The sequence below is a fragment of the Streptomyces sp. NBC_00223 genome (genome assembly GCF_036199905.1).
Classification (GTDB): Bacteria; Actinomycetota; Actinomycetes; order Streptomycetales; family Streptomycetaceae; genus Actinacidiphila.
The window spans coordinates 1,776,291-1,833,961 of record NZ_CP108109.1 but is presented as its reverse complement, the minus strand read 5'-3'; the positions used below and the strand labels follow the sequence as shown (position 1 = coordinate 1,833,961).

Sequence of the window (57,671 nt, the reverse complement as noted above, 5' to 3'; positions counted from 1 at the left end):
TGTCGACGCCGCCGATCCGTATCCGGCCCACCGCCGGGTCACGTTCACGGGCCAGCAGGGCGGGAATCCGGGCGGCGAGCGTGGGCGCGGCCGCGACCACGCCGGTGAGCGCGCCCGCTTCGGCGGTGAAGGTCACGCCGTCGGCGCCCGCGAAGACCACGTCGCTCGCGTCCTCGGCAGCCGTGCCCCCGGAAGTCGCGCCCTCGAAGGCCGCGCCCTTGGAAGCCGTGCCCGCCACCGGGACCCCGTCCGCGACCTCGACCGCCGCCTCCGCCGTCAGCACCTCGCCGACCCGCGCCGCCGACGCCAGCGCCCGCGCGTACGACGCGCTCGCCGCCGACACCACCCGCATCGGCCCGATCACGAACCGCGCCAGCCCGAGCGCGGCCACGAACTCCCCGAGCCCCAGCCGCCCGGACAGCGCCAGCCACCCGCCGACCCCCGCGATCACCGTCAGATACGCCCCGGTGAACGCCGTCCCCACCGCCGTCAGCACCGACTCCGAGGACACCGCCCGCAGCGACGCGTCCAGCGCCCCCCGGCTCGCCCGCCGGTACTCGGCGGCAGCCGTCGGCTCGGCCCCGATGCCCTTGAGCACCCGCAGCCCGCGGATCAGGTCCTCGGCCAGGACGGCGGCCCGCCCGGCCTCCTCCTGCTCGACACCGCTGTGCCGCCGCAGCCGCCGCGAGACCCGGTCCTGCACGGCGGGCAGCAGCACCGTACCGGCCAGGATCACCGCGCCGAGCGGCAGCGAGAAACGCAGCAGCAGCACGGTCGAGACGGCCAGTACGGCGACGGCGGCGACGGTCGAGGCGAAGACCCCGGCGAAGGCGCCCACCCGCCCGGCGTCGCTCGCCGCCCGGGTCAGCAGGTCGCCGGGCGCCAGCCGTACGCCGCCGGCCGGACGTACCACCCGCTCGGTCACCCACATCCGCACCTCGTGGGCGGTGTGCTGCTTGGCCCGCATACTGGCCCGCGCGCCGAAGCGGTACGACATCGACAGCAGCAGGAAGTCCGCGCCCAGCACGGCCAGCCACAGCGCGATCGACCACCGGTCGCCGCCGGACACCGCGTTGCCGACCGTCGCGCCGATGACCACGGGGACCATCGACTCGCCGAGCTGGTGCGAGCTGTAGAGCAGGGAGGCGGCGACCAGGTCCCGCCGCCGTGTGCCCAGCGCCCGCCACAGCAGCGCCCGCGGCGAGGCCGCGGGCGAGGACCCCGGGGAGGCCGGCTCCGGTACGTCCCGTGAGGTCAGCGGAGGGGGCGCGGCGGGGGCGGCGGTCGTCGAGGCGGTCACATGATCGACGCTATGTGCGGCTCAGCCTGGCGTAAACACACCAATTCGCCAATCCGTGTCGCCCAACGGACAAACCCGCCCCGAGGTGCCCGCAGCTCGCCTCGCGGCACGTCTGTCTCCCGGGGCACGCCCGTCTCCCGAGGCCCGTTCCCCGAGGCCCGTCGCCTGGGGCCCGTTCCCCGAGGCCCCGCCCCGCTCAGCCCGCCCACGCCTCCCCGCCCACGGCCACCGCCGCGCCACCCGTACGCGCCGACTCCTCGATCGCCAGCGCGATCGCGTGGTCCTGGCAGCCCTCCGCGAGCGGATACGGCGCCGGCCCCTCGCCGCGTACCCACGCGCCCGTACGGAACAGCAGGTCGACGACGGCCAGATCGTCCTCGGAGAAGCGCGCGCCGACGTAGTCGTTCCGGTAGACCACCCGCCCGTCGAAGCTGATGTGGTGCAGCTCGGAGCCCTCCAGATTGAGGTCCGTGCCGGTACGCCGCCGGACCAGCGGCGATTCCACCGGGGTGCGCGGGTCGGCCATCCGCACCACCTGGTCGTCCACGATCTCGCCCAGCGAGCCGCGGACCACCACGCGGCGGGCCCGCAGCGGGTTCCACCACTGGTTGTCCGTGAAGTCGTACAGGCCCGTCCGGCCGCCGCCGAAGTCCAGGAACGCCAGCGTGGTCGTGGCGTCCTTCGGTGTCAGGTCGTCCGTCCAGCCGGCCGGGGTCATCGGATCGGCGAGCGGCGCGGTGAACGACTTCGCCGTCACGGTCGCCGCCCCGAGCCCGACGTCCAGCGTGTGCCGGATCAGCGACACCGCGTGGTAGAGGTGCGTGGACGACAGCTGTACGGACGTGACCTCGCCGATCACCCCCTCGCGCAGCAGCGCCAGGCGCGCCGCGTGGCCCGGCATCAGCGGGTACTGCTCGGCCACCTGCACCAGGCCGCTGCTCCCGGTGTCCCGCCACAGCGCCCGCAGCCCGTCGAGGTCGGGCGCGGGCGGGGTCTCGGCGAGCACCGGCACCTCCCGCCGTACGAGGTCCCGCGTCACCTCGGGCGTCGCCGCCCACGGCACCGACGGGATCACGAACTCCGGTTTGCCGCCCAGCAGTTCATCGGTCGTACGGTACGAGGGCACGCCCCAGGCCGCCTCGACCTCGGCGCCGCGCCCGGCGGAACGGGTCACCACGCCGGTCACCGCGAGCCGTTCGGGCAGCGCCTTCGCGAGCCGGACGAAGAACTCCGACCGCCAGCCGCTGCCGACCAGGCCGAAACGTATGGGTGTTGCGCTCACGTAGGTGCTCCTCGGGAGCCGGGCCGCGGGGGCCGGGGGCGGGCGGGATCAGCCCCCAGTCCAGGTCACCGGCCCTGCGTCAGTCAAGGCCGCCGAAGAATCAGCCGAGGAATCAGCCGAGGTCGCCGAAGACATGGACCTCGGGCGCGCACGCCTGGACGGCCGTCCTGAGCCGGTCGACGTCCAGCCGCCACAGCGTGAGCGCGCGGTGTGCGCTCTCCGTCCCCCGGAACCGCTCCACGAACTCGGCGGGCACCTGCGTGGCCAGATAGGCGTCGAGCTGCTGGAGAGCGGCGGACTCCGCGGGCGCGGGCGGCCGCGCGGGACCCACCCGGTGGCGCACCTCAAGGTACGGCACCTTGGTCCGCGGCAGGTTCCCGTCCATCCACAGGGAGATCGAGACGACCTCCGACCACGGCAGATACGTGGCCCTGATCGTGCGGGGTCCGAAGGGCAGACCGCCCAGCGTCACGCCCTTGGGATCGATCCGCAGCGCCAGGGGACGGGCGGTCGCCAGCACGACGATCATCAGCAGGACCAGCCCCACCAGGACGCCGAGCACGACGGCGGCCACGACGGGCACCCCCGGCACGAACGCCATCGCGACCAGCACTGCGCACAGCGCGGCGATCCGCACCGCCGCCGCGTTCCACCCGTACCGCGCCTCGTACACCCGCGCCTCCCCACCCATCCCCCCATCCAACCAGCCCCACCCGCAAGGGGACCCCGGGGGTCAGACGGCGTACGGATCGGTCAGCGCCATCGGTGTGCGGGCGATGTCAAGCGCGGACGCCGGGAAACGGGGTCCGGCCGTGTAGTAGCGCGCCCGGGTACGGCCGACCGATTCGAGCACCTGGGCGGTGACGAGGTCGCGGAGGTCGCGCTGTGCCTGCTGCACGCTGAGGCTTTCGGCGTGTTCGTAGCGGGAGCGCCGGACCCGTCCGGCCATGGCGACGTCGTGCAGGGCGGTCACCACCCGCTCGTCGAGTCCCGAATCCTCGGCGAACTCCGTGAGCGACGTCCACACCCGGCTGGAACGGTCGAGGCGGCCCCGCACGGTCTGTGCCTGCTGGTGATACGCCGTGAGGTTGAAGCGGACCCATCCGGACACATCCTGGTCCGGAAGGAACTCGGCGCCCCGGCGCTGCAGTTCGCGGTAGTACTCCCAGGTGTTGCCGGGGCGTCCGAGCCAGGCCTCGATGGAGGAGAACTCCGGGGCGAGCACCCCTTCCCGGGCGATCAGCAGGGTCTGCAGCGAGCGGGACATCCGGCCGTTGCCGTCGGCCCAGGGGTGGATGGACACCAGGTGGAGATGGGCCATGGCCGCCCTGACCAGCGGGTGGCTGCCGTCGTCGGTGTTCAGCCAGTCGACGAGTTCACCCATGAGGGCGGGCACGTCCTCGGCGTCCGGCGCGGTGTACGCGGCGATGCTGGGATCGCGGGCGTCGGTGACGTACACGGCGCCCCGGCGCCACTGCCCGGCCGGCTTGGGGACGGTGTGCCGGTGGCCCTGGAGCATCCAGTGCAGGGAGTTGAGCAGGCCCTTGCTGTAGCGGAAGTCGTCGACATCGTGGAGCGTCTGGACGTAGGTCATCATCTGCTGGTAGGCGAGGGTCTCCTCGCGGTTCTCCTCGGAGACGTCGACCTCGCGCTCGCCCGCCATCAGGTCCTCGACATCGACCGTGGCCACCTTGAAGCCCTCGATCGAGTTCGAGGCCGCGACGGCGTCGGCGGTCAGGAACTTCCGCAGCCCGGCCGACCACTTCGAAGGCGTGGCACGCACCTGGTGCCGCAGGGCCCGGCGCGCGCGTTCGATGTCGTCCAGTACGCGGGCGTCGTCGGGGCTGAGGGTCGGGGTGGGGTAGAGCATGTGTCAATGATGCAATGACGTAATCATCACGTCAACATCCTCGCTATTTGAGGAGGCGGGAGAGGCGGCGGTCGGCGAGGGGTTTGCCGGCGGTCTGGCAGGTGGGGCAGTACTGGAGGGCGGAGTCCGCGAAGGAGACCTCGCGGATCGTGTCGCCGCAGACCGGGCACGGCTCGCCCTTGCGCCCGTGCACCCGCAGCCCGCTCTTCTTCTCCGACTTCAGGTCGCGCAGCGGGAGCCCACGGGAGCGTTCGACCGCGTCGGCCAGCGTCGTGCCGATCGCCGCGTACAGCCGCGCCACCTCGTCCTCGGAGAGCTTCGCCGCCAGCCGGAACGGCGACATCCGGGCCGCGTGCAGGATCTCGTCCGAGTACGCGTTCCCGATCCCGGCCAGCACGCTCTGGTCGCGCAGCACGCCCTTGATCTGGCGCCGCTCCCCGTCGAGCATGGCGGCGAAGGCGGCCGGGGTGAACGTTTCGGCGAGCGGATCGGGCCCGAGCCGCGCGATACCCGGCACGTCGAGGGGGTCCCGTACGACATGGATCGCGAGGTGCTTCTGCGTACCGGCCTCCGTCACGTCGAAGCCCGCGCCGTCCTCGGGGTCGGTGAGCCGTACCCGCAGCGCGAGCGGGCCCTTGCCCCGGCGCGGCGGCCCCTCCGGCAGCTGGTCGCTCCACCGCACCCAGCCCGCCCGCGCGAGGTGGACGACCAGGTGCACGGCGTCCGCCCGGGTGTCCCCCTCGCCGGCGTCCGCTCCCCGCGTCCGGAGGTCGAGGAACTTGCCGTGCCGGGTCACCGCGTCGAACACCCGCCCCTCAAGCGCCGTGATCGGCGGGTCGTACGTCTTGAGCGCGTGGAAGGCCAGCGGATACGTCCGCGCGACACCGCGGCCGACCAGCCGCTCGGCCAGAAAACGGCTCAGGGACTCCACCTCGGGCAATTCAGGCATACCACCAGTCTGCCCCGGCCCCGCCCCGACCGGCGGCTATCGGAATGTGCCGTCGCACACGACGTTCCGCAGCGTCTCCGCCAGCCCGCGCCCGAACGCGGCCTGGGCGCGCCCGGCCCGCGGGGTGTCGACGCAGATGCGGTTCATGTGCAGACCGGCGTCATTGCGGTGGAACCAGTAGCCGACGCCATTGCTCTGCGGCACCCACGCGTGCCCCATCGGCTTCCACTCGGCGTGCCGCTCCGCCCCGGGGACCTTGCGGAAATCAAGGTAAGAGAAGAAGTTCACCGGGAAAGGCCATGCTCCCAGCTCCGCGTATTCGGGGGCCAGCAGGTGCCATGCCTTCACAAAGGGCACCCCGGCGTTCCGCAGCATTTCCACGGACGCGGTCCCCGCGTTTCCCACGACCGCCGCGAAATCCTCCTCCCTCGCCACGGAGAATTCGATCGGCATCGGATTGGCGAACCAGCCCAGGGAATGCGCGTAGGAACCCCGGCCGCGTTCGCTCACGGGAATCACCGCCCGGAACACCTCGGGCCCGCCCTCCTCGCGCAGCGCCACCCCGACGGCCGCCAGGACACCCAGCGACAGATTCCCGCCGACGGCCCGGCACCTGGCCTCCATCGCGTCGGCGGCGTCGCCGTCCAGCAGCGTCTCCGTGTCGTTGCGCACCGGGTACATCCGGCCGGGCTCGACCCCGAGATCCAGCGGGGAACGCGGAAAGAAACCACCGTTCCGCGCCGTGAACGCCTTCCAGTAGTCGAGCCGCGGATCGTCGGCGTCGATCTCCTGATTACGGGCGAGCTGCGCCCGGCTGAAAGCGAGATAACTCCCCGCCTCGGGCAATTCCGGCTGATCACCCCGCGCATACGACGTATAGGCGACACCGACGTCACGCACCACGAGCGGCGCCGACATTCCGTCGGAGAGCAGATGGTCGAAAGCGAGATACACCGTGGTGGACGTGTCCCCGATCACCGCGCCCATGACGAACAGCGGCCCGTTCAGCGTGTCGATCCGCCGAAAGGACTCGGCGAGAAAGGCGTGGATCCCGGCCGATCCGCCGAACGGCCCCACGTCGACCAGCTTGAGCGCGACCTCGTCCGGCCCGAGGACATCGCAGGCCGGGTCGCCGGAGAGTTGCTGGAACGTACAGCGCAGCACCTCGTGCCGCCGGACCAGGAGGAGCAGCGCGGCTTCGAGCGCCTCGCGGTCGAGGGGGCCCGGGAGCTCGAAGGTGACGGCGACGTACGACGTGATGCTCTCGTCCGTAGTACGGGCCTCCTGCGCCGCGGCGAGGTACTTCTCCTGGGTGTACGAGGTGACGCCGCGTGCCTGCGCGGGTCCGGCGGCGCCGCGCATGGCGGTGGGGAGCAGCTCCCACTCCACGATGTGGCCGGGCGTGAACTCCCGCTCTTCGAGGGGTGCTTGACGCATGACGGCCCTTCCTGTCGATCCCTTGCCGGCCCGCGCGGACCGCGGGGGCGGACCGCGTCCGGTGGTGTGCCGGCCGGTGGCGTGCCGGACGTGCCCGTCCGGCCCGAAGCCCCAACGACCGGACCGGCGGTACGGCAACGGGGGCCGTACGAGGAGGGGCCGGTACGGCGGGAGGTCCCGTACGAACGGGGCCGCCCGGCCCAGCGGCCCGTTTCCGCACCGCCACCCCGCTCGTTGGGCTGGCGAGCGGGCGCGGTGACGGAAACGGTGGGCGGCGTGCTTCGGCGGTCGCAGCCCCTGCCCGTCCGGACCACATCCGTCCTGGCTGCGTGAGCGACACAGCGACGGACGACGGAAAGGGCCACCGTGCTTCAGGCACCCATCGAAGATCTGGAGATCGCACCGGGACATCTCGTGGAATGGGAGATGGTCGCCACCACCATGCGTGGCACCCCCGCACCCGCGGAGCCGCGCGAGAACACGTCGTACAACCAGGCGAAACATTTCTCCGTCGCCCAGGAGGCCCGGAGCACCAACGACCCCCTCGGCTCCTACCTCGCCGGGACGTTCGAGATCGCCGGGCCGCTCGACCGCGAGGCGCTCGAAGCCGCGCTGCTCTTCTTCGTACGGCGGCACGAGGTGCTGCGCTCCACCTTCCACCAGCTCTCCGGCGAACTGAGCTGCGACACCCTCGGGCCGGACGAGATCGCGCTCAAGTCCGTCGAGGTGGGGAGCGTCGACTCCGCGCCCGAACTGCGGGACCGACTGCACCGGTTCTTCCAGCGGGTCGACCCGGTGTCCGGGCCCCTGCTGGTGATGGGCGCGGTGATCAGGGAGGAGTCCACCACGGTGTGCTTCGCCTGCGACCACCTCGTCACCGACGGCATCTCCACTCCGCTCGCCGTGCGGGACATCGCCACCGCGTACGCCGCGTACGCGCGCGGTGAGCAGCCGGAACTCCCCGAGGCCGGCAGTTGCCTCGCCTTCAGCCGGGAGCAGCACCGCCGGCACCAGGAGATCGGCGCCGACGATCCCCGGCTCGACTACTGGCGGACGTTCATGGCCGGGAACGGCGGCTTCTTCCCGCCCTTCCCGCTGGACATCGGGGTCGAGCCCGGCCGGGTCCACCCGACGGTCAACGAGACGGATCAGCTGCTGACGGCCGAGGAGGTCGACGCGATGGAGTCGCGCTGCCGGGCGGCCGGGGGCCGGCTCTTCATGGGAATCCTGGCGGCCGTCGGGGTGTCCCTGCGCAAGGAGGGCGGCCCGGCGGTCTACCGCGGGCTCATGCCGGTCAGCGAACGCGGCCGGGACTCCTACGCCCACGCCATGGGCTGGTTCGTCAACACCCTGCCGATCGCCTTCTCCGTGGCGGAGGACCGGGACTTCACCGAGATCATGACCGGTGTACGGGACGCGGCCGCCGAGATGCGCGAGCACGCCGACGTGCCCTTCGTCCGGGCGTGGCATCTGCTGGCGCCGCAGTACGCCGCGATGCGCTACTGGCCGTACCCGGTGAACTTCTTCTCCTACCTGGACTTCCGCCGGGTCCCGGGGGCACGGCACCACACGGACCGGAAGGCGGGGAAGCACATCTGGGCGTCGCACAGCAACGGCATCTGCTTCTGGTTCCACCGCAACGACACGGGCCTGTACGTCAACTCCCTCTACGCGGACACCCCGCAGGCCCGCCGCACCAAACCCGCCCTCATCCGCACTCTCACCCGGACCCTCCACAACGTGACCCGCACCGGCACCCTCTGACGCCGGCCCGGCGTCACGTTCCGGACCCGGGGGTGCGGGCGCGCGGTCCGGACCCGCCGGCCCGGACCGCGCGCCCGCCGCGACTAGCTTCCGTAGACCTCCAGTTCATAGATACGGGCGGCTGGGTCGGTGGTCCGGGTCGGGGTGAGGACGCTCAGGCGGACATAACGGCCGGTGGCACTGACCGCGTTGGTGGTCGTGTCCGCGGTGTTGCCGCGGATCTGCGCCGCCGTGGTCCAGTTGGCGCCGTCCGCGGACACGGCCAGGTCGAAGTCCTTGGTGTTCCAGTCCGGGTTCTCCCCGCCGGCCCCGGCGTGCCGCACCACGAGCGAGGTCAGCGCGTGCGAGGCGCCGAGGTCGACCGTCAGCGTCTTGGTGCCCGACACCTTCGAGCACCACTTGTCCGAATTACCGCCGTTGTAACTGCCGTTGACCGCCTTGTCGGGCGTCTCCGTCGTGCCGCAGGAGTCGGAGCCGGTGGCCGTACGGCCGAGTGCGAGGTCCGGGCTGCCGCCGCCGTACACCTGGAGTTCGTAGATCCGGGCGGCGCTGTCGTTCGCCACGTTGGTGGGGGAGGAGACGGCGAGCCGCACATAGCGGGCCTGGCGCGCCGAGACGGGGTGGTACGTACGCCTCAGCCCGCCGCTCACCGTGGTCAGCCAGGACCCGGTGGCCCTGGGCGGCACGGCGGCCACCATGCTCTTCTCCCGTATCGCGGGCGACCGTTCGGCCCCGCGCTCGGTGGTCCTGCTGACCCGCTTCCTTGTCCGCGGGTCCGGCGAGTTCCGCGCCCACCCGGCCGCCCGCCCGGCCGCCCGCCCAGCCCCCGATCTGGCCGGCGACGCGCCCGGCCCGTGTACCTGACACCTCCGCCGGCCGGTCCCGTACGGACGCCCACCGCTCCCGTACGGCTGTCGCCGACCGGTCCCGCACTACACATGGAACGGCACGGTGGTCACGACGATCTTCGGCAGCGGCCGCAGCGCCCGGCGCAGGCGCGCGGCGATCCGGCTGTGCAGGACGCGGTGGCGCAGATGCCGCGTGACGACCTCGGGGAGGATCACGGTCACCGTGAGGTCGGGGCGCTGGCGGTGCAGCGCCTCGATGTAGTGGACCATGGGCGCGACGGTGGCCCGGTAGGGGGAGACGACGACCTCCAGGGGAAGGTGGTTCCCCCACACCTCCCAGTACGCGCGCAGCCGTTGGGCCTCCTCCTCGCTCGGGCTGACATGGAGGGCGAGCGTCGGCTGCTGGAGCGAGGCCGCGTAGGCGAGCGCGCGCAGGCTGGCGAGGTTGAGCGACGAGATGGCCACGACCGAGAGGTGGTGGATCGCCTGGGGTGTCTCCTCTTCCTCCTCCCCTTCGGGCACCGGCGGGGGCACAGGCTCGGGGGTGACGGGCTCGGGCGCCACGGGCTCGGGCGTCGGCGCCGTTCCGTCGGGCGCTTTCCCGCCGGGCGGCGGCTTCAGCGTGTGCGTGGGCAGTTCGATGGAGTGGGGGCGCAGCCGCAGCAAGTCGCCGACGACGTCGTAGTGATGCCTGATCCGGACCGCGAGGAGGAGGAACAGGCCGATGACCACCAGCGCGACCCAGGCGCCCGAGGTGAACTTGGCGATCGCCGCCGTGATCAGAACGAGGGCCGAGAGCAGACCACCGGTCGCGTTGAAGGCCAGACTCTTGCGCCAATGCGCGTCACGCAGCCGCCACCAGTGGACCACCATCCCGGACTGCGACAGCGTGAAGGCGAGGAAGACTCCGACCGCGTAGAGCGGGATCAGTGACGCGGTGCTGCCGCCGAAGGCCACGTAGACCAGGGCGGCGGCCGCGGACAGCAGCGCGATGCCGTTGCTGAAGGCCAGCCGGTCGCCCAGCCGCAGGAAGATGTGCGGGGCGTGGTGGTCCCGGGCCAGCAGGAACAGCACGCGCGGGAAGTCGTTGTACGCGGTGTTCGCCGCGAGCAGCAGCACCGCCGCGGTGGCGGCCTGTACGAAGACGTACATCACGCCCGAGCCGAAGCTGAGATGGGCGAGCTGCGAGAGCACCGTCTCCCGGCTGTTGGGCACGACCCCGGTGAGGTGGACGATGGCGACCGTGCCCGCGAAGAGCGTGATGAGCAGGGTGATCATCCAGGTCAGCGTGGTGCGCGCGTTGCGCCACCGCACGGGCTGGAAGGCCGGTACGGCGTTGGAGATGGCCTCGATGCCGGTCATGGCCGTGGAGCCCGAGGCGAAGGCGCGCATGATCAGCAGCAGTCCGACGCCCTCGGTGGCGTGCAGGCGCGGGGCGGGCACGGGGTGGAAGCCGTGGCCGGCGGAGTGCACCAGGGTCGTGATGATCAGGGCGGCCATGGCGATGATGAAGGCGTAGGTCGGCGCGGCGAACAGCACACCGGCCTGCCGGATACCGCGCAGATTCCCGGCGAACAGCACCGCGATCACGGCCACGCCGATCGGCACGGTCTCCGGGCGCAGCCCGGGAAGCGCCGAGGTGATGGCGGCGACCCCGGAGGCGATCGACACGGCGACCGTCAGCACGTAGTCGATCATCAGACCGCCGGCGGCCAGCAGCCCCGGCATCCGCCCGAGGTTGTCGCTGGCGACGATGTAGGAGCCGCCGCCGCGCGGATAGGCGCGGATCGTCTGCCGGTACGAGATGCCGACCGCCAGCATCAGGAACGCGATCACGGCGGCGATCGGCAGCGAGTACGTCAGCCCCGCGGAGCCCGCGAGCACGAGCACGGCGAGCATGGCCTCGGGGCCGTACGCGACCGAGGACAGGGCGTCCGCGGAGAGCACCGGCAGCGCCACGATCTTGTGCATGCTCTCGCGGGCGATCGCGGTGCTCTTCAGCGGCGGCCCGAGCAGGGTCCGGCGGACGTGGCGGACAAAGCGGTCCAGCGGGGTGGTCGGCAGGTCGGAGGTGTCGTCGGGCGCGCTCCCGGACGCGCTCTCGGCCGGCCGGCCGCCCAGCGGGGTGACACGCACGAGCCGGCCGAACCGGGGCGGCAGGATGTCCGCCGCCGGGGGGAAGCGGCCCAGGTCGGGGTCGACGGGCAGGGCCCGGCGCGACACCTCGGGGCCGGCCGACACCTGCGCCCACTCCTGCCCGGCCAGGCGCAGCACCCGGAGCTGCTCGCTGTCGAGGCCCGGCAGCACAGCGGAGGGGCTGGGCACGCCGGAGCCGCCCGCTTCCTCTTCTTGACTACGGTACGTTGAGGACACATCGCTCAGTGTCCCCGCGATCCCGCCCCGTACGGTGGCGCCGCGCGATCCGGGCGCCACCGCCCGTGTGGTCGCGGTGGCGGGTGAGAGGCGTGGGTGATTGACGTCCGGGGCCTCGGCAAGCTCAACTCGCAGCTGGCCGACCACCCGTACGGCGGGACGCTCACGTCCTGGGCGAACACGGCCTACGCGCACGACCGCAACGCCCTCGACCAGTACGGCCCGCACTGGGCCGGCGGCAACGGCTCACCGGACCACGGCTGCCGGCCGGTGGGTGCCGAGATCTCCCCGTAGACGGTGCTGACGATCGTGATGCGCCCCGGAGCGGGGATCGGCGCGCAGAACTTCCAGGCAGCGACGCGTGTCGGCCGGCGCGAGGCGGCACAGCTCTTCCCATCCTCTGACCGCCTCGCTGCTGCCGAATCGCACGTCCCACTCGCTGTCGGGTGGTGGCACGGTGACCCGGTCGCCTCGCTTGGGGCTCACGCGGTGACCTCCACCGGCCCGAAGTCGCCTTGCGTGGGCCGGAGCGCGTTCCCGTACTGCGCCGGATCGGCCTTGATGCGGGCGGTCGCGCCCCACGCCGTAATGACCTCCTGGACGCCGGAGTCGGTGTTCAGCTCGGCGGCATCGGACAGTACGGCGACAAGTTCGACAGCGAAGTCGCGGACTTCCTCGTCCCGCAGGTGGCGTACCCGGGGGAAGACATCGGGCAGCGCCATCAGCAGCGCGCGTGCTCCGGGGTCCTGCTTCATCAGCGCGAGGAACAGCCGGGAGGCGGTGGTGAGGGTCTGGTCGCGCAGATCCTCGCGGTCAGCGGCGGTCGGTAGAAATCGGGGGCGTCGCGGTGGGTCACGCGCAGCCTCCCGAGAGTGGCGGCACGCTCAGCCACCGCGCGCGGATTCCGCGAGAGGTCGGAAAAGGTCACGGCGTCCGGATGGCTGATACTCATGCCGCCAGATCACATTCTGATGTCCATCGATGAGCGCCGGGAAGCCCCCGCAGCGCTGCTATCGACCGGAGCCCGCACTCGACCCTGCTTCGGGTTCTCCGGACGCGTGGCTTCCCCCGCTGCTGGAGCCGGCCGGGAGCGTGGCCGGGTCGGTGGCGCTCGCCGAGCGGTTCAGCGGGCCGGAACCGATACCGCTGCGCAGTTCCTGCCGTACCTGCCGCCACGCTCGGATGATCTGCGGCAACCTCGACAACACCTCGCTGATCTGCGTCAGCAGCAGCGTGATGCATCCGAACGCGGCGAGGATGACCAGGGTTATGTCGTCCCACTTCACAGTGCGACCTCCGCCTTCCGAGCACGGGCCAGGGCTTTGTCTGTACTTCTGCGCATGTCGACACCTCGTGCCACCGGTCGGCATCTCAGGTCGCATACCTGCTGAAGCCACTGATGTGTATACGGAGCTGGGCGAACACGCCCATGCGCAGCGTCCTCGGGTGCCGGGCCCCAGGGAAGACGCCGCCCGCCGACTCTCCGCGAGCCGGACACAGTTGGTACGCACCGGTTCTCCGACCCGGGGCCCCACGCGTGAGGAAGGTCGGGCGAATCGCTAGCCGAAGGGGATTTGGCCGGAGAGCCAGTCGAGGGCATGTGCCCCCAGCCGGTCGGGTGCTTCGAGCAACGCGGCCTCCACTTCGGCGAGATCTCCCAGCGCCTCGGGTGCGCTCGACCGATCCAATGCGGTGAGGCGTTCCATCGCCGCCGCGACGACGGTGGGCCAGCCGGGCATGCCGAAGTGGGTAGACGCCTTGAACACCGCCGAGGTGGCTCTGTACAACAGGGCGTGCTGCCAGCCGTGCTCACGCATGAGCTCGGACGTGTACCAGACCCGGTCGTCGACGTGCTGGACGAACTCCTCCGTGGGTTCGCCACTTGACCCCAAGGTGAAGCGCGAACCGCCGGCCCAGCGGAGGTGAATGTCCGAGGCGACGGCTTGAAAGGCGAGCAGAGCCTCCGGGCCGTCCTCCCTGGCAGCGATGAGCGACGTTCGCGCCCTGCGGTACAGATCGACGCTCTGCGCGAAGATCTCGCCGTCGCTCGGTCCGCCGGCAGCCGCGTGGATGGCGTCCAACGGGCTGTCTCGCCACGCGTCGGAGACGAGACCGACCGCGGCCGCGCTGACAAGGACCTCCGTGTCCTCCGTATCGATGCCGACGTGCTTCAGCACGGTGACGAACTGCTCGCGCGTGACGCTCTGAGCCGGCTCTTCGCCCGTGTCCGAGCTCTCCGCTTCGGCCTCGACCCCGCCCTCGGTCACCGTCGTGATCGGCGAATGGCGTCGACCGGGCGTCGGAGTGAGGTCCGGTCGCTCCACGACGACTCCGTGGGTCGTCAGGTCGTCGAAAATTCCGTCCGGCCCGCAGTCGATGTGTGAGGAGTCATGGCGTCCCGAGCAGCCTTCCGGGCACTCGAACTCCCCGCACATCTCCGGCTCCTCGGGCTGCGCTTCGTTGATCAGGTGGTAGGCGAGCCGTTCTGCCACCGCCTCCCGCGCCGCAATCATGGCCAGGCTGAGCCGGAAGGTCTCGTCCCGCAGGTCCGAGTCGTCACTGTCCACGGAGTGGGGAGGCTCCGGCGCGTCCGGCACCCAGGTGTACGCCGATTCCAAGGAGACCAGCAGCCAGGCGACCCGCAGCACCTCGGTGTCACCGTCCTCGGCCAGTCCGGCTACGGCTTCCGCGGCCTGCCGCACACCGTCGAGCCGGGCGAGGTGGCGCTCACGTACCGGCAGCCATGCCTCGGACTCCGCTCGGGCCCGCTCGGCGTCCTGAGTCAGTGCGGCGTCGCGGGCCCGTCGCGCCCGGGCGACCAACCGGGTCAGACAGGGTCGGCACCCGAAGAGACCGGAGGTCGGGGTCGGCCCGAGCGGTATGGCAGCGAGGTCTTCACCGAACAACTCGTCGCACAGGCAGCAGTTCAGACCTCCCACATGGCGAGACGTGGGGATGCTGGGCAGGGCAGCACGGATCGTGTCACGGGCGTAGGCAGGGATGTGCACGTGTAACAACTCCTCGGACGGCGGCGCTCCGTCGGCACCTCCTCCATGCTCACCTCCCTGTTCGGCCGCGAGTCACGCTTTGGCGGGCTGGACGGCGAACTTGTCGAAAGCTGACTCGGCTGTGGCCTGTGACTTCTACGGTGTTGGCGAAACTTGACAACCCGAGCAGAGCTGGAATGGACGTGAATGCTGTGGGCACCTCACCGCAACCGGAAGGTCGACACCGGGAGTTGGTTGACGCACTGCAGGAGCTGCACCGCGCGGCAGGCCGACCGAGCTTTCGGCAGCTGAGCACGCTGATCCGTCTCCGCGAAGACCAACTGTCGGCAGCCAGCCATGAGAGCATCCGGTCGGCCGTCAAGGGGATACGGGTGCCGCGCTGGCAGACCGTCCGCGACATCGTCGTGGTCCTGGCAGGGGAGTGCAGCCCGCCCCGGGACGAGGAGGCCGAGACGGCCAGGTTCCTGCCGCTGTGGCGCGCGATCGGTGAAGGAGAGTCGGGCGCACTGAAGTCGTTCCAGGAACTCGCCAACGCCGGCTGGGGAGGCGAGGACGGCAACTGGACGCCGGAGCTGGTCATGGGCACGCTGCTCAACCCCTTCAGCGCCATCGAAATTCACCCGTCGCTCGCCGTTCCGCACGAGACGCTGCTGTCGGAGGACGACTGGGTCCGGATGATGGTGAAGCAGATAGAGGAGCAGGGTGCCGAACACGTGCTTCGCGTCCTGCTGCACACGCTGAAGGGCGACTACGTAGGGGCCGGGGAGGGAGCGCCGTACGGCTACCGAAACCCTGACTGGGAGAGCATGGAGGCGTACCGGGCCTTCCACTACGGCTGCCAGGAGGTTCGTCGCCGGCTGAGCAACGAGCCGAATCTCCTCGCGGAGTCGATTCGTGCCATGCGCGCCGACGAGACGATGGACCGGGACGACCGGGCGGAGATGCTGGAGAACGAGTCGGACCCGAGCCTGATGCGTGAGGTGATGATCGCGACTCCGGCCACCTGGGACGAGCTGTCGGAGCAGGCACATCACATGCTCTTCGGCTATCTGATCAAGCAGATCGGACCGGTGGGCCCCATCGGGCTTCCCGACGCCGAGCGGTTCCAGATCACCTGGCGGATCCCCGAGCCCAAGGCATAGCCACCTCCGGGCACCATCTGACCGCCGCCGCCACCCTCACCGGCGGCAAGCGCACAGTGCTTCGGGGCCGGGCCCCGGCATGCTGGTGGGCTTCTTCTCCAGTCGCCGAGGCGCCTGTCCGGACGGGCGGCAGTACGACAGCTGAGTCCTCCCGGCCGGGCGTCAGTCCTCCCGCCGCATGAAGAAGGCCGTCGACCCCGCCCTTGGGGGCGGGGCCGACGGCCTGATTGACGAAACAGTGGACGCCTACAGTGCTCCTCTGATCCACCACCACCCGTCACACTGGGGGGCGGGTTCGGCTGAGGACTCTGTCTCGCACGTGCGGTCCCAATGCCTTCGCCTTCGGGCCGCACGGCGGGGTATCGGTGGCTACTGCACGTACCCTTGCGGAGAGTGGCTGTCCGGCCAAGAGTCCATGTTCGATTCGAGATCAACGGCGTACACGGGCCGCTCTTCTATCCCGAGGATGCGCATCAACTCAGTGGTCGGAATCCGGTATCGGCCGCCGACGCGTAGCACCGGGCAGGGGAAGGTACCCCGACGGATCAAGCGGTACGCGGTCGAGCAGCAGATACCGAGTGCTCGGGCGGCCGTTCGCAGGTCGACCGCGACCGGCAGGTCGAATGCCTCCGCGAAGCTGAGCGGGCCCTGCGCGGTGCGTTTCACCGTCGCCTCGCACGGCGGCGCAGCGACAGAGTGCCGATGCGTCGCCTGTTCCTGGAATGCCCTGCTCGGCGCATGACCTCGTGCAGGCCGAGGTCATCGGCAAGGCTGTTGAGCACTTCCCTCTCCAAGCGTTCCGCCGGGATCGGGAATCGCAGTGGGGCGCGCAGTCCGTCCGGCCCGTCCGGTCGAACGACCTCCACTTCGAAGTCCTGCTGCTCGAGGTTTTCGCCGCCCGTCACCGTGCGACAGCTGTCGTCCGCGAGGTTCTCCAGGTGCGCCGACGGCCTTTCTCGCAGGCCGGCACGGGCGAAGCGCCACCCGTGGCTGCGCGCCGCCTTGATCAGCGCCTGGGCCGACGGGAGAGTCGCGGGGTCCGCGATCCGCAACTCCTCCAGAAGGGCGAGGATCATCTCCGACTCCACGTCGGCCCGGTCGGCGCGCAGCCGTCCGCAGATGCGGTAGGCAGTGCCTGTCAGTTGAGGCAAGGCCAGCCAGATCAGTAGAAGTTGCCAGGAGCCGCCCGGGGTGCGATCGGCGCACGCGCGGACCAGAGCCTCCTGCCAGATCGCGGCGCTCAGGGCCGGGTCGGAGGCCGGCTCGTACAGCGCCTCGCGCGCTTCGGCGGGGGAGAGGGAGAGCGGCTGCCCGCCATCGCCGTCCGGTGCGACGGTCAGTCGTACGTCCTCCCTTGCCCGAGGGTCGTCGAAGTGCCGCGAAACTGCGGCGAACGCGCTGGAAGAAGTGGAAAACGTCATGCAGTGACCTCTCTCGGTACCCGGAACAGTCCGGAGACCGGATGAACGAAGACAAGTTTTCTGCGATGCCCGACCTTCCACAGGGCGGACAAAACGGGAATGAGTCCCAGGAGTCCCAGCTTTGTGCACACACGCGGAGAGTTACTACCTCGAGGGATGAGGCGATGTGGCGGCCGGGGATTCGTAACCGGCCGGCACGGGAGGGAACATGGGGCGAGTGCGGTTTGCGCGGGACAGGCGTGGCGCACTGGGGGTGCCCGCCCGGAGGCGGGCACCCCCACGCGTCCGGAGATTGGGCCGTCTCAGTCGCCCGCGGACGACGAGTCGTCCGGCGTCGCCGTCGGCGGCGTCACGGGAACCTCCTGCTGCTCCTTGACGGCCGACGGCCGGCGGGTGGGCGGGTAGTCCGAGGACCGCTTGCGGCGGTTCCCCCTCCGGTTGCGCTGGCGGTTGTTCATAGCACTCGTCCTTTCTGTTCGTGAGTGTGCCGGTATCACCCGGTGTGGCGAGCGGCTGACGCCATGGTGCCCGGTCGGCGCGGACCGTCGTCGGGTCGAATCTGAGGGAATCCTGAGCCCTGTCTGAGGGGCGTGAAGAAGCACAAGCGTGTAAGGCGGGCTTCGGATGCGCACAGATCCAGCAGTGCCGCTGGGGAGGCTGATGTCACAACCGGGGTGTGGAAGGAGTGGGGCGATGAAAGGACGTGTGCTGGGGTTGATCAGCGCTGAAGTCCCAGGTCACCCCGGTGTTTCGGGTGCCACGAAGGCCGCCGCCCTGTTCGGCTTGCTGGTGACGTCGCCGGGGTTCCAATGCACCAAGGAAGAAGTCGCCGCCTGTCTTTGGCCGGGCGAGGAGCGTCCGGACGACCGCCTCTACCGGGTCGTGTCGGATTTGCGGTACAGGCTGGGGGAGGAGATCGTCCCACGCAATCCCTCGGGCGTATGTGCGATTCGCCCGCCGGAGGGAAGCGTCGACTACGTCCGCTTTCGCGAGGGAGTGGAGAGGGCCGAGCGCCTGTGGGGGCGGGAGCAGGGCCCCGGCGAGTGCCTGGATCGTCTGGTTTGATCATGTGATGCCGTAGAGGGCGAGGACGCGGGGGCGCTCGGTGTGGGCTCGTCGTCCGGCGGCGGTGTTGACGTAGCCGGCGAGCTTGAGCGCGCTGCGGATCAGGTCGCGGAGGGCAGCGAGTACGGCGGGCGCGTTGTGGGTCCTGACCTGGGACTTGTCCTCGTTGAAGGTGACATCTCGACACCAGTGGACGGTATTTTCCACGGTCCAGTGCCCGCGGGCCCAGGACGCGATCTCGGCTGCGTTCGCTTCCTCGGTGGGCAGGTCGGTGATGGCGTAGACGGTCTCGCTGGACCATTTCTTCGCCCCGTAGAGACGGCGACGGCGCTGGATGCGCAGGACCTGGGCCGCGTGCGGGAAGAGCAGTCCGTTGACGGTGACGACCTGCACGAGCCGCTGCTCGTGACGGCCGTGGCCCCGGGCGTCGTCGCGGTGGATCACGGGGATCACTTTCCAGGGCAGGGCGTGGAGCTGACGGGCCTGGCCGCGCTGGTTGTTCTTGATGGTCAGCAGGTAGTGAGCGCCGCGTTCGCGCAGGTAGGTGGCGTGGTCGCGTTGGGCGTGGAGGGCATCGGCGGTAACGACCACTCCCGCGAGATCAGCGTCATCGATCTGGTCGAGGAGAGGTGCGAACTCGGGGATCTCGTTGGTCTTCGCGCCGATCTCCCGGGAGGCGAGCGTGACACCGTCGCCGTGACGGACGGCGGACAGGACGAAGACCCGGCTGCCGTCCGGGCGCCTCGCGCCACGCAGGCACTTGCCGTCCACCGCGATCGCCCGCCGTCGCAGCCGTACCGGCTCGGCGCGGGCGGCCGCCCGGTGGGCCCGGCGCTGTTCACGCTCGGTGCCACCGTCGGGCATCACCGGATCCGGCCGGCGGGCCTGTGCGGACAGCAGAGGCCGGAGGTAGTCGTAGCCGGCCGCGCTGATCTCACCGGGATCGAGCCGCCCCAGGACGCTGCGCAGGGTCTTCTCGCTCGGCACCCGGTAGCGGCCAAGGAGTGGGTGGTAGGGCAGGCCGAAGGCGGCCAGTTCCTCCGGCGTCGCACGTCGGCACCACTCCGCCGCCGCGGTGATCGAGTCGTGGCCGGACGAGGTCATCGCGCAGACCACCAGGGCCAGCAGCGAGGAGAGCCGGTACCGCACTCCGCAAGCCCCTCTCGGATCGGTGACCGACTCGAACTCGACTACCAGGCAGCGGACTTGCTCCTTGGCGGCACCCTCGCCGAGAGCCTCCAGGCAGGGCGCATGAGGCACGGGGACAGCGACAGGGGATGATGGAGGAACGAACACGGCACCTTCGTGGATCTTGCAGCGTAGAGAACTCCATGATCCACAGGTGCCGTGTTCACCTGCTTCCGGGGCCCACCACCGAGATCAACACCCCAGGCCGGGACAATCCAGGCACTCGCCGGGGCCCTGGGGGCGGGAGCGGTTCGAGCAGTTGAGCGCCGCCCTTGCGGAGTGGCGTGACCAGAAACCATTGCGTGGGCTGCCGGACGACGGATTGTTCGGATTACGGAAGGCCCAACTGCGAGAGGAATGGCTGAATGCAACATGCAGTCAGTTGGAGGCCGCCTGGTTGGCGAATGAGGAGAAATGGCTGTGTGAGGAGACGCAGAAGTTGTACGAGCGACTGCCGGACCGGGCGCCGATCCGACAGTTCTATTTCCTCGCTCACGGCTCGGAACTGCCGCGTGTGAAGCGGGAAAAGCTCCTCAAGGAGTGGAAGCGGCGCTTCGGGGACCCCGATGCAGGTCTGCAGAGAGCCATTGACCTGATTCATGGGAACACTCGCCGCTCGCGCAGAGGCGTTCCTCTCCCGGTTCCGAATCAATTGCCTGCGCGCGGCCACCGGCCTTTGGGTCGGGATGGACTGATACATAAGATCGTCGAGGCCGTACGGGAGCGACAGGATTCAGGAAACGGGTCGTTGATCGTTCTCAGCGGCATGGCCGGTATTGGGAAGAGCACGATTGCCCACCATGTTGCATGGATCCTGGAGGACAGATTCCCGGACGGCGTTCTCTATGCCAATCTCCGCGGGTTCACCGGTGAAGACGCGCAGCCTGCCGATCCGGAACATGTTCTGGACCGCTTTCTGGCAGAGTTACCGCCTTACTCCTCTGCGGCCGGGCTGGATGGCAAGAGCGCGGCGCTGCGTTCCGCACTGGCCCACAGGTCGGTCCTCATCGTGCTCGACGACGCACTGAGCGCCAAGCAGGTGTTGCCGTTACTCCCTGGAGTCGGTACGAGTGCCGTCCTGATCACCAGCCGCAAGACCCTGGGCGACCTGCGTTCCCATCACGAGGTGGATTTGCGCCCTGTGGGACCACTGGGGGAGGAGGCCGCACTGGAGCTGCTTCAGGAAAAGGTCTCCGTGGCGGATCGAGGCAAGCACGCTCAGGCCTTCACGGATCTCGCGCGGTTGTGTTGTCATCTCCCGCTTGCTCTCATCGTGGTCGCGCGACGCCTCGAGAACCGCCCGCACCACACCGTCGACGTTCTCGCACGAGAACTTGCGGAAGAGCGGGAGAAGTTGAACGTTCTGCATCTGCCCGCTCATGAGCTGTCCGTCCGGATGGCCTTGAACTGCTCCGTCCGTGCGCTTTCCGAAGAGGCACGGCGCCTGCTCTGGCAGTTGGCCGTGCATCCCGGTCCCAGTATCGGATGGGACGCGGTCATGGATCTCGGCATGGTGGGGAACGGCATGCGCGCTGACCGGGCTGTGGAGGAGCTCGCGACGGCGAACCTGGTGGAGCTGCGATCCGACCGCTACCGCCTGCACGACCTGGTGCGTGCTTTCGCCCGCCACTATGTGGTTCCGGTGGTACCCGGAGCACTCGAGAGCTTCGAGAAGGCGACGGTACTTCAGGTGCTGGAGCACCAGTTGCAGAACGTCCGCGCCTGCGACCGACTTCTCGACGGCCAGCGGATGCTGCCCATCGGGGAGCCGAACGGGATCACGGTGGCCGAACCGGAGGGACTGGACCAGGCCGTGTCCCTGCTGGACGAGGAGTACGACACCGTCCTGCTCGGTATCCGACTCGCGGTCGAGCAGGGACTGGAACACTACATGTGGCTGCTGCCGATGGCCCTGGTCACCTACCAGTGGCGCCGTCGTCGCCTCGCCGACGCGTTGCGGGGCCTCACACACGCCACTGAAGCCGCGGAGTCCGATGCCTCCCCCGTCGAGCGCGCCATGTTCTACCGGATGCTGGCGGGAACCCAGTGGAGGCTGGAGGCGTTCGAGCCCGCCGCGAACCACCTGCGGCGGGCCATTCTCCTGAGTGAGCAGGACGACAGCGAAGCCGGCCTGTTGAGTCTCGCTCGCTCCCTTCACGCGCTCGCGCTCACACTGCGCAAGCAGGGGTGCGTAGCAGAGGCGGAAGAGCACCACCGGCGGGCCTTGGTGCTGTACAGGGAGTTGTCCGATCTCGTCGGAGAGGCGGCGACGCTGAACGGCATCGGCACGCTTCACTACGACCAAGGGGAGTACGACGAGGCACTTCGCTTCTGTGCGGACGCGCTCGGCGTCGTCGAGAGGACCACGGACCTGAGCGGTCGCGCCGATGTGCTGTACACCCTCGCCAAGATCCACCAGTCGCGAGCCGAGCGGAATGAGGCCCTGCTCCTCTACCGGCGCGCCTGCGAGAACTACCGGCAGCTGGAAAATTGGCCCAACGAGGACAAGGTTCTCTGGCTCTACGCTGACGTACTCGTGGCTGCCGGGCGCTCACCTGACGCCGTTGAGGCGCTGGAGCGGGTCCTGGTGCTGCGGGAGCGCATGGGTGGCGCGGGCGTGCATGAGGTTCGGGACCGCCTGGAGGGGTTGAGATGAGGGGCGATCCCGTTGAGTCAGAGCGTCGGTCGACGGGTGCGGTAGTACTCGGTCGGGTCAGGCCGAAGGGGCTTCGCCGGCCGCCGCGATCCGAGGGACGGCAGATGCGGGCGCAGATCGGCGAAGACCTCCCGTACATCGACCGGCCGCCGCCACAGCTCGCGCTCCACCATGCGAAGGGCTAGTGGAGTGAACTCGGCGGGGATCTTCGCGAGGCGTTCCGGAGGCAGCACTGGGCAGTCCTGTGCGGCTCTCCTCCTTGCCCCGGAGTACGGCAGTTGCATGACGGTCATCTCCAGCAGCATGCAGCCCAGCGCGAAAATGTCCGCTTGCGGGGTCACCCCCTTGGGATTCGCGTCGAGCTGCTCGGGTGGTGCGTATCCAATGGTGCCGCAACCGCGATCGGTCTTCTTTCGGGCCCGGATGGCGAGGCCCAGATCGAGCAGCCTGATCCGCCCGTCGGGCTCCACCATGACGTTCTCCGGCTTCACGTCGCGGTGCACGAGCCCCGAGCGGTGAACGGCGTCGAGGATCTCGCAGAGCTGACCGATGACCGAAGCCACGGTGGCCACCTTGAACGGCCTGGCCGAGGCCAGTAAGTCGAACAGAAGGGTCCCCTCCACGAATTCCATGACAATACAGCGTCGGCTGCCGTAATGGCCTCGGGCGAACAAGTTAGGAATGCCTGGAATCCGGGCGAGCTCGCGGGCATGGGTGCCCTCGGCGTCGAGTTCATTCGCCAAGTCGCGGAAGTAGTTTTCCGACTCGAATTCCCTTTCTTTCTGGATCTTGAGAGCCACCTTTCGGCCGCTTTTGCGTTCGCGGCCGACGAACAGGTCGCCCTGGCCGCCATCGCCGACTTGTTCGAGGACTTCGTAGTGCTCTTCGATCTCGTTGAGATCTTCGATTTCTTCCATGGCCACCTTCTCTGTTGCGCGGCAGGCTCCTGCTGCGGGCGATTGATTCAAGTATGTCAGCGCAAGTTCCCCTCGCGTGGAAAAGGAGCGAGAATGACCGATTCATGGCTGCCCCCGGACGGGGTTCGCCGCACCTCCGACGTCATCACTGTGTCTGTCGGTATGTTCAAGGGCGGAGAATTCCGCTGTCCTGCGGCTGACGCGCTCAAGGCGCGAGGCTACCGTCCGCTGATGTCCCCTGGCCGTCGCCGGGAACCGCTGGAGCACTTCACGTTCGGTCCCTTCATGGCGGCTTGTGACGCCCGTAACCCGTATCACGAGGGTGCCGGCGCACAGCGGACGCGGCTCGCGAAGCCGCTGCATGACGGCCTACGGCAGTGGACGGAACACGCGGTGTCGACGTACGACGCCGCCTTCCCCGCCGACCCGTTGACCGAGGTCCCGGCTCCGTGGGTCTATCGCTACCAACTGCCGGGCGCGAACCCGCGCGCGGCACGTGAGGTCCGGCTCACGGTGTGGGGCCGCTGCCTGCGGTCCGCCGACGGGAAGGTGCGTGAACTCCGGCTCCCCGTGAACCGGCTGCACCGCGAAACCCCGCCCGAGGAATTCGTCGCCGCGGCCGCCCTCGTGCTGGCCGAGGGCACCCCGGGACCAATGCCTGAGCGGGTACGGATCGTTGAGTTCGCGCTGCTCGACGGCCGAGTGCGCCCGCTGTTCGACGGCACGCGGCAGGAGGCACTCACTCGCTACCGAGAGCAGGGCCCTGCCGCGCTGACCGCCGTGCTGGACAGCCAGGAGTACCGGCCGGGCACCTCGTGCGGGGACTGCCTGTACGTGTCCGTCTGCCCGGCACTGCAGAAGGCACCCGGGTTGTTGGGCGTCGGAATGCCCGGACGGCCGCGGCGCACCTGGTCTGTCACCAACGGGCGGAACTACCGGGACTGTCCGGCTCGCGACCACATGCGCCGACTTCACCTGCCCACCGCGGACGCCGTTGAACACGGCCCGACGGCCGAACGCGGCCGCGCGCTGCACGCATACCTCGCAGAACGCCATGGCAGTGCTGCCCTACGCCCCTGCACGGCCGACGTGCCCGATCAATGGGTACCCGACGGATTCGATCTGCCGGAGGACGAACGCGTCCTGGGCGTGAGGCTGTTGCGCCGCCACGTCGCTGTATGCCCGCTGCGGTGCGTGCGGGACGGTGCGGACGTACGCAACGAACCGAGGGTCGTGCGCCACGACAGTGTCGCCGACGTAGTGGTGATCGCTGCGCCCGACATGCTCTACCGGGACGGGGACTCGTGGGTATGGCGCGAGACCAAGACATCGGCCGGCGAGCGGCGTACGAACCGCCCGCTTCTGGAGCGCTATCCGCAATTGGCGCTGGCGGTCCAGTTTCTCGCGCGCGGTGACCTGGGGGGCGCGCCGGACCGTGCTCGGGTCGAACTGGAGGTGCTGCGTCCGGGGGGCGCGGACCTGGAGATCATCGATCCGTTCGCCCCTGCCGCCCGTACCTCCGCGGAGCGGATCCTGAACGGGCTTGTAAGCGAGTGGTATCGCGACGACAACTACACCGCGGTTCCTGGGCATGGGTGCAGGCGCTGCGAGGTGGCGCGCTGGTGCTCGGTGTCGCTGCCTGCTGAGGCGGCGGTGTGAGAGCCGGGACGACGGGCCCACGCGGCTCGAGCACAACGGAAGGCGACAGTCTGGAGACGGAACGGGCGGGAACCGCGCTTTTCCGTGAACTCTCCTGCGTCGTCGCCACATTGGGGGAGCACGGCAGTCTCCGTTCGTTCAGCCTGCCCTATCCGCCCGCCGCGCAGAGTGCGTTGGACCGTACGGTCCTGCACTGTCTCGACTTGGGTGAGAGGCCGCCGCGAAGCGTTCCAGAGCTGTTGGAGTGGTGCCGTCACCGGTCCGCTGGAGACCCGCTCTTCCGGGTTCCGGCCTCTCTTGTCGCCCCGGACGCGACACTGGTCCATCCGGTCGGCCTAGTGCCCACCCGTACCTGCCTCGAACTGGCCTCTCACGGGTCGGCGGGAGGGCCGGAGAGGGAGGCCCTTGCGCTGCTGACCGAACTGGAGCAACGGTGCGGCTCCACCGAGCAGTACCGCCGGTGCCGGCAATTCCTGGCACACCGCCCTGTGGTGCACCAACAGGACCGTTTCCGGGGTGGATGGAACAAAGCGGTCTGGACGCGCATCAAGGATCTCTATCACCCGCTGCCCGAAGCCCTGCTGGTGGCGGGTACCTTTCTCCGCTGCGGCAACTGTCGGCTCCCGGCCATGCCCCGGGACCGCAAGGCCCCGGAGCAAGGACCCCTCGTCGCCGGTCCGGAGACATGGTGCGAGGGAGAAGAGTGCCCGCACGGTGTTCGGCTGGATCTGATCCGTGATCCGGACCAGGTCTGGCTGCTTCGAAGGCCGTTGCGCGCGTTCTTCACACCTGCGCTCCGAGTCGAACGGGAGGCGCTGGACGAACTCGATCGCGCGGGGATCGGCTATGAGGCCCTTCAAGGAGAGCTGAGCGCGTATCGCCTGCGGAGCGTGGGCCTCGGCGCTCGCAGCATTCACGTGTACGACCGTGTGCAGCCGGCACTCATGGCCTCGCGGTTCACCGATCCGGCCACACCGCTCCCGGGCCTGACGCTGGTGGTCGTCCCACACCGGCTCGCCGAGCGCGGTGACTATCGCGTCTCGTTCACCGAAGCCCTGCCCACCGAGTTCAAGGGGCGAGTGGTGCTGACCGGGCCGCAGGATCTCGTACGTCACGTCCGTGGATATTCCGCCGACAAGGCCAAGAAGAAAGAGGGCGACGATGCGTAGCCTGACGCCGCCATTGCACGACCTGATCTCCGACCTCCGTACGTTCGCCGGACCGCATTTGCGCCCACCGGCGTTGGAGTTCTTCTGCCAGGTCGAACTCGGCCTGTACCTTCAGCAGAAACTGATGCCGGACAGCCCGGCGGCCCACGCCTGGGTGCTCTTCAGCGGATACGGGTTCGCCGAGGCATACGGGGTACGGCTGCCCCCGGACGCCACCAGGACGCTTCGGGTCGCCCGATACTCGCTGTGGACCCTGCGCAGGGGGCGGGCATGGAGGGAGGCATTGGAACGCTACCAGCGGTTCAACCCGTCGCTGCGTGGCTACGACGTACCGGACTCCGAGCTTTCGGCTGTTCGTTGTGAGATCTCTGTCGGGAGCGACCGGTGGGGGATTTACGAGCGTCTGTTGCGGGTGGCTCCGCCGTTGGCGGGCAAGCGACTCCCCGTCGCAGGGCCAGGACCCCACGCCTTCCCCGTCAGCCGCTCCATGGCCGTGGTGGATCTGCCCCTGGTGCCCCACACGGCCCTGGTCGCCCACGACATGGACGTGACTCCTCCCGGTGGCGGCGAACCGTTGACGTTGCGTATGAAGGATCTGAAGCGCACCGCTGCGGAGATGGACGCCACACACGCGAGGATCGGTACCGGGAAAGTCCCACGGTGGCTGGAGCGGCTCCAGAACTTCGAGATGTCCACAAAGAAGAAGGACACCTTCCAGCAGGCCGACGAGTTCACGGTGGACGGTATCCAGCATTTGCTCGGCATCGTTGGAGCGGGCAAGAGCACACTGCGCGACATCATCGCCATTCACCTCGCCCTCCTCGGAAAGCGGACCACTGTTGTGGTTTCCGATGTCGCCGAAGTGCTGAAGCTGGTCGAGCTGTACAACTTCTACACCGACGGTGCGGCTGCCCCCGTGCTCGGCTCTTCCGGACGCGAGCGGCATGCCCAGCGGCTGCACCGCAGGCTGGCCGGCCGCGGGGAACACCGGCTACTGGCCCATGACGATCCGGCTTTCGCGTACCTCGGAACCTCGTGCCTGCTGAACGCCCGGCTGCGTGGCGCGTCGGCCCGTGAGCCGCTTGCCTTCGGTGAGTCCCCGTGCGCCCGGCTGCGTCCTCCGTCCGACCCGCGGCGGCGGGCCGGACGACCCCAGGCACCGGAATGGCAGAAGCAGGCGGTGACATGCCCGTACTGGTCGGTCTGCCCTCGGCATCACGGCTCTCGTGCCCTGGTCGACGCCGCCATCTGGGTGGCGACTCCGCCCGGACTGATCGACGCCTCCCCGCCGCGCCCGCAGAACGGCGAGCGCATTCGCTATCTCGAACTCGCCTGCCGGCGCAGCGACCTCGTGATCATCGACGAGGCAGACCGGGTCCAGATGCACCTGGACCAAATCTTCGCCCCCGCCGTGCTCCTCGCCGCCGACGAAGAGAGGGGCTTCCTCGACTGGCTGAGCCGACACAAAATCCGTGAACTCGCGGCGAGCGGCCGCACTCAGCTCTCCGACCGGGACGTGGAGATCTTCTCCGCTGCTCTCAACACCGCGGGCACGGCCACGGACCGGCTGTACGCGATGCTCGTGACCCAGCCCGACCTGCGCCGCTGGGTGCGGTTCGGGTACTTCAGTGCCTGGACCCTGCAACTGGGCCTGCTCGACGAGCGTTACCGGCTCCCCGAGGAGGGAGGCGCGCATCATCCGAACGGCTCCCCGAGGGAGGCGTTGGGGAACCTGTTCGACGCATTCCGCGACAACCCCTTCGGCGACCGCTCCCGACGGACGGACGAGGACTTCACCCACCTCACCGTGTTGCTCAACGAGCTTCTGCACACCGGAAATCCGGAGAACACCCGGCACCGTCTGATGGACGTCATGGACACCCTCTTCCAGCTGGACGAGGCATTCATGGCCGAGAAACAGCGGGAGTACGGCGAGCAACTGGCCAAGTGGAAGGAAATGAAGGAGGAATGGCAGCGAAAGCAGCGACGAGGCGGAAGGGCCCGCAAGGAACCGCCGTCTCCGCAGACCCCCGAGGCATGGCGGGAGGAACTCGCCACTCGCTTCGAGTTCACTCTGCTGCTGAGTGCCCTCGAACCGCGACTCGCGATGATCAACGCGATGTGGCCACGGGTCGAGGCTGCGCTCAGTCTGGGCTACAACGAGATGTACCGTCGCCCGCTCGACTACGGCCCGATGGTGCCCGAAGCGCCGATGGGCAACGTACTCGGCTTCCAGTTCCGGGTCCACGGCACTGACGAGGGAGGCATTTGCAGCGGAGAACTGACCTTCTTCCGCTGCAGCGGGGTCGGCCGGGAACTGCTGCGTGCGATGCCCTCCTTGGCCTCAGTGGACGGCCGACCGGGTGCCCATGTACTGCTCATGTCCGGTAGCAGTTGGGCAGGGGAGTCCAGTCGATATCACGTCCTGGAACGCGTCGGAGTGATCATCGAGCCGCCGCCGGAGGTGACGGAACGCATTGCCGCCGAAAGCGAGATGCGCTTCGAATTCATCGATGACGGCGAGGAGAAGATGCGTCTGTCCGGGACCCACCCGGACGATCGGCCGGCGAAGCTGCGTCGCATCGCTACCTGGCTCGGTGCGGGAGTGGACGAGGCCGAGAACGGCGGCCCGCTGGAACGGGAGCTGTTGTCGCTTCCGGAGGGGCGCGACCAGATCCTGCTGCTGGTCGGCAGCTACGAGGAAGCGCGCGTGGTGGCCGACACTCTGCACAACCTCAACTCCCGATGGCGGGACAGCGTGCTGTGTCTCGTCTCGGACGACGAGGAGATCGACGAGGACGATCAGGCCCCGTCCGCGTACCGAGCCCGTGTTCTGCGCCGAGGGGACGTCGAACACCTCAAGGACCTTGAGGCGGACGTCCTTGTGGCGCCACTGCTCGCCGTGGAACGCGGCCACAACATCCTCAACAGAGATGACGAGGCTGCCATCGGCACCGTCTACTTCCTTGCCCGCCCGAATCCGCATCCCGACGACCTGTCCCTGGCGGTCAACGCTGTCAACGACTGGATTATGCGCGAACAGGACAGCGGTGCCTTCGACCGCTGGGTCCGCAGTGGCGGCACGGTCGAGGAGGGAGCTGATGAGGTCCGCCGTCGCGCGCGATCCCGTTGGTACCAGTTGCTGCGGCGCCCTATGGCATGGAGCCGCCTCGGCGACGACAGGGAGCAGGTCACATGGGACATGTTGGTGCTGATGTGGCAGGTGATCGGGCGGCTGGTGCGCGGTGGGGTGCCGGCCCGAGTGGTTTTCGTGGACGCGGCCTTCGCGCCCAACCGTGCCGCGTTCCCCCCTTTCGCGGACACTCCCCGGTCCAGCTTGCTGCACAGCGTTCTCGACGTGCTCAACCCGTACTTCGAGGGCGACGCGAAGCCCGCCGACGAGCGGTTCATCGCCCGAGCCCTATACCAGCCGTTGTGGGAGATGCTCGGCCGTTGCCTGGCACAGCCCCTGCCCGCGGTCTGACAGGAAGCGCAGTACCTCACTTCCTCAGGAGGAACCTCGTGTACCACACCATTCGCGCAGTAGCCTACGAACCGAACCCCGCACACGGGCCGTGGCAGGAACAACTGCATGTCCTCCGGCTCGGCGAGGAGCTGCATGCCGAACTTGTCCTCCGTTACGAGGAAGCTCACGGCAAAACCGATCACCCCGTCCGGCTCCCCGTGAGCCGACTCAACTCCCTGCTGTCTTCCATGGCGCCCGGCGTCGTCGCGACCGGTCGCAACGTCGGAACGGACGGCAGGCTGCCCTGGCTGTACGCGCGAGAGGCCGTGCCACGGGAGGTCCTCGCGCCGCTCATCGGCTCCTGGGCGGCCGACCTGTTTCACACGGAGGACGAGGACGCGAGCGAGGGCTCCGATCTTGAGGAGGAACTCCTGGCCGATGACGTGACCGCCACGGTGCAACTCCCGGTATGGAAAGCCGAGTCCGTGGACCTCACCGAGACCGTGACGTCGACGGGCGGCACCGCTGAACCGCTCCGCCGGCTCTACAACCTGCTGCCGGAGTCGATCGCCTACCGCTTGGCCAGCCGCCCGTACCGTTCCCACGGCGCCACACTCCAGTTCCGTGTCGTGAGTTCCGGGAACGGAGCCGAGCTCGTCTCCTGGCCGCCCCAGCGGTACGACTACCGGAAGCAGACCTGGTACTACTCGGCCCGCGTGAACATCACCGTCCACACGATGCCCTTCTCCCCCCGGTTCCGCGTCCACGTGTCCACAGGGGTGCGCCGGTGGGCCACCCGGCTGGACGTACGCCCCCGGGAGCTGAGCGGAGCGACCGTATTGCTGGACACTCCGCTACCGTGGCCGGAGGGTCCGGATCACGGCCACCGGCTGATGACGAACACCCTGGGGTACGACCGGCGGCGCAAAGAGATCGCCTGGCGCCGCTACAGCCCCGCGTTGCTGCTGCCCGAGCTGGACATCGTGCGCCACTACCCGGAACCCATGGAACTGTTCACCTCCCCGGAGAAGTGGATCAACGGGCAGCGGAATGTCGCGGCCGGAATCGTCTATCACCCGGTACTCGGCCCGCACGAGGTCGGGTCAGGACTGATGCCCCGGGAACGGGCGGAGCTGGACGCCTGGGTCGATGAGGGGCTGCGGCCGCTGCTGCGCCGGGTCGACGACCTGACTCGGGTCACCCGACGAAACACCCCCTCCCTGCTGCCCCGGTCGGCCAAGAAGGCTGAGCCGGACACCAGGGAGGTTCAGAGGGCTCTACTCCGCCGGGCGGCTCTGGCCCGGGCCTTGGGTGGTCGTCCCTTGGAAATCGAGATTCTGTGGCAGTCCCGGGAGACGCGGGATGCGCTCCTCAGGGAACTGCCGAAGCTCATTGGGCTTCCTCCCGGAAGCCAGGTGGTCCCGGGCGACGACATCTGGCAGTGGCGGACAGACGGCATTCGGATCAACGTTCGAGTCCGGCCTGCCGGAATCCTGACGAACGCTTTGAATATTTCCCGAAACCGTAAGCGTCGGCGGGCTGTTCGACTCGCCGACGCCATCTCTGACCGCTGCGCGCTCGTGGCGGATCGGACGGATTCGCCTCGAAGCGACATCAGCCTTGTTGTCGCTGAGATCGCGGGCAAGGACCGTTTCGCCGCCGTCCCGGACTCCGACCCTAAGCACGCGTTGCGTCTGGCCTGGGCTCGACAGGGAAAGGTCAGTCAGTTCGTCAACCTGCCGGACGACGTGGCGGGCACTTTGGAGCACCGGGCCCGATGGACGTGGCTGGATGCCTTCCGACAACTCGGAGCGATCAGCCCGCCTGCCCACCGCGTAGGGGCGGGCATTCCCGGGGATCTCCAGTACGCCGCGCTCTGGCTTGTGCGCTACACCGGGAAGGGGCCCACTCGATGCCCGGCCCGTCGCCTTGTCGCGGTACGTGTCCGCCCCGACGACGGCTCTGGCGCCATTGAAGGCTGGGACGCCGATCGGGCCGAGTGGGTGCCGTACCCGCGGTTGTTGCTGTCGCTCACCGAGAGCGTCGACGGAGCCTGGGACACCAGGCGCTCGGGTGAACGGAGTGGAGACGGGCGGGACTCGGCGGGACAACGAGGGAAGCATCAGGAGGGTACGGAGTGGAGGTGGCAATCGGACGCCGAGCGCCAGATTCGCACCCTTCTCTTCCAACTCCGCGACCGACCGACGCTGTTGCTGGTCAGCGCGGGAAACCTGCGCCAGTGCTGGCCGCGGCTGCGCAATGGCGCACTGATGCGCGACATGCTGGGGTTCGGGACCGAGCCGGACCAGCGCCACACGGTCTACGGGCATGACCTGCGAGTGGTGCTCGTACGGGACGGGAACGGCCGGGACGAGGTGGCCGAGTGGTACGCACACGACGCACAGGACAAGATCGGCTTCGCCGAGGGCGTTTGGGGGTCGGACGAGCCGGAGAACCGTGTATTCGCCAGTACGGCCAGTACCCCGCACACCGTTGCGAAACTGCCGAAGGGGCTCATGAAGCTGGTGCCGACGGCAGAGTGTCGCACAGCGCCCGGGAAGACTGCCTGGAATCCGGTGCAGTTGGAGGTGACCGTGCTCGGCTGCCTCTCGGACAAAGTCCTGGCAGACTCGGGACGCGAAGGTGCCGTGCCCGACCACCCCGCCGAGTGGGCCACCTTGGCGCACCAGCTGCGCTATCACGATGACTACCCGCCGCTGGCCCGCCCCCTCCCGCTGCACCTCGCACGCCTGGCCGGGCAGTACGTGCTTCCCCTCACCGATACGGAGGAGAAGCACGGCGCACACATCGCACAAAAGCTGCCGGCCGCGCCCTCGGTAAAGGAAGACGTGGCCGGCAGCCAGCGCGTTGGCGGGGGAGGAGCAGGGGGTACTCCGGACCAGCCCGGGGTTTAGAGGTCGAAGTACAGCTCGAACTCGTGGGGGTGGGGGCGGAGCTGGATCGGGGCGATTTCGTTGGTGCGCTTGAAGTCGATCCAGGTGTCGATGAGGTCGGTGGTGAAGACGCCGCCGGCCAGCAGGTATTCGTTGTCCTCTTCGAGGGCCGTGAGGACGGCCGGCAGGGACGTGGGCACCTGGGGGACGCTCGCGTGCTCGTCGGGGGCGAGCTCGTAGAGGTCCTTGTCGATCGGCTCGGCGGGCTCGATCTTGTTCTTCACGCCGTCCAGGCCGGCCATCAGCAGCGCGGCGAAGGCGAGGTACGGGTTCGACGACGGGTCCGGGGCGCGGAACTCGACTCGCTTGGCCTTCGGGTTCGAGCCCGTGATCGGGATGCGCATCGCGGCGGAACGGTTGCGCTGCGAGTAGACCAGGTTGACCGGAGCCTCGAAGCCCGGGACCAGGCGGTGGTAGGAGTTCACCGTCGGGTTGGTGAACGCCAGGAGCGAGGGGGCGTGCTTGAGGATGCCGCCGATGTAGTAGCGGGCGGTGTCGGACAGCCCCGCGTAACCCTGCTCGTCGTAGAAGAGGGGGATGCCGTTCTGCCACAGCGACTGGTGGACGTGCATGCCCGAGCCGTTGTCGCCGAAGATGGGCTTGGGCATGAAGGTCGCGGTCTTGCCGTTGCGCCAGGCGACGTTCTTCACGATGTACTTGAAGAGCATGAGGTCGTCGGCCGCGGCGAGCAGGGTGTTGAACTTGTAGTTGATCTCGGCCTGGCCCGCGGTGCCGACCTCGTGGTGCTGGCGCTCGACCTGGAGGCCGGACGCCTCAAGCTCCAGGGAGATCTCGGCACGCAGGTCGGCGAAGTGGTCCACGGGCGGGGTGGGGAAGTAGCCGCCCTTGTAACGGACCTTGTAGCCGCGGTTGTTCTCCGTGGCACCGGTGTTCCAGGCACCCGCCTCGGAGTCGATGTGGTAGAACGACTCGTTCGCCGAGGTCTGGAAGCGCACGTTGTCGAAGACGTAGAACTCCGCCTCGGGACCGAAGTACGCGGTGTCGGCGATACCGGTCGACGCGAGGTAGGCCTCGGCCTTCTTGGCCACGTTGCGCGGGTCACGGCTGTACTGCTCGCCGGTGATCGGGTCGTGGATGAAGAAGTTGATGTTGAGCGTCTTGTCCCGGCGGAACGGGTCGACCCGGGCGGTCGACAGGTCCGCGCGCAGCGCCATGTCGGACTCGTGGATGGCCTGGAAGCCGCGGATGGACGAACCGTCGAAGGCCAGCTCCTCGGACGGGTCGAACGTCGAGACCGGGACCGTGAAGTGCTGCATGACACCGGGCAGGTCGCAGAACCGGACGTCGACGAACTTGACGCCCTCGTCCGAAATGAACTTCTTGACGTCGTCGGCGTTCTGGAACATCCCACTCCTCCTAGGCCCGGCCCCGCGGGTCGGGTTGACAATGCGGAGCGCGGCCACTGCGAGCCGCACACGCTCCCGACCATAAGGATCAGGGATTTCTCCAGCATGACCCATTTGTTTCGCCGACGTTAACCACGACTCCGCGGCCGTGGTACCCGGGCGGTACTGCTGCTCCGAACGGGGGTTACCGTTGACGCGTGGACAACAGGGAAGCAATCGGCACATGGCTGTCCGGGCCCCGCGCGGCCGCCGAGCAGATGGGCGTGGAACTCGGCTACCGAGGCGAGCGGCTGGGCCTGCCCCAGGAGGGGCCGGGATCGGTCGCGCCGATCGGCCGCCGGGTGGCCGCGATCTTCATCGACTGGATTCTGAGCATGGTGATCGCATACGGTCTGATCGCTCACCGTGATCTTCACGTGGCCAACAACTGGGCGCTCGTCGTCTTCGGCCTCGTCAGCCTGATCGGGCTGGCCCTGGTCGGCAGCACGCCGGGCAAGATGCTGATGCGGCTGCGCGTGATCCGGCTCGACGGCAGGCGCCTCGGCCCGGGAGGGGTCGTTCTGCGTACGGTGCTGCTGCTGGTCGTCGTGCCCGCGGTGATCTGGGACCGCGACACCCGAGGGCTGCACGACAAGGCGGCGAAGGCCGTACAGGTCCGGATCTGAACGCGGGCCCCGGCCAAGAGGCCGCGGACGTCGTCAAGCCGTACGCCGACCCGGCCGCGCCCTGCCCCCGCCGGTCCGGGCGGTATCGGTACGAAAAGGGTCCGGGGGCGCGCCCCCGGACCCTTCGTCCTGTCGTTCCGATGAAAACCGCTGCTCAGCGCCCCTTCGGCATCCGCATCCCGCGAGGCATCGGCCCCTTGGGAATCGGCATGTTGCTCATCAGGTCCCCGAGCGCCCGCAGCCGGTCGTTCACCTCGGTGGTCTTGGGGCCGCTCAGCGAGCGCGGCAGGCGCAGCAGCGTGGCCCTGATCTTCTTCAGTGCCAGCTGGTCCTCACCGGTGCCCACGATGTAGTCGTGCACGGGCACGTCGTAGACGACCCGCGAGATCCGCTTCTTCTCGGCGGCGAGCAGGCCCCTGACCCGGTTGGGGTTGCCCTCGCCGACCAGTACGACGCCGGCCTTGCCGACCGCCCGGTGCACCACGTCCTGGCTCTTGTTCATCGCCACCGCGGGGGTGACCGTCCAGCCGCGCCCGATGTTCTGCAGCACCGCCGCGGCCGCGCCCGGCTTGCCCTCCAGCTGCCCGAAGGCGGCACGCTCGGCGCGGCGGCCGAAGACGACCGCCATCGCGAGAAGCGCCACCAGAAGGCCCAGGATGCCCGCGTAAATGGGGTGACCGATCAAGAAGCCGAGGGCGAGGAGGACACCGAAGGTGACGATTCCCACAGCCGCAATGACAAGCCCGATCTTGGAATCGGCCTGCCTGGTCATCTTGTAGGTCTGGACGATCTGCTTCAGACGTCCAGGGTTCTCGGATGTTTCCTTCCTCGCCATGCGGCAAAGGATACGTGGCCTGTCGGTACGCCGTCACCGCGGCCGGGTCCCGCGCGCGGCCCGGAATCCGGGAGGGGGGAACGCTCAGTGGGAGAGCGCGCCGGCCGGGGGGAACGGTCAGTCGGAGAGCGCGCCTACTGGGGAGAACGCTCAGTCGGAGAGCGCGCCGGCCGCGTCGCGCCCGACCCCCGACGGCCCGCCGTTCACCGGAGACCCGCCGCTCACCAGCGCCGCGCCGCCCGCCGGCGGCCCCCCGTCCACCAGCGCGTCCATCTCGTACTGCGCGGCCCTGCGCTCCTTGGCCCGCTGCCGGTCGGCCACGACGGCGGCCCACGCGTTCCTGCGGGCCGTCTGCTGCCCACCCGTGAGCAGAAACGTTTCGACGGCCCGCAGCGCTCCGGCCATGGGGGTGTGCGGACGGGGAAAGTGCACCGGCTTGGACGTCATGGCGTCCCCCTCGGGAAGCAAATGAGACGGTTGTACGGTGAAAACCAGGCTCGCCACTCCGTGTTACCAGCAGGTGACGTGTCGGTCAAACTCGCATGAATGCCTCAGCCGAGTGGCCACTCGGGTGTCCTGAGCGCCTTCGGTATCCGCGTCCCGCGAGGCATCGGCCCCTCGGAAATCGGCATGTTGCCCATCAGGTCCCGGGCGCGGCCCCGGCATGGGCGCGCCGACCGGGCGTCCCGGCGGGAGCCCTTCACTCCGCGGCCGCGACCGCCTCGCCCTGCCGGCGCCGGTCCATCGCCTGCTGGAAGAGCCGTCCCGCGCGGTACGACGAACGGACCAGCGGCCCGGACATCACGCCCGCGTAGCCGATCTCCTCGGCCTCCTCCTTGAGCTCCACGAACTCCGCGGGCTTGACCCACCGCTCCACCGGGTGGTGCCGCACCGACGGCCGCAGATACTGCGTGATGGTGATCAGCTCGCACCCGGCGTCGTGCAGGTCGTGCAGCGCCTGGCTGATCTCCTCGCGCTCCTCGCCCATGCCCAGGATCAGATTGGACTTGGTGACCAGACCGGCCTCGCGGGCACGGGTGATGACCTCGAGCGAGCGCTCGTAACGGAAGCCGGGGCGGATGCGCTTGAAGATCCGCGGCACCGTCTCCACATTGTGCGCGAGCACTTCGGGGCGGGCGCCGAAGACCTCGGCGAGCTGCGCGGGCTCGGCGTTGAAGTCGGGAATCAGCAGCTCGACCTTCGTACGGCCGCCGGCCCGGTCCGCCGTCATCGCGTGGATCTGCCGCACGGTCTCGGCGTACAGCCAGGACCCGCCGTCCTCCAGGTCGTCGCGGGCGACGCCGGTGATCGTGGCGTAGTTGAGGTCCATGGTCAGCACGGACTCGCCGACCCGGCGCGGCTCGTCACGGTCCAGCGCCTCCGGCTTGCCCGTGTCGATCTGGCAGAAGTCGCAGCGCCGGGTGCACTGGTCGCCACCGATGAGGAAGGTCGCCTCGCGGTCCTCCCAGCATTCGTAGATGTTCGGGCAGCCGGCTTCCTGGCACACGGTGTGCAGCCCCTCGCTTTTGACGAGTTTCTGCATCTGCGTGTACTCGGGGCCCATCTTCGCCCGGGTCTTGATCCACTCGGGCTTGCGCTCGATGGGGGTCTGGCTGTTGCGGACCTCAAGGCGCAGCATCTTGCGTCCGTCGGGTGCGACTGCGGACACGACCGGCTCCCTACAGCTTCGATTCTTTGGCGAACACCAGCGTACGCCCGTGATTCATACGGTTCCGCATCGAAGTAACCAGCAGCCTCGATGGGCCATTCCCTTCGGTCTCCCCCGGCACCCCTGTGCTCCGGGGTCACACCGCCCGGGGGAGCGGTACGGCCGTCGACAGCACCTCCGTCAGGTGCTTCTCGACCACCGGCAGCACCTCGGCGACCGGAACCCGGCGGCCCAGCTCCTCCGAGAGCGAGGTGACGCCAGCGTCGCGGATGCCGCACGGCACGATCCGGTCGAACCACGTGGTGTCCGGGTCGCAGTTGAGCGCGAATCCGTGCATCGTCACGCCCTTGGCCACGCGGATGCCGATCGCCGCGAGCTTGCGGTCCTCACGGCGCTGACCGGCGTTGGAGGGCGCGTACTGCGGGCCGTTCAGCCTGGGGTCGAACTCTCCGTCCTCGCCCCCCCTCGGCGAGGAGGGGCCCACGGCCAAACGGGGGTCGAAGTCCAGGGTCAGGCCGCCGGGCCGTTCCGCTATCGGGTCACCCAGCACCCACACTCCGCTGCGCCCCTCCACCCGGGAGGTCTCCACGCCGAAGTCCGCGGCCGTGCGGATCAGCGCGTCCTCCAGCCGGCGGACGTGCGCCACCACGTCGACCGGGCGCGGCAGTTTGAGGATCGGGTAGCCGACGAGCTGGCCCGGGCCGTGCCAGGTGATCTTGCCGCCGCGGTCCACGTCGACCACGGGGGTGCCGTCCAGCGGGCGTTCGTTCTCCGCGGTACGGCGGCCCGCGGTGTAGACCGGGGGGTGTTCGAGCAGCAGGCAGGTGTCCGGTGTCTCGTCCGCGAACCGCGCGGCGTGGACCCGGCGCTGCTCCTGCCACGCCTCCTCGTACTCGACGGCCTGGGCCCCGAACCCCAGGTGGACGAAGTGCAGCTCACTCACGACGGCTCCCTCTGCTGTGCGCTGTGGAGGTGCCCCCGGTCGCGACTTGTGGTGCGGCCGGTCGCACCTCAGCCACTGTACGGCGGTCGGCCCGTACGCCCGTACGGGGCCTGTGGATAACTCACGTCAGGGCCGGTGAGGACGCCTGCGCGCGGCCGTCGGAGACCTTTCCGGGACTCGCCCGGCCGCCCGCCCGCAGCCGGACCCCACCCGGACCCGCACTCGGACAGCGCCCGAACCCGCCCCCGCCCCGGCCGACCCGTGCCCCCACCACCAGGCCCCCGCACGGCGCCCCTACGTGCCGCTCCCCGGTCGGTAACGCCGCCCGTTGTCGCTCATTCGGGCGAATATACGGCTCTTACGGTGAGCTTTCCGGCACTGACCGTTACATTCACGCCGATCCCGAGACCTCCCCGAGGAAGTGGACCGCACTGCCGATGACGGACCGCCCCACGCAGCGAACGCCGCACCGACCGACCGCACCGGCGGAGCGCCAGGCCCGCTCGACCCGGCGGACCCGCCCGAACAGCAGGCTCGCCTCGCTGATCGCGGAAGCCGGGTTCTCCCACGCGGGGCTCGCCCGCCGGGTCGACGAGCTCGGCAGCGAACACGGCCTCGACCTGCGCTACGACAAGACGTCCGTGACCCGGTGGCTGCGCGGTCAGCAGCCGCGCGGCACCACCCCCGCGCTGATCGCCGAGGTCTTCACCCAGCGGCTCGGCCGGCGGCTGTCCGCGCAGGATCTCGGGCTGGACGCGTGTGCGCCGGTGTACGCCGGGCTCGAATACGCGGCCACGCCCGGCGAGGCGGTGGACATCGTCAGCGGGCTGTGGCGCAAGGACACCGGCAATCACGTCGAGATGCGCAAGATCGCCTTCACCCCGGCCGGGCTGGTCGTCCCCAGCAGGGACTGGCTCATCGGCCGGCCCGACGCCAAGGTGGCGCTGAGCCCCGCCGGAAGCGCCCCCACCGCCCCCGCCCCCGGCGATCCGGCCCGGCCGTCCCGCGTGCCCGAGCAGCGGCGTTCCGTCCTCCCCGAGCCCCCCGCGCCCGGCGCGCACGCCGTACGCGGCCGGCTCGGCAGCGGGGACATCGCCGCCGTGGGCGCGGTCGGCGACCTCTTCCGCACCCTCGACCACGCGTACGGCGGCGGCCACGCCCGGCAGGCCCTCGTCCGCTACCTGGAGCACGAGGCCGAGCCCATGCTGCGCGGCTCCTACGGGGAGGCGCTGGGCCGCCGCCTGTTCGCCTCCGTCGCGGACCTCACCAGGCTCGCGGGCTGGACGTCGTACGACATCGGCGCGCACGGCCTCGCGCAGCGGTACTTCGTCCAGGCGCTGCGGCTCGCACAGGCCGCGGGGGACCGGGTGTACGGCGGCTATGTGCTCGTCACGATGAGCCGCCAGGCGGTCTACCTCGGGCACGGGCGGGAGGCCGTCCAGCTCGCCCGGGTCGCTCAGCAGGGCGTCGGTACGGGCGCCCCGGCGGTCGTACTGGCCCTGCTGCACGCGGCGGAGGCGCGGGGGCACGGCGTGCTGGGGGAGGCCCGCGCCTGCACGACGGCCCTGGCGCGGGCCGAGCGCGCGCTCGCCGCCGCGCGGAGCGGGGACGAGGTGCCGCGCTGGGCGCGGTTCTTCGACGAGGCGCAGTTGGCCGACGAGTTCGGGCACTGCCACCGGGACCTCCAGCAGTACCGGGTGGCCGCGCAGCACGCGGAACGGTCGCTGCGGCTGCGCGGGCCGGGGTACGTCCGCAGCCGGCTCTTCTGCCGGGCCGTGCTCGCCGCCGCGCGGCTGGGGCTCGGTGAGGTCGAGGTCGCCTGTGCGCACGGGCTGGAGGTGGTACGCCAGGCGGGTGATATGCGGTCCGCCCGGGCGGCGGAGTACGCGCGGGATTTCGGCCGGAGGCTTGAGCCTTTTCGTGATTCGGCGGCGGCGCGGGCCTTTCACGACCGGGTCGCCTCGCTGCCGCGGTAGCGGTCGGCGGATACGGGTTTGCTTCCGCGCCGCTTACCGCTGCCCTCAATCGCCGGGCGGGCTTGGTTTTGGTCAACGCTCGACCGGGCTTGGCGGCAAAGAGGAGGTGAGGGCGGCGAGGATACGGGGAGTGTCCGCGCTGGTCGTGCGCCAGTTGGAGAAAGCCGCCCGCAGCGCCGGCACCCCCTCGTACACCGTCGGAGTGAGGAACGTTTCCCCGGTTTCGGCCACCGCGGCGGCGAAAGAGGCCAGTTCGGCTGCTGTGACGTTCCCGGCGAGGGTGAAGCAGACGACGTTCAGCCGGGTCGGTGCGAGAACTCGGAAGCCGGAATGCGCGTCAAGTGCTTCGGCCAACTCCGCGGCGGAATGGGCATTCCGGTCCACGATGTCACGATGTCCCGCGACCCCGTACGCCGAAAGGGCCAGCCAGGTCGTCAGAGCGCGCAGCCGTCGTGAATTCTCCGGTGTGAGATGGAGGAAATCCGGATCGTCCCCCGGAGCCCCGAGATACGGCGAGGAATTGTAATAGACCGCCGTCTGGAGATCGCGTCGCCGGGTGAACTGGACCGCCGCGTCGTACGGGACATTGAGCCACTTGTGCAGGTCGAGGCAGACCGAATCCGCCGCGTCCAGCCCGGCGGTGAGGTGCGCGTGCCCGGGGGAGAGGGCGGCGAAGCCACCGAAGGCCGCGTCCACGTGCAGCCAGAACGGGAAGCGTTCCCGCAGCGCGGCCACCGCCCGCAGATCGTCGAAGTCGACCGTGTTGACGGTACCCGCGTTGGCCACCACGATCGCCGGGCGCCCGTCCAGCGCGGCGAGCGCCGCCGCGAGCCCGTCCACGTCCACGGCCTCGCGTCCTGGCAGCGTGGGGACCCGCCGCAGCCGGTCGCGGCCGATACCGAGGACGGACAGCGACTTGCCGATGCTGGAGTGCGGGGTGCCGGACAGCACCTCGACCGGGCCGAGCGCGGCGGCGCCCGCGTCGCTGACCCGGACGCCGAGCCGTTCGCCCACCCACTCGCGGGCGATGGCGAGCCCGACCGTGTTGGAGGTCGTCGCCCCGCTGACGAACGCGCCGTGGTGCGCCCGGCTCAGTCCGAACATCTCCCGCAGCCAGCCAACCGTCTCCTTCTCCAGTTCGGCGGCGCAGGAGTCACCGCCGGAGGAGGCGTTCTGGTCGTACGCGCTGGTCAGCCAGTCGCCCGCGACCCCGGCCGGGGTGGTGCCGCCCGTCACGAAGCCGAGGTAACGCGGCCCCGCGCTGCCGGACAGCCCCGACTCCCAGCGCGCGGCGAAGGCGTCGAGCGCGCGGTCGAGCCCGATGCCGTCGGCGGGCAGCGGCGCGGCGCCGTCCGGCCGCCACCCGGTACGGGCGACCGGCCGCTCGCCGAGCCCGGACAGGAAGCGCTCGGCGCGGTCCTTCGTCACGCCGAGCAGTTCGGGCAGCCGGGCCAGATCGTCCGCGAGGAGAGGATGCATGGCCCGACCCTAGGCACCCCACCCCCACCCCGTCCCGGTCCACCCGCCCCCCACTGGCCTGACTTCCGGCCGGGCGCGCGGCGCCGGCCGGCCGGCAACAGCTTCCGGCCGACCGGCGGTTGCCGTTACGCGGCCTCCTCGTCGTCCGTCGGGTCCGTCTGTTCCGCCGGGCCGCTGCCCGGGGTGCGCAGGCCCAGGTCGCGCAGGGCGCTCAGGGCGGCCCTGCGGCCGGAGAGCAGGGCGCCCTGGACCGTACTGGTGTCGCGGTGGTCGCCGCACACGTACAGGCCCGCCAGCAGCCGTACCGGGCGGCGCAGGTCGTGCGGCGCGGGCATCGCGGGCACGGCGTCCGGGTCGGTCCGCAGGGCCAGCAGCTCCCAGCGGTCGGTGGGGGTGTCGTACAGCTCGGCGAGGTGCGCCAGGATCGCCTTGTCGTTGTCGCCGTCCGGCGGCGGCCCGAGGATCACCGAGGTGATCAGCGCGCGTCCGGCCGGGGCCCGGGTGGGGTCGATCGTACTGGCCGGGTACGTGTGCGAGACCGGGCCGAGCCGGTCGGCGTCCAGGACGAGCACGGGCTCGCGCACCGGCGCCTCGGGCGCCGCGTGGTGCGCCACGGTGACCTGGTGGAAGGCCGGCGTCCGCAGCCCCGGCAGCAGTACGGCCGCGGTACGCGCGTCCGTGGCCACCACCACGGCCCGGCACGGGAGTTCGGTGCCGTCCTCGGTGAGCACCGCGTTCGCCGCGATACGCGACACGCGCGTGCCGAGCCGTACGGTCCCCGGCGGCAGCGTCGCCGCCAGCCGTTCCGGCAGCCGGGCCGCGCCGCCCACCGGCAGGCAGGTGCGGCCCCGGGCGAAGCCGCGCAGCACCAGGTCGGCGACCCGGCTGGACGAGGTCAGCTCCGGGTCGGAGAGCAGCGCGGCCAGCAGCGGCCGCAGAAAGCCCTCGACCGTGCGGGGCGCGAAACCCCGCGCGGCCAGCGCCTCGGCCGCGCTGGTCTCGGTACGGGCGGCCAGCCGGGAGATCGGCGTGGCCGCGAGGCGGTTGAGGGTCGTGCCGAGCCGCGCCTTGTCCAGCGCCGAGCCGATCGGCGCGCGGGCGGAGCTGAACGCGGCCCGGGCGCCGCGCGGATCGCCCACCCGGTAGCCGCGCCCGGCCCCGCGGACCAGCGCGCCCGGCGCCAGGGGCGCGAGCGACAGGTCACGCAGGCCCGGGGTGCGGCGCAGCTCCGGATAGGACGTGTTGAGCAACTGCGGCCCGTGGTCGAGCCGGAACCCCGCCACCGAGTCGGTGGCCATACGCCCGCCGACCCGCTCGGCGGCCTCGAGTACGGTGACCGTCAGGCCCCCGGCGATCAGATGCTGTGCGGCGGCCAGGCCGGCGAGTCCCGCGCCGACCACGACCACATCGGTGAAAACGGCCACGCCGTGACGGCGTGCTGGTGAGAGCACGATGCCCCTCCCCGAAATCGGGTCCGTTCCCCGCTCGCGCCGGTCCACAAGTGCCCGCGCTGGTAGGGGTCATGCCCTTCTCGTGGCCAAAGGATGCGAAGGGGGTGGTTACCGGCCGTTCACCCGCCCGATCCGGCCGTATCGGACGGGCGGTACGGGTGCGGTGGCCCTGGCCCCTGCGCGTCGGAGGAGTTGACGTTCCGTCAGGCCATGAACGCGAGGTGGCTGCCCGTCAGTGGGTCAGGGCTGCTGGGACGGCCGTCCGTCAGCGGCTGCTCAGTGCCGCCTTGATGGCCTGGTCGATCAGCGGGAAGGCGTACGCGAAGCCGGAGTCCAGCAGCCGCCGGGGCCGTACCCGCTGGCTGCCGAGCACGTCCCCGGCGAACTCGCCCAGCGCCAGCCGCAGCGCGGGCGCGGGTACGGTGGCCAGGGTCGGGCGGTGCAGTACGCGGCCCATCGCCGCGGTCACCTCGCGGTTGGTGACCGGCTCGGGCGCGGTCAGGTTCACCGGGCCGGAGAGCGTGTCCGTGTCCAGGATGTGCCGCATCGCCGCGATCTCGTCGTGCAGCGCGATGAAGCTCCAGAACTGCCGTCCGTTGCCGAGCCGCCCGCCGAGCCCGGCCTTGAAGATCGGGAAGAGCCTCCCCCAGGCCCCGCCGCCGGCCGCCACGACCAGGCCGGTACGCGCGCACACCGTACGGATGCCGGCCGCGCGGGCGGGGTCGGCGGCGGCCTCCCACTCCTGGCACAGCTCGGCGAGGAAGCCCGTGCCCGCGGGGGCGTCCTCGTCGACCCGACGGTCGCCCGTGTCGCCGTAATAGCCGATCGCCGTGCCGCACAGCAGGACCCGGGGCGGGGTGTCGAGCGCGGCGACGGCGCGGGCGATGGTGGCCGTACCGCTCACCCGACTCTCGCGCAGGACCTTCTTGCGGGCGTCCGTCCAGCGCCGGTCGCCGACGCCCGCGCCCGCCAGGTGGACGACGGCAGCGCAGCCCTCAAGGCCCCCGGCGTCCACGGTCCCGGCCGCCGGGTCCCACCGCACCTCGCCGGGTCCTGACGGCTCGCGCCGCACCAGCGCGACGACTTGGTGGCCGTCGGCGGCGAGCGAGGCGGTGAGGGCGGAGCCGATCAGGCCGGAGGCGCCGGTGACTGCGATACGCATACGGGCATTGTGGCCCGTACGGTCGCGCGGCGCCTCGCGGGGCGGGCCGTACGGCTCGCGGGGCGCCGCGCGTGCGGCTGGGGATACGGGGTGACGGCCGGTGGCTCAGCCGAAGCGCTCCCACAGCTGCGGGAAGCGGTCGGCCATCGCGTCCTCGTCGTCGAAGTCGAACCGTTCGCCCTCCGGGCCGTCCTGCCGCGGCAGCTCCAGGTCCGGCAGCCGTACGCCGGTGAGCTGTTCGTACGCCTCGTCCGCCGCGTATCCCAGATCCTCCGCGTCCCCGTCGTTCTCGGGGTCGAAGTCCGGGACGAGGGTGGCGAGGTCGTCGGGGGCGGTCAGGGCGCCCTCGAAGACGTGCCGGCCCTGGCCGATCAGCCAGCAGCGGAAGTAGTCGAACGACTCGTCGTCGGCGCCGCCCAGCATCACGTCGGCGGCGCCCCACAGGTCCCAGCTGAACGCTCGCGCGAAACGGGTCTCGAAGTGCCGGGCGAAGTCCAGCACCGCTTCCGGGTCGAGCTGCGCGAGTCGTTCCACGAGCAGGTCGGCGTGCTCGTCCGCGTCGCCGTCCGCGGCCTCGCGGCTACGGTCGACGATCTCCCAGAACTCCGTCTCGTCCATCACGCGTCCAGCTTCCCGCCCCCCGGGGCCCGCCGCACGCCCAGCCCCCATCCCGTTACCAAACTTCCCCCCTGCGGGGTCCCCCGCCCCCCGGTTGACGCGAGCCCCCTGCGGCGCGCCCACCCCCCCAGCGTCAACCCCAGCCCCGGCGCTCCCCCGCCCGCCCCACGGCCGCGGCCGCCCCCGGCCCGCCGCGAGCCCTCTGCGGGGAGCCACCCGGCCGCCCTGACACCAGCTCCGGCTGCGCTCGGCCCCCGTTTGACCTGGGGCACCCTGGCGCTGGCCACGCCGTGAGCCGCGATTGCGGTGCGCTCCCCTGCGGGGGCGGCCCGCCCAGTTGACGCGAGCCCCGCGTGCTGCCCTGCGGGCGGCTTCTGCCCGATCGACGCCGCCCTGTCCGCCCGGCCTCCGGCCCCGCTGGGCTCCCGCCGACCCCGGCCGCGTACGGCCATCGGGTCGCGCACCCGATCCGCCTGGGGGCCGACCGCGAAGGCCGCTCCTCGGCTCGTCGCCCGGTTTGCCCGGCCCTGGGGGCGCTGCCACGGCCGTGCGTCGTGTGCGCTTCGGCCCGCGTGGGGGATCACCCCCTATCCCCGCAACGCCGCGCCCGACGCGGAGTCGGTGGTCCGCAGGACCGCCAGGGGTGGCTCGCCTCCACGTCCGGGGGAGGGACGTTCGCCGGGTCGGCGTGCAACTCCCTTGGGGGTCCTCTGAGCCCGTCCTTGTCGGGGGGCGGCCGTACCGGTGGGAGCCGGTTGCCGACCGGGCCCGCAGGGCGCTGGCCCATAGTCCCGCCGGAGGCCGTCCGCGCCGGGTCGGTGTGCAACTCCCGTTGGAGGTCCCTCCGGGCGCGCCCGCGTCGGGCGGTACCCCACCCGGGCGGAAGCCTGTCGCCGACCGGGCCCGCAGGGGCGCTCGCCCACACCTCCGCCGGAGGCCGTTCGCCGGGTCGGCGTGCGGGTTCCTCTCGGGGTGCCCGCCGAGGGCAGTCGGCTCGTGAAGGCTCCGGCCCGCGTGGGGGTGGACGCGGGGTCGTTCGTCGGGGTGGGCAAGGGCGCTCGCCCTACCTCTGGCGGGGGCTCTCGTCGTCAGGCCCGGTGGGCGGCACCGGCCGTCGTACGGGACCGCGCCGGAGGCGGCGAGGTGCGGGAGCGCTCCCGCGGCGCTAGCGAGTGCGGAGGGTGAGTTGGTAGTTGACCGTGCGGCGCAGCGCGCGGAAGCCGAGCGCGGAGTTGACGGAGAGCATGTGCCGGTTGTCGTCCGCGTTGTCCGTGTCGATCTCCGTCAGCCCGGGCTGAGCCTCCCGCGCGTGCCGCAGCATCGCCGCCTTGAGCCACAGCCCCAGCCCGTGCCCGCGGTGCGCGGAGAGCACCGCGGTGTCGTACTGCTGCCCCCGCGTCGAGCTGTCACCGGGCAGTACCAGCTCCGTGTAGCCCGCCACCGAGCCGTCCGCCTCGCTGATCGCCGCGACCGTCAGCAGCCGGTCGCCGCGCCGCGCGATCACCTCCGCGATCTCCCGCACCCGCGCCACGTCCCAGCCCACCTCGCCGAGGTCCATCCCGCCGATCGGCATGTCGGCCATGCCCTGCCGCGCGAGCGTGAACGTTTCGGCCAGCTCGTCCGGCACGACCCCCTCCCACGCCGTGAGCCGGTAGCCGGGGTGCGGTACGTCCGGCAGCTCGCGCACCCGGTCGGATATCTCGTCCAGCGACAGCCGCATCCAGGTCAGCCGCAGCACGGGTACGAAGTCGCGGGTGGCGAGGAACCCCTCGCCGGGCGTGCCGGCCACCACCTCCGTGACCAGGCTGCGGCAGCCCGCCTCCCCGGCCGCCTCCGTGACCGTGGCCAGCAGCCGCGACCCCGCGCCCATCCGCCGGTGCGCGGGATGGACGGTCATGTCGACTTCGGCCAGCTGGCTGCGGCCCGGCTGCGAGGAGATCCGCAGCGTGGCCGTGGCCACCGGTTCCTCACCTGAGCCGCGTACCAGCCACAGCACCAGACGGCGGCCGCCGCCGGGCGTCGTCAGGCGTGCCTGCATCGCGGCCTGGGTCGGTACGGGCTCGCCGGGCCGGTCGTGCGCGAACGCGGCGGACTGCACTCGGTGCCAGGCGCGGAAGTCATCGGCGGTGGGAGCCGTCAGCGGGCTGGGGTTAGCAGGCATCCGGGGGACCGTAGCCGTTAGCTGTAGGGGGCCGCAATCCCTTTCCGGCCGGTAGGTTTTATGAACTGCGGGCGATTCAGGGGCATCTCGTGCCACGACATGCCAACGGCCGTGGCGGAAGGCATCCTTCCGCCACGGCCGCCGGCCGCCGGCTCACCGGTCGGGCCTCACAGCCCGTACCGCCGCGCCGCCTCCTTCACCGTCTCCGGCTTGACCTCGCCGCGCCGCGACAGCGCGGCCAGCGCTTGTACGACCAGCGACTGCGGGTCCACCCCGAAGTGCCTGCGGGCCGCGTCCCGGGTGTCGGACAGGCCGAACCCGTCCGTGCCCACCGACGTCCAGTCCTGCTCGACCCACGGCGCGATCTGGTCCGGCACGGCCCGCATCCAGTCGCTGAACGCGACCACGGGCCCGGGAGCGCCCGCCAGCGCGCGCGTGACGTACGGCACCCGCTCCTCGCCGTTCAGCCGGGCCGCCTCGCACTCCAGCGCCTCGCGCCGCAGCTCGGTCCAGGAGGGCGCGGACCACACGTCCGCGGCGACTCCCCAGTCCTGCGCGAGGATCCGCTGCGCGTCCAGCGCCCAGTGGATCGCGGTGCCGGAGGCGAGCAGTTGCAGCCGGGGCGCGTCGGCGGCCGGCGCCGCCGCCTCCTGGTAGCGGTAGAGCCCCTTGAGGATGCCCTCCTCGACGCCCTCCGGCATGGCCGGCTGGACCTTGGGCTCGTTGTAGACCGTCAGATAGTAGAAGACGTCCTCGGCGTCGGGGCCGTACATCCGCCGCAGGCCCTCGCGGACGATGACCGCGACCTCGTACGCGAACGCCGGGTCGTACGAGAGCGCCGCCGGGTTGGTGGAGGCGATCAGGTGCGAGTGGCCGTCCGCGTGCTGAAGGCCCTCGCCGGTCATCGTGGTCCGGCCGGCGGTCGCGCCGATCACGAACCCGCGGCCCAACTGGTCGGCCAGCGCCCAGAACTGGTCGGCCGTGCGCTGCCACCCGAACATCGAGTAGAAGATGTAGAACGGGATCATCGGTTCGCCGTGCGTGGCGTACGACGTGGCCGCGGCCGTGAAGTCGGCGAGCGAACCGGCCTCGGTGATCCCCTCGTTGAGGATCTGGCCGTCCTTCGCCTCCTTGTAGTACAGGAGTTGGTCGCGGTCGACCGGGTCGTACGTCTGGCCCATGGGCGAGTACAGGCCCGCCGACGGGAACAGCGACTCCATGCCGAACGTACGGGCCTCGTCCGGGACCACCGGCACCCAGCGCCGGCCGGTCTCCTTCTCCCGCATCAGGTCCTTGATCAGCCGGACGAACGCCATCGTGGTGGCGATCTCCTGCGTGCCGGAACCTTTCTCCAGGGACTTGTACGCCTTGTCGGGCGGCAGCGGCAGCGGCTTCGCGACGACCTTGCGGGCCGGGGCGGGGCCGCCGAGCGCGGCGCGCCGCTCGCGCAGGTAGCGCATCTCGGGCGAGTCCTCGGCCGGGCGCCAGAACGGGACGACGTCCCCTTCGAGCGCGCTGTCCGGGATGGGCAGCTCAAGGAGATCACGCATCGTGCGGAACTGCGTGAGCGTGAGCTTCTTCATCTGGTGGTTGGCGTTGCGCGACTCGAAGCCCGCGCCGAGCGTGTAGCCCTTCACGGTCTGCGCGAGGATCACCGTCGGCGCGCCCTTGTGCTCGACGGCCGCGCGGTAGGCCGCGTACACCTTGCGCGGCTCGTGGCCGGCCCGCGAGGTCTGGAAGAGTTCGAGCAGCTTGGCGTCGCTGAGCTTCGCGCCGATCGTACGGAGCGAGGCGTCCGCGCCGAAGAAGTGCTCGCGCAGATAGGCCGCGTCCCGGGTGGCGTACGTCTGGAACTGCGCGTCCGGGGTCGACCGCAGCCGCCGCAGCAGCGCGCCGTCGAAGTCCTGGGCGAGCACGTCGTCCCAGGCCACGCCCCACAGCGACTTGATCACGTTCCAGCCGGCGGCGCGGAACTGCGACTCCAGCTCCTGCACGATCTTGAAGTTGGGACGGACCGGGCCGTCCAGCCGCTGGAGATTGCAGTTGATCACGAAGGTCAGGTTGTCCAGGCCCTCGCGGCCGGCCAGCGCCAGGGCGGCGGTCGACTCGGGCTCGTCCATCTCGCCGTCGCCGAGGAAGGCCCACACGCGGGAGTTCGAGGTGTCCTTGATCCCGCGGTGCTCCAGGTAGCGGTTGAAGCGCGCCTGGTAGATCGCGGAGAGCGGGCCGAGGCCCATGGACACGGTCGGGAACTCCCACAGCCACGGCAGCCTGCGGGGGTGCGGGTACGAGGGCAGGCCGTCGCCGTTCGCCTCCTGGCGGAAACGGTCGAGCTGGCCCTCGGAGAGCCGGCCGTCGAGGAAGGCACGGGCGTAGATGCCGGGGGAGGCGTGGCCCTGGAGGTAGAGCTGGTCGCCGGAGCCGTCACCCTCCTTCCCGCGGAAGAAGTGCTGGAAGCCGGTCTCGTACAGCCAGGCCGCCGACGCGAAGGTGGCGATGTGGCCGCCGAGGCCCTGGCGGCTGCCGCGGGTGACGATCGCGGCGGCGTTCCAGCGGTTCCAGGCGGTGATCCGGTGCTCCAGTGCCTCGTCGCCCGGGTAGGCGGGCTCGGCGGAGGTCGGGATCGTGTTGATGTACTCGGTTTCCAGCAGCGACGGCAGGTTCACACCGTCGTCCGCGGCGTCTTCGAGGGTACGGCGCATCAGGTACGCGGCACGGTGCGGCCCCGCGGCCTTGGCGACGGCGTCGAGGGACGCGCGCCATTCAGCGGTCTCCTCGGGGTCGCGGTCGGGAATCTGGTCGAGCTGGCTCGGCCGTGGGAGTCGTACGGCGTCGGGCATGGGTGGCCGCCTTCCGAACGGAGGGTGGGATGGAGAGGAGCGAGTCGGCACGACAGGGCTCGCTCTCCGACACCGACGATACGCCGCCGATCGATGATCGATCAATGGGCTTCGGGCTGGATTTTCCAAGTCGGCACGGGGTGTCAGCCTTGGGGGCACGCAGTGACACCGGCCTCCGGCCTTGGATTTTGTGGTCGCCGCGGCCCGGTCGGCCTGACTGACCGGGTCCGTACCTGTCGTACCCGGCTGGCAGAGTGAGCGTTATGGACGACCTCATCGGCACCCAGACACCACGTCGGCGGCTCACTGATCCCGCCGAGGCGATTCGCGCGCTGGAACGCGCTGTCCCCGGTCTTGCCGGGCTCCGCCGCCCGGTCCCGGCATCCGTCGACTGGGCGACGTTGGAGGACGGACTGGGCACCGTCTTGCCGGCCGACTTCAAGCTGCTCGCTGAGCTCTACCCGACCTTTGTGCTCGGCGACTTTCTCGCGGTGGGCCTCCCCGAGCCGGGCAGCGAACAGATGTGGGCGGCCGGAGCGACGGATCTCGAAATCATCGAGGAGTGGCTTCAGGACGCGGACGAATCCGTTGCCTTGCGGGTCTACCCGGCTCCGGGCGGCCTGCTCGGCTGGGCCGAGTCCAACGGGGGCGACTTCTTCCTGTGGAGCACGTGCGGGGCCGGGTCCTCGGACTGGACGGTCACGGTCGCCTCCCGTAGCGGCGGCTGGTGGCACTATGCGGGCGGCGCCGTTCAGTTCCTCTCCGAACTGGTCGACGGCACGGTGAGCCCCTGGGGGCTGCCGCGCATCGGGGGCGGCGTCGTCACTCGCTAATGCTAAGTGCCCTCCGGGCGGGGGCGGGGTGATGCGGTCCGCTGTCATCCGCGCCGCCGTCGTGGTTGCCCGCGCAGTTCCTCCCCCAGGCTCCGCCCGGGGGTACCCCCAGCGCCCCTGGGGTGGGTACGGTCCGCTGCCACCCGCGCCGCCGTCGTGGTTGCCCGCGCAGTTCCTCCCCCAGGCTCCGCCCGGGGGTACCCCCAGCGCCCCTATCGGGGCGCCCCATCAGGGGCGCGGGGAACTGCGCGACAAGCCACAGCGGACCTGCGGACGAGGGACAACCGGAACCCCCCAGGAGCGCTGGGGTATCCCGGGCGGAGGCCGGGGGTGGGGCAACCCGAGGGGGAGGCGACGTCTCACACTTGCGGAGCGCAGCTCAGGACGTGGGACTTGATCAGGTCACAGATCGCCGGGTCACGGCGGACGAACGCGTCCACGAGTTCCTGGTGCTCCGCCGCGTACGCACGCGGTGCGGGGCTGAGCCAGCGGATCGACAGCGTCGTCCACACCTCGATGCCCAGCGCCTCCCACGCGTGCAGCAGCACCGCGTTCCCCGCCGCCCGTACCAGCTCGTGGTGGAACGCCACCGTGTGCCGTACCTGCGCCTCCCCGTCGAGCGCCGCGTCGGCGGCCCGCAGGGCCGTGACCTCCCGCTCCAGCGCCTCCGGTGCCCGCGCCAGGCGCTCCGCGGCCAGCTCGGCCGCGACCTGTTCGAGGCCGGCCCGTACGGGATAGCTCTCCTTGAGGTCCGCCGCCGTCAGGCTCCGCACCCGTACGCCCTTGTTCGGCGCCGAGTCGATCAGCCGCAGTGTCTCCAGCTCGCGCAGCGCCTCGCGTACCGGCGTCTGGCTGACCTGAAGCTCCACCGCGATCCTGCGCTCCACGATCCGCTCGCCCGGCTTCCACCGGCCGCTCACGATGCCTTCGAGGATGTGCTCGCGGATCTGCTCGCGGAGGCTGTGCACGACCAGTTGATGCCGGCCTGCGGCAGATGCCATGGGGTCGTACTCCTTCACGTTCGCGTGACATAGACGATACGACCAGGAAGCAACCGTGCCTCCACCCACACCCGCCATGACCCCGCCAAGGCCCCTGGAAGGCCCTGCGCGCGTCCGGCGGCGCCCCGGCATACAGAGCGATACATCGGGCGCTGCCACGTACGGACGGGCGCCCCCGTGAACAACGACGGCGCCCCCGCCCCGGAGGACCGGGACAGGGGCGCCGCATGCGTCGAAGGCGCTTACAGGCCGAGTTCCACCTCGAACTCGCCCGCCTCCAGGATTTCCTTGACCGCCGTCAGGTAACGCGCCGCGTCCGCGCCGTCCACCAGCCGGTGGTCGTACGACAGGGCCAGGTACGTCATGTCCCGCACGCCGATGACCGTGCCGTCCGGGGTCTCCACGACCACCGGGCGCTTGACGGTCGCGCCGATGCCCAGGATCGCCGCCTGGTTCGGCGGCACGATGACCGTGTCGAACAGCGCCCCGCGCGACCCCGTGTTGCTGATCGTGAAGGTCGCGCCCGCCAGGTCGTCCGGGACGATCTTGCTGGCCCGGACATTGCCCGCCAGCTCCGCGGTCTTCTTGGCGATACCGGCGATGTTGAGGTCGCCCGCACCCTTGATGACCGGGGTCATCAGACCCTTCTCGGAGTCCACCGCGATCCCGATGTTCTCGGAGTCGAAGTAGGTGATCGTGCCTTCGTCCTCGTTGATCCGGGCGTTGATCACCGGGTGCGCCTTGAGCGCCTGCGCCGCAGCCTTGACGTAGAACGGCATCGGCGAGAGCTTGACGCCCTCACGCGCGGCGAAGGACTCCTTGGCCTGCGCGCGCAGCCGCATGATCCGGGTGACATCCACCTCGACCACGCTGGTCAGCTGCGCCTGCGTGTGCAGGGCGCGCATCATGTTCTCGCCGATGACCTTGCGCATCCGGGTCATCTTGACCGTCTGACCGCGCAGCGGGGACACCTCAAGGGTGGCCTTCGGCGCGGCGGCCGGAGCGGCGGCGGGCCTGGCGGCCGCCGCCTTCGCGGCCTGGGCGGCGGCCTCGGCCGCCGCCACGACGTCCTGCTTGCGGATACGGCCGCCGACGCCGGTGCCGCGCACCGCGCCGAGGTCCACGCCGTTCTCGGCGGCGAGCTTGCGGACCAGCGGCGTGACGTACGCGCCCTCGCTGCCCGAGGCACCGGCCGGAGCCGCGGCCGGGGCGGGCCCGGGCACGGGAACCGAAGGCACCGGGTCGGGAGCGGGGGTCTCCAGCTGCTGCGGCGCCGGAACGGTCGGCGCCTGAGGCGCGACCGGTGCCGGAGCCGGAGCCGGAGCGGGAGCGGGCGCCGGAGCGGCCGCCTGGGGAGCAGGAGCGGGAACCGGTGCCGGAGCAGGCGCCGCGGGCGCCGGAGCCGGTGCGGCCGGTGCGGGCGCCGCGGCCGGAGCCGCCCCCGGCGCCCCGACGACGGCCAGCTTCGCGCCGACCTCCGCCGTCTCGTCCTCCTGGACCAGGATCTCCAGCAGCGTGCCGGAGACCGGCGAGGGGATCTCGGTGTCGACCTTGTCCGTCGAGACCTCCAGCAGCGGTTCGTCGGCCTCGACCGACTCGCCGACCGCCTTCAGCCAGCGGGTGACAGTGCCCTCGGTGACGCTCTCACCGAGCGCGGGCAGCACCACGTCGGTGCCGGACGCGCCGCTCGCGCCGGTCGCCGCCGCGGCGGTGGGGGCCGGGGCCGGAGCAGCGACCTCGGTCGAAGGGGTGGCCGCCGCCGGGGTCTCGGCGACGGGTGCGGGTGCGGGCGCGGGTGCCGGTGCCGCGGGGGCGGCCGGCTCGGCCGCCGGAGCGGCGGCCGCGGGGGCGCCGCTGCCGTCGTCGATGATGGCCAGCTCGGCGCCGACCTCGACCGTCTCGTCCTCGGCGACCTTGATGGAGGCCAGCACACCGGACACGGGGGAGGGGATCTCGGTGTCGACCTTGTCCGTCGAGACCTCGAGCAGCGGCTCATCGGTCTCGACGCGCTCACCCTCGGCCTTCAGCCAGCGGGTGACGGTGCCCTCGGTCACGCTCTCGCCGAGCGCCGGCAGGGTTACGGAAACCGCCATGGTTGCGGTTACTCCTAACGATCTGTGCGGATGGGTGGCGTGATGGAGGTCAGTCGTGCGAGTGCAGCGGCTTGCCCGCGAGCGCCAGATGGGCTTCGCCCATGGCCTCGTTCTGCGTGGGGTGCGCGTGAATGAGCTGCGCGACCTCGGCGGGCAGCGCTTCCCAGTTGTAGATCAGCTGAGCCTCGCCGACCTGCTCGCCCATCCGGTCACCGACCAGGTGGACGCCCACGACGGCCCCGTCCCTGACCTGGACGAGCTTGATCTCGCCCGCGGTCTTCAGGATCTTGCTCTTGCCGTTCCCGGCCAGGTTGTACTTGAGGGTGACGACCTTGTCCGCGCCGTACACCTCCTTGGCCTTGGCCTCGGTGATGCCGACGGAGGCGACCTCGGGGTGGCAGTACGTCACCCGCGGCACACCGTCGTAGTCGATCGGCACGGCCTTGAGGCCCGCCAGCCGCTCCGCGACGAGGATGCCCTCGGCGAAGCCGACGTGCGCGAGCTGGAGGGTCGGCACCAGGTCGCCGACGGCCGAGATGGTCGGCACGTTGGTGCGCATGTACTCGTCGACGAGGACATAGCCGCGGTCCATCGCGACGCCCTGCTCCTCGTAGCCGAGGTTCTGCGAGACCGGGCCGCGGCCGATCGCGACCAGCAGCACCTCCGCCTCGAAGGTCTTGCCGTCGGCGAGGGTCACCTTGACGCCGTTGTCGGTGTACTCGGCGCTCTGGAAGAAGGTGCCCAGGTTGAACTTGATGCCGCGCTTGCGGAAGGCCCGCTCCAGCAGCTTCGAGCTGTTCTCGTCCTCGACCGGCACCAGGTGGGGCAGGCCCTCGACGATCGTCACGTCGGTGCCGAAGGACTTCCACGCCGACGCGAACTCCACGCCGATCACACCGCCGCCGAGCACGATCGCGGACTGCGGCACACGGTCCAGGACCAGCGCGTGGTCCGAGGAGATGATCCGGTTGCCGTCGATCGTCAGACCGGGCAGCGAGCGCGGTACGGAACCGGTCGCGAGCACTATGTGCCGGCCCTCGATCCGCTGGCCGTTCACATCGATCGAGGTGGGGGAGGACAGCCGCCCCTCGCCCTCGATGTACGTCACCTTGCGCGAGGCCACCAGGCCCTGCAGGCCCTTGTAGAGGCCCGAGACGACGTCGTCCTTGTACTTGTGGACGGCCGCCATGTCGATGCCCTCGAAGGTGGCCTTCACACCGAACTGCTCGCTTTCGCGAGCCTGGTCCGCGATCTCACCGGCGTGCAGCAGCGCCTTGGTGGGAATGCAGCCGTTGTGCAGACAGGTGCCCCCGAGCTTGTTCTTCTCGATGAGGGCGACGTCCAGGCCCAGCTGGGCAGCCCGCAGTGCGGCTGCGTAGCCGCCACTGCCGCCGCCGAGGATCACTAGGTCGAAAACAGTGCTGGCGTCGTTCGCCACGTCACGTCCTCCATGCATGGGTACGCCGGAGCCGGTCCACCTGACCGGGCGGCGGCTTTGGTTCGGCCGCTTTGTCGTTAGAGAGGGGCCCTGTCGTGCCGAGACAACATCTTCGCACTTGTTGGCGCGCGACGAGGCATCGGGCTGTGCGGTGAGACGTAGCAGATACGGCCCCGGACGCGCGGTCCGGGGCCGTACGTGACGCATCTCACCCCTCTTGTGCCGCCGTCTCGCCTCCGGACGCTTCTATCCGGCGTCGACAGTCGACCGTGCTCGACCCCTCGTTCCTCGGGGACTCCGCGCGCTCTCCCTTTCGACACCGGCGCGCCCTTTGGCTCGACGGCTACGGGGGTGCCGTCCGACGGGCTCGACGGCTGCCAGGTGTCAGGTCCTAGAGCAGCTCGCCCGTGGCGGTGCGGCGGGCGAGGGCGACCAGGGTGCGGACGGCCGTGCCGGTGCCGCCCTTGGGGGTGTAGCCGAAGGGCGCGCCCTCGTGGAAGGCAGGACCCGCGATGTCCAGGTGCGCCCAGGTGATGCCCTCGGCGACGAACTCCTGGAGGAACAGCCCGGCGATCAGGCCGCCGCCCGGCCGCACACCCATGTTCGCGATGTCCGCCGTCGGCGAGTCGAAGGAGGGCCGCAGCTGCGCGGGCAGCGGCATCGGCCAGGAGTCCTCGCCCTCGGCGAGCGCCGCGGAGTGCACCGCACCGCGGAACTCGTCGTCGTTTGCCATGATGCCGAACCGCCCGGTGCCGAGCGCCAGCACCATCGCGCCGGTCAGTGTCGCCACGTCCACGATCGCGTCCGGGGTCTCCTCCGAGGCGCGGGTCAGCGCGTCGGCCAGTACGAGCCGGCCCTCGGCGTCGGTGTTGAGCACCTCGACGGTCTTGCCGCTGTACATCCGCAGCACGTCGCCGGGGCGGGTGGCGCCGCCGCCCGGCATGTTCTCGGCGAGCGCGAGCCAGCCGGTGACGTTGACCGCCAGGCCGAGCTTCGCGGTCGCCACGACCGCGGCGAACACGGCGGCGGCGCCGCTCATGTCGCACTTCATCGTCTCGTTGTGCCCGGCGGGCTTGAGCGAGATGCCGCCCGAGTCGTACGTGATGCCCTTGCCGACGAAGGCGAGGGTACGGTTCGCGTCCGGGTGGGTGTAGGCGACCCGGACCAGCCGCGGCGGGGTGGCCGAGCCCTGGCCGACGCCGAGGATGCCGCCGTAACCGCCCTTGGCGAGCGCCTTCTCGTCCAGCACCTCGACCTTGAGGCCGAACTCCTTGCCGGCGGCCTGCACCGCGGCGGCGAACGCCTTCGGGGTCAGGTCGTTCGGCGGCATGTTGATCAGGTCACGGGCCCGGTTGACCTCGGCGGCCACGGCGGTCGCGCGCTCGGCGGCGGCCTTGTGCTTCTTGTCGCGTCCCTTGGCACTGGAGACGACGACCTCGCCGAGCGGGCTCTTGCCGCCCTCGGCCTGGTAGGTGGTGAAGGCGTACGCGCCCAGCAGCGCGCCGGTGGCCACGGCCTCCACCTCGTCCGGGGTTCCGGCGGGGAGCGCGAACACGGCCTTCTTCGACCCGGAGAGCGCGCGGGCCGCGGCGCCCGCGGCCTTGCGCAGCGCTTCGGCGTCGTACGGCTCGCCGTCCTCCGGGAGTTCACCGAGGCCGACCGCGAGTACGACGGCGGCCTTCACGCCGGCCGGCGCGGGGAGCTTGGTGACCTCGCCCTCCGTACCCGTGGCGCCCACGGTCTCCAGCGTGGCGGCGAGCTTCCCGTCGAACGCCGCGTCCACCGAATCCGCGCCCGGCGCGAGGCGGGGGCCCTTGGGGCCCTTGGCCACGCCGACGACGACGGATTCCGCACGCGACGCTGCGGCGGAGGAGGTGCTGAGTGTCAGAGAAGTCACGGTGGGTGGGGTCCTATTCGGTCGAGGGTCAGACCCTCCCGAGCCTACGCGCTGCCCCTTCCTCAGGGGCGTCCCCCCTGCACAGCCGACGGTGGAGTCGGCATCGTACGGACGCCCCCGGCCGAGGCCGCCGGTCCGCTCAACCGCCCCCGCGCAGGGCCAGGACGACCAGCGCGGCGGTCACCCCCGCCTCGCACACCGCGCCGAACACATCGCCCGTCACTCCGCCGAAGCGCCGGCGGCACCGCCGCAACAGCCCCTCGCCGCACAGCAGTCCGGCCCCCACGGCGACCAGCCCCCGTACGGCGGTGAGTCCCCCGAACGGCGCTCCCGCCGCCGCGCCCAGGGCGGCGATCCCCGCGGCGGTCACCCAGGCGGCCGAGGCGGGAACGGCCCCCGCGACCGAGGCCCCCAGCCCCCCGGGCCGCGCGGCGGGTATCCCGGACCGGCACGCCAGCGTCATCCCCGTACGTCCCGCGACGGCCGCGACCAGTACGGCCGTTCCGCCGTAGACCCACCCGTGCCCGTAGCACGCCCCCACGGCCGCGGCCTGGCCGAGCAGGACGAGGACGAGCGTCATCACCCCGAACGGCCCGATGTCCGACTGCTTCATGATGCGCAGCGCGCCCTCGGCGGGGGCACCGCTGCCGAGGCCGTCGGCCGTGTCGGCCAGCCCGTCCAGATGCAGACCCCGGGTCAGCACCGCCGGTACGGCCACGGCGGCGACCCCCGCGAGCAGCCCGTTCGCACCCATGGCGACGAGGACGCTCGCCGC

Annotated in this window: 45 protein-coding genes (2 of these 45 cut by a window edge); 13 read left to right on the top strand and 32 right to left on the bottom strand. The window is 70.6% G+C overall.

The annotated features are described in order from the left end of the window. From OHA30_RS07715 to OHA30_RS07690, 6 genes are all read right to left on the bottom strand, one after another. Positions 1–1,300: the 5' portion of an ABC transporter ATP-binding protein gene (locus OHA30_RS07715; protein ID WP_328913051.1), read on the bottom strand. The gene continues 545 nt to the left of window position 1, outside the view; only the first 1,300 of its 1,845 coding nucleotides appear in the window; the start codon lies at positions 1,298–1,300; its stop codon lies beyond the left edge, outside the window. Between the two features lie 196 nt (positions 1,301–1,496). Next, on the bottom strand, positions 1,497–2,582 hold the full coding sequence (locus OHA30_RS07710; RefSeq protein WP_328913050.1) for a Gfo/Idh/MocA family protein: 1,086 nt from the start codon (positions 2,580–2,582) through the stop codon (positions 1,497–1,499). Between the two features lie 112 nt (positions 2,583–2,694). Then, complete coding sequence (locus OHA30_RS07705) at positions 2,695–3,273, bottom strand: hypothetical protein (protein WP_328913049.1); 579 nt, start codon at positions 3,271–3,273, stop codon at positions 2,695–2,697. Positions 3,274–3,315: 42 nt separating this feature from the next. After that, positions 3,316–4,452, bottom strand: coding sequence for a Fic family protein (locus OHA30_RS07700; protein ID WP_328913048.1), 1,137 nt, complete (start codon positions 4,450–4,452; stop codon positions 3,316–3,318). 43 nt (positions 4,453–4,495) lie between these two features. Next, positions 4,496–5,401 (bottom strand): Fpg/Nei family DNA glycosylase, encoded by a 906-nt coding sequence (locus OHA30_RS07695; RefSeq protein WP_328913047.1) that lies wholly within the window; start codon positions 5,399–5,401, stop codon positions 4,496–4,498. A 36-nt stretch (positions 5,402–5,437) separates the two neighbouring features. Next, positions 5,438–6,838, bottom strand: coding sequence for a condensation domain-containing protein (locus tag OHA30_RS07690; RefSeq protein WP_328913046.1), 1,401 nt, complete (start codon positions 6,836–6,838; stop codon positions 5,438–5,440). A gap of 366 nt (positions 6,839–7,204) precedes the next feature. On the opposite strand from OHA30_RS07690, the gene OHA30_RS07685 reads away from it, so the two are divergent. Further along, positions 7,205–8,602: a condensation domain-containing protein gene (locus tag OHA30_RS07685; protein ID WP_328913045.1), complete on the top strand. Its 1,398-nt coding sequence runs from the start codon at positions 7,205–7,207 to the stop codon at positions 8,600–8,602. Positions 8,603–8,685: 83 nt separating this feature from the next. On the opposite strand, the gene OHA30_RS07680 is transcribed toward OHA30_RS07685, so the two are convergent. Then, on the bottom strand, positions 8,686–9,300 hold the full coding sequence (locus tag OHA30_RS07680) for a discoidin domain-containing protein (RefSeq protein WP_328913044.1): 615 nt from the start codon (positions 9,298–9,300) through the stop codon (positions 8,686–8,688). Here OHA30_RS07680 and OHA30_RS07675 point away from each other — a divergent pair. Next, positions 9,254–9,466, top strand: a complete 213-nt coding sequence (locus OHA30_RS07675; protein WP_328913043.1) for a hypothetical protein — start codon at positions 9,254–9,256, stop codon at positions 9,464–9,466. The two genes, OHA30_RS07680 and OHA30_RS07675, sit on opposite strands and share 47 nt — an antisense overlap. A gap of 68 nt (positions 9,467–9,534) precedes the next feature. On the opposite strand, the gene OHA30_RS07670 is transcribed toward OHA30_RS07675, so the two are convergent. Beyond that, the gene (locus OHA30_RS07670) at positions 9,535–11,823 is read right to left on the bottom strand and encodes an APC family permease (protein ID WP_405785683.1); all 2,289 of its coding nucleotides are present in this window, start codon (positions 11,821–11,823) and stop codon (positions 9,535–9,537) included. 96 nt (positions 11,824–11,919) lie between these two features. On the opposite strand from OHA30_RS07670, the gene OHA30_RS07665 reads away from it, so the two are divergent. Next, positions 11,920–12,117 carry a hypothetical protein gene (locus OHA30_RS07665; RefSeq protein ID WP_405785685.1) on the top strand — a complete coding sequence of 66 codons (198 nt, stop codon included), beginning with the start codon at positions 11,920–11,922 and terminating at the stop codon, positions 12,115–12,117. A 188-nt stretch (positions 12,118–12,305) separates the two neighbouring features. Here OHA30_RS07665 and OHA30_RS07660 read toward each other — a convergent pair whose 3' ends face one another. The 3 genes from OHA30_RS07660 to OHA30_RS07650 form a co-directional block, all read right to left on the bottom strand. Continuing rightward, the gene (locus tag OHA30_RS07660; protein ID WP_328913042.1) at positions 12,306–12,578 is read right to left on the bottom strand and encodes a DUF6247 family protein; all 273 of its coding nucleotides are present in this window, start codon (positions 12,576–12,578) and stop codon (positions 12,306–12,308) included. A gap of 255 nt (positions 12,579–12,833) precedes the next feature. Continuing rightward, the gene (locus tag OHA30_RS07655; protein WP_328913041.1) at positions 12,834–13,109 is read right to left on the bottom strand and encodes a hypothetical protein; all 276 of its coding nucleotides are present in this window, start codon (positions 13,107–13,109) and stop codon (positions 12,834–12,836) included. 273 nt (positions 13,110–13,382) lie between these two features. Next, entirely contained in the window at positions 13,383–14,831 is a 1,449-nt protein-coding gene (locus OHA30_RS07650; RefSeq protein ID WP_328913040.1) for a hypothetical protein, read from the bottom strand. 230 nt (positions 14,832–15,061) lie between these two features. Between OHA30_RS07650 and OHA30_RS07645 the strand changes: the two genes are divergently transcribed. Further along, a complete protein-coding gene (locus tag OHA30_RS07645) occupies positions 15,062–15,973 on the top strand; it encodes a hypothetical protein (protein ID WP_328913039.1) in 912 nt (303 codons plus the stop codon). Positions 15,974–16,342: 369 nt separating this feature from the next. On the opposite strand, the gene OHA30_RS07640 is transcribed toward OHA30_RS07645, so the two are convergent. From OHA30_RS07640 to OHA30_RS07630, 3 genes are all read right to left on the bottom strand, one after another. After that, positions 16,343–16,639, bottom strand: a complete 297-nt coding sequence (locus tag OHA30_RS07640) for a helix-turn-helix domain-containing protein (RefSeq protein WP_328913038.1) — start codon at positions 16,637–16,639, stop codon at positions 16,343–16,345. Then, positions 16,636–17,394 (bottom strand): hypothetical protein, encoded by a 759-nt coding sequence (locus tag OHA30_RS07635; RefSeq protein WP_328913037.1) that lies wholly within the window; start codon positions 17,392–17,394, stop codon positions 16,636–16,638. Before OHA30_RS07635 ends, OHA30_RS07640 begins: the two co-directional genes overlap by 4 nt. Positions 17,395–17,696: 302 nt before the next feature. After that, positions 17,697–17,852 (bottom strand): hypothetical protein, encoded by a 156-nt coding sequence (locus tag OHA30_RS07630; protein ID WP_328913036.1) that lies wholly within the window; start codon positions 17,850–17,852, stop codon positions 17,697–17,699. Between the two features lie 235 nt (positions 17,853–18,087). Between OHA30_RS07630 and OHA30_RS07625 the strand changes: the two genes are divergently transcribed. Then, a complete protein-coding gene (locus OHA30_RS07625) occupies positions 18,088–18,459 on the top strand; it encodes an AfsR/SARP family transcriptional regulator (protein ID WP_328913035.1) in 372 nt (123 codons plus the stop codon). On the opposite strand, the gene OHA30_RS07620 is transcribed toward OHA30_RS07625, so the two are convergent. Then, entirely contained in the window at positions 18,460–19,755 is a 1,296-nt protein-coding gene (locus tag OHA30_RS07620; RefSeq protein ID WP_328913034.1) for an ISAs1 family transposase, read from the bottom strand. A gap of 289 nt (positions 19,756–20,044) precedes the next feature. On the opposite strand from OHA30_RS07620, the gene OHA30_RS07615 reads away from it, so the two are divergent. Then, positions 20,045–22,303, top strand: coding sequence for a tetratricopeptide repeat protein (locus OHA30_RS07615; RefSeq protein ID WP_328913033.1), 2,259 nt, complete (start codon positions 20,045–20,047; stop codon positions 22,301–22,303). A gap of 17 nt (positions 22,304–22,320) precedes the next feature. Here the strand turns inward: OHA30_RS07615 and OHA30_RS07610 are convergent, their stop codons facing one another. Continuing rightward, complete coding sequence (locus tag OHA30_RS07610; RefSeq protein WP_328913032.1) at positions 22,321–23,220, bottom strand: serine/threonine protein kinase; 900 nt, start codon at positions 23,218–23,220, stop codon at positions 22,321–22,323. A 93-nt stretch (positions 23,221–23,313) separates the two neighbouring features. Between OHA30_RS07610 and OHA30_RS07605 the strand changes: the two genes are divergently transcribed. Genes OHA30_RS07605 through OHA30_RS07590 form a run of 4 tightly spaced genes read left to right on the top strand, consistent with a single transcriptional unit; the run spans position 23,314 to position 32,429 of the window. Continuing rightward, positions 23,314–24,879 (top strand): PD-(D/E)XK nuclease family protein, encoded by a 1,566-nt coding sequence (locus OHA30_RS07605; protein WP_328913031.1) that lies wholly within the window; start codon positions 23,314–23,316, stop codon positions 24,877–24,879. Beyond that, a complete protein-coding gene (locus tag OHA30_RS07600) occupies positions 24,876–26,048 on the top strand; it encodes a hypothetical protein (protein ID WP_328913030.1) in 1,173 nt (390 codons plus the stop codon). Before OHA30_RS07605 ends, OHA30_RS07600 begins: the two co-directional genes overlap by 4 nt. Then, on the top strand, positions 26,041–29,532 hold the full coding sequence (locus tag OHA30_RS07595; RefSeq protein WP_328913029.1) for a hypothetical protein: 3,492 nt from the start codon (positions 26,041–26,043) through the stop codon (positions 29,530–29,532). Before OHA30_RS07600 ends, OHA30_RS07595 begins: the two co-directional genes overlap by 8 nt. Positions 29,533–29,570: 38 nt before the next feature. After that, the gene (locus tag OHA30_RS07590) at positions 29,571–32,429 is read left to right on the top strand and encodes a pPIWI_RE module domain-containing protein (RefSeq protein WP_328913028.1); all 2,859 of its coding nucleotides are present in this window, start codon (positions 29,571–29,573) and stop codon (positions 32,427–32,429) included. Here the strand turns inward: OHA30_RS07590 and glnA are convergent. Next, positions 32,426–33,835, bottom strand: coding sequence for a type I glutamate--ammonia ligase (gene glnA / locus OHA30_RS07585; RefSeq protein WP_328913027.1), 1,410 nt, complete (start codon positions 33,833–33,835; stop codon positions 32,426–32,428). The two genes, OHA30_RS07590 and glnA, sit on opposite strands and share 4 nt — an antisense overlap. 197 nt (positions 33,836–34,032) lie before the next feature. On the opposite strand from glnA, the gene OHA30_RS07580 reads away from it, so the two are divergent. Beyond that, entirely contained in the window at positions 34,033–34,500 is a 468-nt protein-coding gene (locus OHA30_RS07580; protein WP_328913026.1) for an RDD family protein, read from the top strand. A 154-nt stretch (positions 34,501–34,654) separates the two neighbouring features. Here OHA30_RS07580 and OHA30_RS07575 read toward each other — a convergent pair whose 3' ends face one another. The 4 genes from OHA30_RS07575 to lipB all read right to left on the bottom strand — a co-directional run bounded on the left by OHA30_RS07575 (position 34,655) and on the right by lipB (position 37,947). After that, positions 34,655–35,335 carry a DUF4191 domain-containing protein gene (locus OHA30_RS07575; RefSeq protein WP_328913025.1) on the bottom strand — a complete coding sequence of 227 codons (681 nt, stop codon included), beginning with the start codon at positions 35,333–35,335 and terminating at the stop codon, positions 34,655–34,657. A 150-nt stretch (positions 35,336–35,485) separates the two neighbouring features. After that, positions 35,486–35,782 carry a hypothetical protein gene (locus OHA30_RS33920; RefSeq protein ID WP_405785692.1) on the bottom strand — a complete coding sequence of 99 codons (297 nt, stop codon included), beginning with the start codon at positions 35,780–35,782 and terminating at the stop codon, positions 35,486–35,488. 253 nt (positions 35,783–36,035) lie between these two features. Further along, complete coding sequence (gene lipA, locus OHA30_RS07565; RefSeq protein WP_328913024.1) at positions 36,036–37,004, bottom strand: lipoyl synthase; 969 nt, start codon at positions 37,002–37,004, stop codon at positions 36,036–36,038. Between the two features lie 136 nt (positions 37,005–37,140). Then, a complete protein-coding gene (gene lipB, locus OHA30_RS07560; RefSeq protein WP_328913023.1) occupies positions 37,141–37,947 on the bottom strand; it encodes a lipoyl(octanoyl) transferase LipB in 807 nt (268 codons plus the stop codon). Between the two features lie 437 nt (positions 37,948–38,384). Here lipB and OHA30_RS07555 point away from each other — a divergent pair, with 437 nt between their 5' ends. Beyond that, complete coding sequence (locus tag OHA30_RS07555) at positions 38,385–39,923, top strand: regulator (protein ID WP_328913022.1); 1,539 nt, start codon at positions 38,385–38,387, stop codon at positions 39,921–39,923. Between the two features lie 72 nt (positions 39,924–39,995). On the opposite strand, the gene OHA30_RS07550 is transcribed toward OHA30_RS07555, so the two are convergent. The 6 genes from OHA30_RS07550 to aceE form a co-directional block, all read right to left on the bottom strand. Then, the gene (locus tag OHA30_RS07550; RefSeq protein WP_328913021.1) at positions 39,996–41,402 is read right to left on the bottom strand and encodes a pyridoxal phosphate-dependent decarboxylase family protein; all 1,407 of its coding nucleotides are present in this window, start codon (positions 41,400–41,402) and stop codon (positions 39,996–39,998) included. 125 nt (positions 41,403–41,527) lie between these two features. Then, a complete protein-coding gene (locus tag OHA30_RS07545) occupies positions 41,528–42,853 on the bottom strand; it encodes an NAD(P)/FAD-dependent oxidoreductase (protein WP_328913020.1) in 1,326 nt (441 codons plus the stop codon). Positions 42,854–43,118: 265 nt separating this feature from the next. Then, positions 43,119–44,015 carry a TIGR01777 family oxidoreductase gene (locus OHA30_RS07540; protein ID WP_328913019.1) on the bottom strand — a complete coding sequence of 299 codons (897 nt, stop codon included), beginning with the start codon at positions 44,013–44,015 and terminating at the stop codon, positions 43,119–43,121. A gap of 105 nt (positions 44,016–44,120) precedes the next feature. Next, positions 44,121–44,633, bottom strand: a complete 513-nt coding sequence (locus OHA30_RS07535; protein ID WP_328917773.1) for a DUF4240 domain-containing protein — start codon at positions 44,631–44,633, stop codon at positions 44,121–44,123. Between the two features lie 1,165 nt (positions 44,634–45,798). Continuing rightward, the gene (locus OHA30_RS07530; protein ID WP_328913018.1) at positions 45,799–46,794 is read right to left on the bottom strand and encodes a GNAT family N-acetyltransferase; all 996 of its coding nucleotides are present in this window, start codon (positions 46,792–46,794) and stop codon (positions 45,799–45,801) included. 167 nt (positions 46,795–46,961) lie between these two features. After that, positions 46,962–49,634 carry a pyruvate dehydrogenase (acetyl-transferring), homodimeric type gene (gene aceE / locus OHA30_RS07525; protein WP_328913017.1) on the bottom strand — a complete coding sequence of 891 codons (2,673 nt, stop codon included), beginning with the start codon at positions 49,632–49,634 and terminating at the stop codon, positions 46,962–46,964. A gap of 263 nt (positions 49,635–49,897) precedes the next feature. Between aceE and OHA30_RS07520 the strand changes: the two genes are divergently transcribed. After that, positions 49,898–50,467: an SMI1/KNR4 family protein gene (locus OHA30_RS07520; RefSeq protein WP_328913016.1), complete on the top strand. Its 570-nt coding sequence runs from the start codon at positions 49,898–49,900 to the stop codon at positions 50,465–50,467. 359 nt (positions 50,468–50,826) lie between these two features. On the opposite strand, the gene OHA30_RS07515 is transcribed toward OHA30_RS07520, so the two are convergent. The 5 genes from OHA30_RS07515 to OHA30_RS07495 all read right to left on the bottom strand — a co-directional run. Next, positions 50,827–51,468: a GntR family transcriptional regulator gene (locus OHA30_RS07515; protein ID WP_328913015.1), complete on the bottom strand. Its 642-nt coding sequence runs from the start codon at positions 51,466–51,468 to the stop codon at positions 50,827–50,829. Between the two features lie 242 nt (positions 51,469–51,710). After that, positions 51,711–53,561 (bottom strand): 2-oxoglutarate dehydrogenase, E2 component, dihydrolipoamide succinyltransferase, encoded by a 1,851-nt coding sequence (sucB, locus tag OHA30_RS07510; RefSeq protein ID WP_328913014.1) that lies wholly within the window; start codon positions 53,559–53,561, stop codon positions 51,711–51,713. 49 nt (positions 53,562–53,610) lie between these two features. Continuing rightward, on the bottom strand, positions 53,611–54,999 hold the full coding sequence (lpdA, locus tag OHA30_RS07505) for a dihydrolipoyl dehydrogenase (protein ID WP_328913013.1): 1,389 nt from the start codon (positions 54,997–54,999) through the stop codon (positions 53,611–53,613). 391 nt (positions 55,000–55,390) lie between these two features. Further along, positions 55,391–56,896: a leucyl aminopeptidase gene (locus tag OHA30_RS07500; RefSeq protein WP_328913012.1), complete on the bottom strand. Its 1,506-nt coding sequence runs from the start codon at positions 56,894–56,896 to the stop codon at positions 55,391–55,393. A 139-nt stretch (positions 56,897–57,035) separates the two neighbouring features. Beyond that, positions 57,036–57,671, bottom strand: the 3' portion of a protein-coding gene (locus OHA30_RS07495; protein ID WP_328913011.1) for an adenosylcobinamide-GDP ribazoletransferase. It continues 168 nt past the right edge of the window; only the last 636 of its 804 coding nucleotides appear in the window; its start codon lies off the right edge, out of view — the gene reads right to left on this strand; its stop codon occupies positions 57,036–57,038.

What these genes read in the sequence shown, in the direction of transcription:
- OHA30_RS07515 (WP_328913015.1), bottom strand. Translation starts at nt 51,468, where the DNA reads ATGGCATCTGCCGCAGGCCGGCATCAACTGGTCGTGCACAGCCTCCGC.
- OHA30_RS33920 (WP_405785692.1), bottom strand. Translation starts at nt 35,782, where the DNA reads ATGACGTCCAAGCCGGTGCACTTTCCCCGTCCGCACACCCCCATGGCC.
- OHA30_RS07555 (WP_328913022.1), top strand. Translation starts at nt 38,385, where the DNA reads ATGACGGACCGCCCCACGCAGCGAACGCCGCACCGACCGACCGCACCG.
- OHA30_RS07705 (WP_328913049.1), bottom strand. Translation starts at nt 3,273, where the DNA reads ATGGGTGGGGAGGCGCGGGTGTACGAGGCGCGGTACGGGTGGAACGCG.
- OHA30_RS07520 (WP_328913016.1), top strand. Translation starts at nt 49,898, where the DNA reads ATGGACGACCTCATCGGCACCCAGACACCACGTCGGCGGCTCACTGAT.
- OHA30_RS07530 (WP_328913018.1), bottom strand. Translation starts at nt 46,794, where the DNA reads ATGCCTGCTAACCCCAGCCCGCTGACGGCTCCCACCGCCGATGACTTC.
- OHA30_RS07680 (WP_328913044.1), bottom strand. Translation starts at nt 9,300, where the DNA reads ATGGTGGCCGCCGTGCCGCCCAGGGCCACCGGGTCCTGGCTGACCACG.
- OHA30_RS07535 (WP_328917773.1), bottom strand. Translation starts at nt 44,633, where the DNA reads ATGGACGAGACGGAGTTCTGGGAGATCGTCGACCGTAGCCGCGAGGCC.
- OHA30_RS07550 (WP_328913021.1), bottom strand. Translation starts at nt 41,402, where the DNA reads ATGCATCCTCTCCTCGCGGACGATCTGGCCCGGCTGCCCGAACTGCTC.
- glnA (WP_328913027.1), bottom strand. Translation starts at nt 33,835, where the DNA reads ATGTTCCAGAACGCCGACGACGTCAAGAAGTTCATTTCGGACGAGGGC.
- OHA30_RS07540 (WP_328913019.1), bottom strand. Translation starts at nt 44,015, where the DNA reads ATGCGTATCGCAGTCACCGGCGCCTCCGGCCTGATCGGCTCCGCCCTC.
- OHA30_RS07630 (WP_328913036.1), bottom strand. Translation starts at nt 17,852, where the DNA reads ATGAACAACCGCCAGCGCAACCGGAGGGGGAACCGCCGCAAGCGGTCC.
- OHA30_RS07690 (WP_328913046.1), bottom strand. Translation starts at nt 6,838, where the DNA reads ATGCGTCAAGCACCCCTCGAAGAGCGGGAGTTCACGCCCGGCCACATC.
- OHA30_RS07635 (WP_328913037.1), bottom strand. Translation starts at nt 17,394, where the DNA reads ATGACGTTTTCCACTTCTTCCAGCGCGTTCGCCGCAGTTTCGCGGCAC.
- OHA30_RS07700 (WP_328913048.1), bottom strand. Translation starts at nt 4,452, where the DNA reads ATGCTCTACCCCACCCCGACCCTCAGCCCCGACGACGCCCGCGTACTG.
- sucB (WP_328913014.1), bottom strand. Translation starts at nt 53,561, where the DNA reads ATGGCGGTTTCCGTAACCCTGCCGGCGCTCGGCGAGAGCGTGACCGAG.
- OHA30_RS07595 (WP_328913029.1), top strand. Translation starts at nt 26,041, where the DNA reads ATGCGTAGCCTGACGCCGCCATTGCACGACCTGATCTCCGACCTCCGT.
- OHA30_RS07575 (WP_328913025.1), bottom strand. Translation starts at nt 35,335, where the DNA reads ATGGCGAGGAAGGAAACATCCGAGAACCCTGGACGTCTGAAGCAGATC.
- aceE (WP_328913017.1), bottom strand. Translation starts at nt 49,634, where the DNA reads ATGCCCGACGCCGTACGACTCCCACGGCCGAGCCAGCTCGACCAGATT.
- OHA30_RS07610 (WP_328913032.1), bottom strand. Translation starts at nt 23,220, where the DNA reads ATGGAAGAAATCGAAGATCTCAACGAGATCGAAGAGCACTACGAAGTC.
- OHA30_RS07695 (WP_328913047.1), bottom strand. Translation starts at nt 5,401, where the DNA reads ATGCCTGAATTGCCCGAGGTGGAGTCCCTGAGCCGTTTTCTGGCCGAG.
- OHA30_RS07605 (WP_328913031.1), top strand. Translation starts at nt 23,314, where the DNA reads ATGACCGATTCATGGCTGCCCCCGGACGGGGTTCGCCGCACCTCCGAC.
- OHA30_RS07625 (WP_328913035.1), top strand. Translation starts at nt 18,088, where the DNA reads ATGAAAGGACGTGTGCTGGGGTTGATCAGCGCTGAAGTCCCAGGTCAC.
- OHA30_RS07660 (WP_328913042.1), bottom strand. Translation starts at nt 12,578, where the DNA reads ATGAAGCAGGACCCCGGAGCACGCGCGCTGCTGATGGCGCTGCCCGAT.